The sequence below is a fragment of the Herbaspirillum sp. genome (genome assembly GCF_017744395.1).
In the GTDB taxonomy this organism is placed as follows: Bacteria; Pseudomonadota; Gammaproteobacteria; order Burkholderiales; family Burkholderiaceae_D; genus Herbaspirillum.
In genome coordinates this window covers 1-57,671 of sequence record NZ_JAGIBI010000003.1, presented here as the reverse complement: position 1 = coordinate 57,671, position 57,671 = coordinate 1, and the positions used below count along the sequence as shown (strand labels likewise).

49 protein-coding genes and 1 pseudogene (1 of these 50 running past the window's edge) are annotated in these 57,671 nt (G+C 64.1%); 14 read left to right on the top strand and 36 right to left on the bottom strand.

What is annotated here, in order from left to right:
- Positions 1-1,255 carry the 5' portion of an adenylate/guanylate cyclase domain-containing protein gene (locus J7548_RS09095; RefSeq protein WP_290973508.1) on the bottom strand. The gene continues 1,019 nt to the left of window position 1, outside the view, so only the first 1,255 of its 2,274 coding nucleotides appear in the window; its start codon is at positions 1,253-1,255; the stop codon falls past the left edge of the window.
- A 207-nt stretch (positions 1,256-1,462) separates the two neighbouring features.
- Here J7548_RS09095 and J7548_RS09090 point away from each other — a divergent pair, with 207 nt between their 5' ends.
- A complete protein-coding gene (locus J7548_RS09090) occupies positions 1,463-2,311 on the top strand; it encodes an aldo/keto reductase (RefSeq protein WP_290973505.1) in 849 nt (282 codons plus the stop codon).
- Between the two features lie 35 nt (positions 2,312-2,346).
- On the opposite strand, the gene J7548_RS09085 is transcribed toward J7548_RS09090, so the two are convergent.
- The 6 genes from J7548_RS09085 to J7548_RS09060 all read right to left on the bottom strand — a co-directional run bounded on the left by J7548_RS09085 (position 2,347) and on the right by J7548_RS09060 (position 9,366).
- The gene (locus J7548_RS09085) at positions 2,347-3,054 is read right to left on the bottom strand and encodes an aspartate/glutamate racemase family protein (protein ID WP_290973502.1); all 708 of its coding nucleotides are present in this window, start codon (positions 3,052-3,054) and stop codon (positions 2,347-2,349) included.
- A 23-nt stretch (positions 3,055-3,077) separates the two neighbouring features.
- Complete coding sequence (locus tag J7548_RS09080; protein ID WP_290973500.1) at positions 3,078-4,529, bottom strand: MFS transporter; 1,452 nt, start codon at positions 4,527-4,529, stop codon at positions 3,078-3,080.
- Between the two features lie 503 nt (positions 4,530-5,032).
- Positions 5,033-5,878, bottom strand: coding sequence for a MurR/RpiR family transcriptional regulator (locus J7548_RS09075; protein WP_290973496.1), 846 nt, complete (start codon positions 5,876-5,878; stop codon positions 5,033-5,035).
- An 829-nt stretch (positions 5,879-6,707) separates the two neighbouring features.
- Positions 6,708-7,964: an Hsp70 family protein gene (locus J7548_RS09070; RefSeq protein ID WP_290973493.1), complete on the bottom strand. Its 1,257-nt coding sequence runs from the start codon at positions 7,962-7,964 to the stop codon at positions 6,708-6,710.
- A gap of 191 nt (positions 7,965-8,155) precedes the next feature.
- Entirely contained in the window at positions 8,156-8,929 is a 774-nt protein-coding gene (locus J7548_RS09065; RefSeq protein ID WP_290973490.1) for a CDP-diacylglycerol diphosphatase, read from the bottom strand.
- 74 nt (positions 8,930-9,003) lie between these two features.
- Positions 9,004-9,366 (bottom strand): winged helix-turn-helix domain-containing protein, encoded by a 363-nt coding sequence (locus J7548_RS09060; protein WP_290974914.1) that lies wholly within the window; start codon positions 9,364-9,366, stop codon positions 9,004-9,006.
- 183 nt (positions 9,367-9,549) lie between these two features.
- Here J7548_RS09060 and J7548_RS09055 point away from each other — a divergent pair, with 183 nt between their 5' ends.
- The 9 genes from J7548_RS09055 to J7548_RS09015 all read left to right on the top strand — a co-directional run bounded on the left by J7548_RS09055 (position 9,550) and on the right by J7548_RS09015 (position 18,064).
- Positions 9,550-10,146 carry a hypothetical protein gene (locus J7548_RS09055; RefSeq protein ID WP_290973487.1) on the top strand — a complete coding sequence of 199 codons (597 nt, stop codon included), beginning with the start codon at positions 9,550-9,552 and terminating at the stop codon, positions 10,144-10,146.
- A gap of 147 nt (positions 10,147-10,293) precedes the next feature.
- Positions 10,294-10,698 (top strand): biopolymer transporter ExbD, encoded by a 405-nt coding sequence (locus J7548_RS09050; protein ID WP_290973484.1) that lies wholly within the window; start codon positions 10,294-10,296, stop codon positions 10,696-10,698.
- A gap of 2 nt (positions 10,699-10,700) precedes the next feature.
- Positions 10,701-11,414: a TonB family protein gene (locus tag J7548_RS09045; protein ID WP_290973482.1), complete on the top strand. Its 714-nt coding sequence runs from the start codon at positions 10,701-10,703 to the stop codon at positions 11,412-11,414.
- Between the two features lie 68 nt (positions 11,415-11,482).
- A complete protein-coding gene (locus tag J7548_RS09040) occupies positions 11,483-13,876 on the top strand; it encodes a TonB-dependent receptor (RefSeq protein ID WP_290973481.1) in 2,394 nt (797 codons plus the stop codon).
- Between the two features lie 67 nt (positions 13,877-13,943).
- Positions 13,944-14,588, top strand: a complete 645-nt coding sequence (locus J7548_RS09035) for a MotA/TolQ/ExbB proton channel family protein (protein WP_366005147.1) — start codon at positions 13,944-13,946, stop codon at positions 14,586-14,588.
- A gap of 10 nt (positions 14,589-14,598) precedes the next feature.
- On the top strand, positions 14,599-15,846 hold the full coding sequence (locus tag J7548_RS09030) for a phospholipase D-like domain-containing protein (protein ID WP_290973477.1): 1,248 nt from the start codon (positions 14,599-14,601) through the stop codon (positions 15,844-15,846).
- A 129-nt stretch (positions 15,847-15,975) separates the two neighbouring features.
- Positions 15,976-16,638, top strand: a complete 663-nt coding sequence (locus J7548_RS09025; protein WP_290973474.1) for a PAS domain-containing protein — start codon at positions 15,976-15,978, stop codon at positions 16,636-16,638.
- A gap of 50 nt (positions 16,639-16,688) precedes the next feature.
- The gene (locus J7548_RS09020; RefSeq protein ID WP_290973470.1) at positions 16,689-17,669 is read left to right on the top strand and encodes a threo-3-hydroxy-L-aspartate ammonia-lyase; all 981 of its coding nucleotides are present in this window, start codon (positions 16,689-16,691) and stop codon (positions 17,667-17,669) included.
- Between the two features lie 38 nt (positions 17,670-17,707).
- Entirely contained in the window at positions 17,708-18,064 is a 357-nt protein-coding gene (locus tag J7548_RS09015) for a 5-carboxymethyl-2-hydroxymuconate Delta-isomerase (protein WP_290973467.1), read from the top strand.
- Between the two features lie 13 nt (positions 18,065-18,077).
- Here the strand turns inward: J7548_RS09015 and J7548_RS09010 are convergent, their stop codons facing one another.
- Positions 18,078-18,473: a hypothetical protein gene (locus J7548_RS09010; protein WP_290973464.1), complete on the bottom strand. Its 396-nt coding sequence runs from the start codon at positions 18,471-18,473 to the stop codon at positions 18,078-18,080.
- A 537-nt stretch (positions 18,474-19,010) separates the two neighbouring features.
- On the opposite strand from J7548_RS09010, the gene J7548_RS09005 reads away from it, so the two are divergent.
- A complete protein-coding gene (locus J7548_RS09005) occupies positions 19,011-20,081 on the top strand; it encodes a sensor domain-containing diguanylate cyclase (protein ID WP_290973462.1) in 1,071 nt (356 codons plus the stop codon).
- A gap of 94 nt (positions 20,082-20,175) precedes the next feature.
- On the opposite strand, the gene J7548_RS09000 is transcribed toward J7548_RS09005, so the two are convergent.
- The 22 genes from J7548_RS09000 to J7548_RS08895 all read right to left on the bottom strand — a co-directional run bounded on the left by J7548_RS09000 (position 20,176) and on the right by J7548_RS08895 (position 46,657).
- Positions 20,176-22,107, bottom strand: coding sequence for an acyltransferase family protein (locus tag J7548_RS09000; protein WP_290973459.1), 1,932 nt, complete (start codon positions 22,105-22,107; stop codon positions 20,176-20,178).
- A gap of 422 nt (positions 22,108-22,529) precedes the next feature.
- Positions 22,530-23,294 carry an enoyl-CoA hydratase gene (locus J7548_RS08995; protein ID WP_290973457.1) on the bottom strand — a complete coding sequence of 255 codons (765 nt, stop codon included), beginning with the start codon at positions 23,292-23,294 and terminating at the stop codon, positions 22,530-22,532.
- A gap of 79 nt (positions 23,295-23,373) precedes the next feature.
- Positions 23,374-24,570: an acetyl-CoA C-acyltransferase gene (locus tag J7548_RS08990; protein ID WP_290973455.1), complete on the bottom strand. Its 1,197-nt coding sequence runs from the start codon at positions 24,568-24,570 to the stop codon at positions 23,374-23,376.
- Positions 24,571-24,619: 49 nt separating this feature from the next.
- Entirely contained in the window at positions 24,620-27,007 is a 2,388-nt protein-coding gene (locus J7548_RS08985; RefSeq protein WP_290973451.1) for a 3-hydroxyacyl-CoA dehydrogenase/enoyl-CoA hydratase family protein, read from the bottom strand.
- A gap of 96 nt (positions 27,008-27,103) precedes the next feature.
- Positions 27,104-28,894: an acyl-CoA dehydrogenase C-terminal domain-containing protein gene (locus J7548_RS08980; protein ID WP_290973448.1), complete on the bottom strand. Its 1,791-nt coding sequence runs from the start codon at positions 28,892-28,894 to the stop codon at positions 27,104-27,106.
- A gap of 24 nt (positions 28,895-28,918) precedes the next feature.
- Positions 28,919-29,632 carry a TetR/AcrR family transcriptional regulator gene (locus J7548_RS08975; protein ID WP_290973445.1) on the bottom strand — a complete coding sequence of 238 codons (714 nt, stop codon included), beginning with the start codon at positions 29,630-29,632 and terminating at the stop codon, positions 28,919-28,921.
- 208 nt (positions 29,633-29,840) lie between these two features.
- Positions 29,841-30,290, bottom strand: a complete 450-nt coding sequence (locus J7548_RS08970; RefSeq protein ID WP_290973442.1) for a hypothetical protein — start codon at positions 30,288-30,290, stop codon at positions 29,841-29,843.
- Positions 30,291-30,358: 68 nt separating this feature from the next.
- Positions 30,359-30,733, bottom strand: coding sequence for an RNA-binding S4 domain-containing protein (locus J7548_RS08965; RefSeq protein WP_290974913.1), 375 nt, complete (start codon positions 30,731-30,733; stop codon positions 30,359-30,361).
- Between the two features lie 154 nt (positions 30,734-30,887).
- Positions 30,888-32,063 (bottom strand): acetyl-CoA C-acetyltransferase, encoded by a 1,176-nt coding sequence (locus tag J7548_RS08960; RefSeq protein WP_290973439.1) that lies wholly within the window; start codon positions 32,061-32,063, stop codon positions 30,888-30,890.
- A gap of 199 nt (positions 32,064-32,262) precedes the next feature.
- Complete coding sequence (gene clsB / locus J7548_RS08955; protein ID WP_290973437.1) at positions 32,263-33,426, bottom strand: cardiolipin synthase ClsB; 1,164 nt, start codon at positions 33,424-33,426, stop codon at positions 32,263-32,265.
- 52 nt (positions 33,427-33,478) lie between these two features.
- On the bottom strand, positions 33,479-34,270 hold the full coding sequence (locus J7548_RS08950) for an endonuclease/exonuclease/phosphatase family protein (protein WP_290973434.1): 792 nt from the start codon (positions 34,268-34,270) through the stop codon (positions 33,479-33,481).
- A gap of 24 nt (positions 34,271-34,294) precedes the next feature.
- The gene (gene nudB, locus J7548_RS08945; RefSeq protein ID WP_290973430.1) at positions 34,295-34,780 is read right to left on the bottom strand and encodes a dihydroneopterin triphosphate diphosphatase; all 486 of its coding nucleotides are present in this window, start codon (positions 34,778-34,780) and stop codon (positions 34,295-34,297) included.
- A gap of 74 nt (positions 34,781-34,854) precedes the next feature.
- Positions 34,855-36,660 carry an aspartate--tRNA ligase gene (aspS, locus tag J7548_RS08940; protein WP_290973428.1) on the bottom strand — a complete coding sequence of 602 codons (1,806 nt, stop codon included), beginning with the start codon at positions 36,658-36,660 and terminating at the stop codon, positions 34,855-34,857.
- A 110-nt stretch (positions 36,661-36,770) separates the two neighbouring features.
- Positions 36,771-37,406, bottom strand: a complete 636-nt coding sequence (locus J7548_RS08935; protein WP_290973426.1) for a DUF502 domain-containing protein — start codon at positions 37,404-37,406, stop codon at positions 36,771-36,773.
- Between the two features lie 25 nt (positions 37,407-37,431).
- Positions 37,432-37,794 (bottom strand): FmdB family zinc ribbon protein, encoded by a 363-nt coding sequence (locus J7548_RS08930; protein ID WP_290973423.1) that lies wholly within the window; start codon positions 37,792-37,794, stop codon positions 37,432-37,434.
- Between the two features lie 186 nt (positions 37,795-37,980).
- Complete coding sequence (otsA, locus tag J7548_RS08925) at positions 37,981-39,375, bottom strand: alpha,alpha-trehalose-phosphate synthase (UDP-forming) (RefSeq protein ID WP_290973420.1); 1,395 nt, start codon at positions 39,373-39,375, stop codon at positions 37,981-37,983.
- Positions 39,375-41,258: a glycoside hydrolase family 15 protein gene (locus J7548_RS08920; protein WP_290973418.1), complete on the bottom strand. Its 1,884-nt coding sequence runs from the start codon at positions 41,256-41,258 to the stop codon at positions 39,375-39,377. The genes otsA and J7548_RS08920 overlap by 1 nt, the downstream gene beginning before the upstream one ends.
- A 108-nt stretch (positions 41,259-41,366) precedes the next feature.
- A complete protein-coding gene (otsB, locus tag J7548_RS08915; protein ID WP_290973416.1) occupies positions 41,367-42,137 on the bottom strand; it encodes a trehalose-phosphatase in 771 nt (256 codons plus the stop codon).
- Positions 42,138-42,261: 124 nt separating this feature from the next.
- Entirely contained in the window at positions 42,262-43,719 is a 1,458-nt protein-coding gene (locus J7548_RS08910; protein WP_290973413.1) for a sodium:solute symporter family protein, read from the bottom strand.
- A gap of 236 nt (positions 43,720-43,955) precedes the next feature.
- Positions 43,956-44,807, bottom strand: a complete 852-nt coding sequence (locus J7548_RS08905) for a phage tail protein (protein WP_290973411.1) — start codon at positions 44,805-44,807, stop codon at positions 43,956-43,958.
- A gap of 281 nt (positions 44,808-45,088) precedes the next feature.
- On the bottom strand, positions 45,089-46,372 hold the full coding sequence (gene lysA, locus J7548_RS08900) for a diaminopimelate decarboxylase (protein WP_290973408.1): 1,284 nt from the start codon (positions 46,370-46,372) through the stop codon (positions 45,089-45,091).
- 69 nt (positions 46,373-46,441) lie between these two features.
- The gene (locus J7548_RS08895; RefSeq protein ID WP_290973405.1) at positions 46,442-46,657 is read right to left on the bottom strand and encodes a lipoprotein; all 216 of its coding nucleotides are present in this window, start codon (positions 46,655-46,657) and stop codon (positions 46,442-46,444) included.
- Between the two features lie 49 nt (positions 46,658-46,706).
- Between J7548_RS08895 and cyaY the strand changes: the two genes are divergently transcribed.
- The 3 genes from cyaY to J7548_RS08880 all read left to right on the top strand — a co-directional run bounded on the left by cyaY (position 46,707) and on the right by J7548_RS08880 (position 50,014).
- Positions 46,707-47,039, top strand: coding sequence for an iron donor protein CyaY (gene cyaY / locus J7548_RS08890; protein ID WP_290973403.1), 333 nt, complete (start codon positions 46,707-46,709; stop codon positions 47,037-47,039).
- Between the two features lie 101 nt (positions 47,040-47,140).
- Positions 47,141-47,608, top strand: coding sequence for a type II secretion system major pseudopilin GspG (gene gspG, locus J7548_RS08885; protein WP_290973401.1), 468 nt, complete (start codon positions 47,141-47,143; stop codon positions 47,606-47,608).
- Positions 47,609-47,851: 243 nt separating this feature from the next.
- Positions 47,852-50,014 (top strand): TonB-dependent siderophore receptor, encoded by a 2,163-nt coding sequence (locus tag J7548_RS08880; RefSeq protein WP_290973398.1) that lies wholly within the window; start codon positions 47,852-47,854, stop codon positions 50,012-50,014.
- 83 nt (positions 50,015-50,097) lie between these two features.
- Here J7548_RS08880 and J7548_RS08875 read toward each other — a convergent pair whose 3' ends face one another.
- The 6 genes and pseudogenes from J7548_RS08875 to J7548_RS08850 all read right to left on the bottom strand — a co-directional run.
- On the bottom strand, positions 50,098-50,304 hold the full coding sequence (locus J7548_RS08875) for a hypothetical protein (protein ID WP_290973395.1): 207 nt from the start codon (positions 50,302-50,304) through the stop codon (positions 50,098-50,100).
- 20 nt (positions 50,305-50,324) lie between these two features.
- On the bottom strand, positions 50,325-51,671 hold the full coding sequence (gene hslU / locus J7548_RS08870; RefSeq protein WP_290973392.1) for an ATP-dependent protease ATPase subunit HslU: 1,347 nt from the start codon (positions 51,669-51,671) through the stop codon (positions 50,325-50,327).
- Positions 51,672-51,688: 17 nt separating this feature from the next.
- Complete coding sequence (gene hslV / locus J7548_RS08865) at positions 51,689-52,225, bottom strand: ATP-dependent protease subunit HslV (RefSeq protein WP_290973389.1); 537 nt, start codon at positions 52,223-52,225, stop codon at positions 51,689-51,691.
- 227 nt (positions 52,226-52,452) lie between these two features.
- Positions 52,453-56,154 (bottom strand): trifunctional transcriptional regulator/proline dehydrogenase/L-glutamate gamma-semialdehyde dehydrogenase, encoded by a 3,702-nt coding sequence (putA, locus tag J7548_RS08860; protein ID WP_290973386.1) that lies wholly within the window; start codon positions 56,152-56,154, stop codon positions 52,453-52,455.
- Positions 56,155-56,336: 182 nt separating this feature from the next.
- Positions 56,337-57,362 (bottom strand): acyltransferase family protein, encoded by a 1,026-nt coding sequence (locus J7548_RS08855; RefSeq protein WP_290973382.1) that lies wholly within the window; start codon positions 57,360-57,362, stop codon positions 56,337-56,339.
- 191 nt (positions 57,363-57,553) lie between these two features.
- Positions 57,554-57,671 (bottom strand): annotated as a pseudogene (locus J7548_RS08850) (ABC transporter ATP-binding protein); the annotation flags it as partial.

Here is a 57,671-nt window from a genome sequence, read left to right as displayed (position 1 = left end):
CCAGGGTCAGCGCGATCGACCACAGCGGCCCCAGCATCGGCAGCAGCAGTCCCAGCACCAGGCCGATCACCAGCACTTGCAGCATGTCATAGCCGAGCGAGAATTCCGGGCGCGCCTTGAAGTCGCCGTCGATGATGGAGGCGATCAGGTTGGCATGCACCTCCACGCCGGGATAGACCGGGCTGACCGGCGTGGCCCGCAAATCGTTCAGGCCCGGCACGGTAGTGCCGACCAGCATGATGCGGCCGTCCAGTTGGTCGTGCGGCACGCGGCCGCGGATCACGTCCACCGCCGACACATAGCGGAACGCGCCGCCGGCCGGTCCGCCGCGGCCGCGATAGGTGACCAGCGTGGTCAGGTGGCGCTCGACCGGGATGAACAGGGGACTGGGCTTGACCTCGACCGCAATGGAATCGAGCGCGCCGTAGTCGCGCAATTGCTCGTCCGACAGCACGGCGTCGTTTTGCAGGAATACCGGCTTGATGCGCTTGCCGTCGATGGCCACGCGCGCGGTGGCCAGCGCCAGCGATTCGTAGAAGTTGTCGCCCACTTGCGCCAGCAGCGGCACCGCGCGGATCAGGCCGTCCTCGTCAGGCAGCGGGTTGAAGAAGCCGCCCGCCCGCGCCGCCTGCTGCAACTGCGGCAGGTTGGCGCCGTAGGCGCGCCAGTGCGTCACGTCCAGCCGGCGCCCGCCCAGGTCGGCCACGGTGAAGGCCGGCGCCGGCAATTGCCCCTTGGCGATGGCGCCGGCTTCGTTGGACAGGTTGTAGCCCATCACCACCGGCTGCCCCTTGAGGGCGTCGGCCAGGCGCGCGTCGTAATCCATCTGCGGCTTGAGGCTTTGCAACTGGCGGCCGAACTGCGGCACATCCTTCAGTTCGCCCTGGGCCAGGGCTTCCAGCCGGGCATAGCCGGAGCTGGTATCGGGTTCGGCGAACACCACGTCGAAGCCGACCGACTGCGCCTGGTAGGTTTGCGTCATCTGCCTGACCAGCCCGGCCACCACATCGCGGCTCCAGGGCCAGCGGCCGACCTCGGCGATGCTCTTCTCATCGATGTCGACGATGACGATGCGCGGATCCAGTTCGGCCTTGGCCACGCGCATGCGCAAGTCGTAGAAGAACAGGTCCAGCCGCCCCACCCACTGTCCCGGCAGCAGGCCGATCACCTGTGAAGCCGCCGCGACGGTCAGCACCAGCGCAAGCAGCCAGCGCGCCCAATATTTTCCGCAGGCCTGACGCAAACGACGCAACATGATTTCCCCTGGATTTTTTCTTGGCTGCGATCATGCCAGCAGTTGCCCATCGCCACAATCTCGGCGTTGGCCCCAACGCGACATTTCCCGGCGGCATCATGCCGCCGCGATGTGGTTTATGTGCATTGCGTGATGAACCCGCGGGAGAAATGGGTTCTAATACTTTTCGCCGCGACGTTGGCGGCGCTTGCCACGAGGGGGACACGCATGAGCACAAAGCAGATTCCGCTGATCAAGCTGCGCAATGGCGACCTGGTGCCGGCACTGGGCCAGGGCACATGGAACATGGGCGAGTCGGCCGCGCACGCGGCGGCCGAGGTGAAGGCGCTGCAGGCCGGCATGGAGCTGGGCATGACGCTGATCGACACCGCCGAGATGTATGCCGACGGCGGCGCCGAAAAAATCGTCGGCAAAGCCATCGCCGGCCGCCGCGACGAGGTCTACCTGGTCAGCAAGGTGCTGCCGCACAACGCCACCAAACGCGGCACCGTCGCCGCTTGCGAAGCCAGCCTGAAACGCCTGGGCACCGACCGCATCGACTTGTACCTGCTGCACTGGCGCGGCTCGCACCCGCTGTCGGCCACGGTAGAGGGGATGCAGGCGCTGGTGGCGCAGGGCAAGATCGGCGGCTGGGGCGTGAGCAACCTCGACAGCGACGACATCGACGAGCTGCTGGAAGAAGACAACGGCAACCAGTACCTGGCCAACCAGGTGCTGTACAACCTGTCGCGGCGCGGCATCGAATACGACCTGCTGCCGGAATCGCTGGAACGCGGCGTGCCCATCATGGCCTACTCGCCGATCGAACAGGGCCGCATCCTGAAGAATGCCGCGCTGGCGGCGGTCGCCCAGCGGCATGGCGCGACGCCGGCACAGGTTGCCCTGGCCTGGGTGCTGCGCCGGCCCGGCGTGATCGCCATCCCCAAGGCCTCCAGCCAGGAGCATGTGCGGCAAAACCGCGCCTGCCTCGATCTCGCGCTGAGCGACGCCGACCTCAAGGAACTCGACGCCGCCTTTCCCCCGCCGCGCCGCAAACAGCCTTTGGCGATGCTTTAGAACTGGTGCTTAACCGGTCAGGAACCGCACAAGGTTCAGGCCAGGGCCGACAGTTTGGCGCGCATGGCGGCCGCCGCGGCGGCGGCCGCATCGTAGATATCCAGCTGGTTCAGCAGGTTGCGCACGGCGGCCGGGATCGGCGCGATCACCGGCACCGTGAAGCGCCGCGCCAACGCGATGGCGGCCTGACCCAAGGGGCCGCCGCCGATCACCACCGCCTGCGCGCCGTCGATCCCCACGCATTCCCGCACCGCCTGTGCCAGCGCCTCTTCCAGCGCCTGCGGATCGGCCGACAATACCCGCGGATCGCCCCCGGTCAGGCGGATGCCGGTGTACTGCCGCCCCAATCCCAGTTGCTGCGCCTTGGCGTCGATGGCGTCGGCCAGTTCCGGCGTCACCGTCGCCACCCCGAAACGCCTGCCGCCCTGCGCCGCTTCCAGCATCGACGCTTCGCAAATGCCCGCCACCGGCACCTTGCCGACCGCGCGCAAGCGCTCGGTGCCGGGGTCGCCGAAGGCACTGACGATCACGCCGACGCTGTCGCGCCCGAATTCCTGCCAGTTGCGCTCGACCTCCGGCACCGACGCCGCCAGCTCGGCGCCGTTGACGATCATGCCCGGCCCGCTGCGCGCGGTGACTCCGCTCACCGAAAAGCCCGGCGGCAACTCGGCGGCCGCGATGGCCACCATCATCCGGGTGGTGGCGGCGGAAGAGTTCGGATTGATCAGCAGGATATGGCGCATGCTTGGCTCTGGATAAAGTGGGTTCAACTATGGCTGGCCACCACGGCCGGCTCGGCCTGCGCGCCCAGCGGCATGCCTTCGTCCTCCAGCGGCGCGTCGGGCGACTTGCCGTAGGTTTCCGGCACGGTGCGCACCGCGATGGTGAAGACGCCGTACATCGCCGCGATCATGCCGAACACGCCGGCCAGGCCGAAGGTGTCGAACAGGCGGCCGGCCACCAGCGGCATGAAGGCGCCGGCGGCGGTGCCGGTGGCCAGGATGAAGGCGGTGCCGAACGCGCGCACGCGGGTCGGGTACAGCTCGGGGGCGAAGATCCAGATCGTGGTGTTGAGCAACAGCACGAAGAACTGGAACACCGCGCCGGCCAGCAGGATCATGGCGATATTCTTGGCCAGGAAGCCGATCGCCAGCGCCGCCGCACAGGCGCAGATGGCGCCCGCCGTCAGCACGCGCTTGCGCGGCATATGGAAGCCGAAGGCCGAGGCGGCGACCGCGCCCAGCAGGCTGCCGCTTTGCATCACCATCGTAAACAACAAGCTCTTGGACATGCTGTAGCCCAGGCTGACCAGGATGGTCGGCATCAGCGTGAGCACCGAAATCTGCGCGCCGTAGGTCATCCAGATGGCGATGCACAGCGGCACGGTGCGGCGCGCCAGCGGCCCCTGGAAGATTTCCATCGACCGCACCTTGATGCGCGCGGCCTGTTCGCGGCAGCCGTCGTCGGCGATCCAGGCCGCGGCCTGCGGCGCCGGGCCGGACAACTTGCCGCAAGCCAGGCGCGACAGCACCTGGTTGGCTTCGGCGATCTTGTGGCGCGACAGCAGGAAGCGCGGCGTTTCCGGGATATAGCGGCGGTAGAAAGCGCCCAGCAGCGCCGGCAGCATCAGGCACAGGAACAGCCAGCGCCAGCTGTTCTCGCCGGGAAACAGCGTAAATACCAGCAAGCCGAAAGCCGGCGCCAGGAAATTGCCGAGGCCGCCGGCGCCGACATTGACCAGTCCCACCGCCGTGCCGCGGAACTTGCTGGAACAGAACTCGGCCAGCATGGTGACGGCGATGGCGATCTCGCCGCCCAGGCCGAAGCCGACGATGGCGCGGCCGACGGCCATCACCGTCAGGTTCGGCGCCAGCGCGCAAATGCCGGCGCCCAGCGTGAACAGCAGCAAATCCAGGCTCAGCATCACGCGGCGGCCGTAGCGGTCGGCCACCAGGCCGGAGACGATGCGGCCGATGGCGGCGCTGGCGAAGGTGACGGTATTGAGCAGGCCGATGCCGGTGGCGTCCAGTCCCCACTGCTGCTTGAGCATGGGACCGACCAGGCCGATGGCGTTCTGTTCGAAGCTGTCGAACAGGCAACCGATCAGGATCAGGAAAATGATGGTGTGGTGCGAGCGGGTGACGCCGATCTTGTCCAGCGCGCCGTCCAGTTCGGCGATGCGCGGAGTATCCGGCGAAGAAAGTGCGGGTCCGGCCATGGTCAGCTCCTCATGCGTGGGATGGCAAACGAAAACATGTTTCTTCGATTTCCAGAACGCTCATCCATCAGCGTGGAGCGTTCCGCTACTGCGTCATGGCCGTGGGACCCGGCATCCGATACGGGATGCCGTTCCACCACTCTAGTCCACAACGCCGCCAAATGGAATATGAATTTCAGATTTAATTTTTTACTGAAATTTAAATTTCATTTTTGCAAGGCACTCATAGCAAGCGGCATGCCAGTGTCCGAAGCGGGATGCCGCTGCGGCAACGGAATCGATGAAAACTGGAAAAATCCCTTGATCGGCGAAGGATTGCGCCGTATTGGCACGGGACTTGGAGGCGCGGCCTATTGCCCGGATGCAAGTGCCGCCGGCGGAAGCCGCCTTGAATTGGTGAAACCGCCGCACTCCAAGCGTGCAGGGATCGCCAGAAAATGGGGAATCATCCTGGCTGGAATGCTGAAATTTCAATGCCAGGACAAAAACCGGAACGGCAACACTCAGCCGAAGTCGTCCAGCTCGTCATGCCCCTGCTCCACCGCGGCCAGGCGCTTGCGCCCCGCCGCGCCGCTGGCTTCGATGACCAGGGTCGCCAGCAAATCGCACAGGGCCATCACGGCCACATGGTTGTCCAGCAAGCCGGGGCCGCGGCATTGGCATTGCAGCGACCAGGTGGCGCCGGCGTAGTCGGATGACGCCTGGTCGCTGATATAGAGGATGCGGGCGCCGGCGCGGGTGGCGGCTTCCAGCACGCGGGCCATCTGGCGCGTCTGGCGGCGCGTGCCGAACACGATCACGCAGTCGCGCTCGCCCAGGCCGGCGGTATGTTCGGCCACCGTCTCGCCGGGGCCGGGAATGGCGGTCACGCGCGGCAATACCTGGATGATCTGCCAGCGCAGGTAGACCGCGAAGGCATGGCTGCTGCGGCTGCCGAACACCAGCACCTGCGGCGCGCCGGCAATCGCCCTGGCGATCTCGGCCATGACCGCATCCGACAGGCGTTCGAAGGTGCCGGCCAGGTTGGCCTGCGACTGCTGGAAATGCGCGGCCAGCGACCTGACATGGCGCGCCGCTCCCGCGGACGGCTGGAACAATGGCGAGCCCACTTCCTGCTCCTCGCGCACATGGCGGCGCGCTTCCTCGTAGCTGTCGTAGCCGATGCGGCGGATGAAGCGGCTCACCGTCGAGGGCGACACGCCGGCCAGTTGCGCCAGCTCGTTGCCGGCATAACTGGCCAGCTCGCCGGGAAACTCCAGCAGGAAATCCGCCAGCTGGCGCTCGGTGGCCGACAGTTCGTCGAGCTTGCTGCGCACGCGGCGTACGAAGGATTCGGATGAAGGTCTCATGGAATGCGGGCGGCGAATCCGGGAGTCGTGATCGGCGCATTGTATAGCAGTGCGGTGATTCCTTTGTTTCGCGATGCTGATTACGAGACCGGTGACTGTAGTAAGTAGTCTGGTCTTGCTGCGTGCAGATGTACTGGCTCTATGCTTTTCTTTCTCCGGTCGAAGCGGAGCGCCGAGGGCGGCCCGGCAGCCGCTCACTTTCTTTGGCCCGCCAAAGAAAGTAAGCAAAGAAAACGGCCCCTAAGTGCCAGCCCTCCTGCGGAGGGTTCCCGTTGGAGTGCGCTGAAAAATGGGAAAGGCCGCAAGTCGCTGCGCTCCGGCGTCCTTTCTGATCCATTTTTCAGCGTGCTCCAACGGCTGGCCCACAAGGGGAAATGCTTAAATGCCTCGCCTTCGGCATCGGGATTGGGATCTTGGTTTGCTGCCTTCCGGGGAATTTACTGACGTCTTAACGACGCTGGGTCCTGACATTCGTCAGGACGACGCGTAGATGCGATAGCGATACACCCCACCGATGCCGCAGGCGAGAAGCAAACACCGCAAGGCCGAAGGCGAGCCGTCTCCGCAGTCCGCTTCTGACCAGCCGCTGAAATGAGAAGAAAAATGGATCAGAAAGGACGCCGGAGCGAAGCGACTTGCGGCCTTTCCCATTTTTCTTCTCATTTCAGCGGGAACCCCGAAGGGGCTGGTTAGTAGCGGTCGCCTTCTTTTGCTTACTTTTCTTGGCGAGACAAGAAAAGTGAGCGGCTGCCGGGCCGCCCCCGGCGCTCCGTCTCGACCGAAGAAAGATAAGCATAGAGCCAGTACATCTGCACGCAGCAAAACCAGACTACCCAAACTTACGTGCAGCATCGATAGCCAACCCGCTACCGATACTTCCGAACAAATCACCTTCGACATGTTTCGCATCCGGCACCAATGCCCCGATACGCTGACGCAGCAGGTTCACCCCCGACGACCCGCCAGTAAAGAACACGCTATCGATATCAGACGAACGCAACCCAGCTTGCTTCAGCAATCCCGAAACAGTCTGCTCAACCGACTGCACCAGATGATCAACAGCCGCATCGAAATCGGCACGATTCAATTGCAAGGTTTCCGGCGGACGCAGGCGCTGCAGATCCAGCGTGGCAGACTCTTGCGAAGACAATGCAATCTTGCCCCCTTCCACCTGCAACGCCAGCCAGTGCCCACAGCGCTGCTCCACCACATCGAGCAGGCGCGCAAAACGGTCGCGGTCGACCGCTTCGCGCGCCACATCCTGCAGCTGCTGCCAGGTCTTGCGCGTATAAAGCTGGTTGATGGTGTGCCAGGTGGCGAGGTTAAAGTAGTAGCTGGAAGGCACTTCGGCATTGCCGGCCAGGCGCCCGCCCAGCCCCAGCAGCGGCATCACGCAGGACAGGCTGAAGTACTTGTCGAAGTCGGTGCCGCCGATATGCACGCCGCCGTTGGCCAGGATGTCGTCGCGCCGCTCCACGCGCTGCGCACGCTGCGGCGACAGGCGCACCAGAGAAAAGTCCGAAGTGCCGCCGCCGATATCGGCGATCAGCACCAGCTCTTCGCCGTCGATGCGCGACTCGTAGTCGAAGGCGGCGGCGATCGGTTCGAACTGGAATTCGATGTCGGTGAAGCCGACGCTGCGCGCGATCTCTTCCAGCGTATCCTGCGCCAGCCGGTCGGCGGCCTCGTCGTCATCGACGAAATGCACCGGTCGCCCCATCACCACGCGCGAAAACGATGCGCCGGCGGCGCGCTCGGCGCGCTTCTTCAATTCGCCGATGAATTGCGCCAGCAGGCCGCGGTAAGGCAAGGCCCGGCCGCCGACCTCGGTCTGGCCGTCGATGGCGCCGGAGCCGAGCAGGCTCTTCAGCGAACGCATCAGGCGCCCCTCATAGCCGGACAGGTATTCGTTCAGGCCGCTGCGGCCGTAGCTGAATTCGTTTTCATCGGCATTGAAGAACACCACCGATGGCAGCGTCGCCCGGCCGTCTTCCAGCGGCAGCAGCAGGGACTGGCCCGCATCGGGACGCAGCCAGCCGACGGTGGAATTGGAGGTGCCGAAATCCACCCCGCATGCGTTGGCCATCGATTACTCCTTCATTTTTTGGGCCGGCAATCATATAGAAAAGGGCCTTGCTTGTCTCGCCGTGTCCAAAGCAAGCAACATGCCGCCCAGCAGCATTGACTTGCAGGCAATACGCAAGGCCTTCCAAAAATGACAATGCCGGAGCGGCACGCCTGCCGCTCCGGCATCATCGGTCCAGCCCCGCGCCCGCCTTACCAGCGGCAATCGTGGTCCATCAGTACTTCGGCGCTGCCCCTTTCCTGGAGATCGAAATTGACCGGCATGTTGACCAGCAACAGGCCTGTGCCGCCGTCATCCAGGCTGACGCCTGTCAGCAGCAGCGATTGCGCGGCCATCGCGGAGGCGGCGAAAGCGTCGCGGCCGGCGGCCAGCTTGAACGGGTCATCCGATCGCAGGGCATCGCCCGGCAGGCGCATCACCCAATAGCGATGCCCCTCGAATTGCCAGGGCATCCATCGCCGCAACGGATCGCCGCGGTGGGCGGCGAGGCTCTCGGCGACATCGCGCCGCATGCAATCGATATGGATATGCAGATGCAATTGGGAACGCGCCGCCGCCGAATTGACTTCCAGCCCAAGCTGCCGGTCGGCCAGCCCGCGCCCCAGCGCCTGCCCCACGCGCCAGCGCTGCTGCCAGGCGTAGTCCCAATAGTTCGGCGCATCGTCCGCCAGCAACTCCCGGCTTTCGATGCCTGGCAGGCGGCGCGTGGGCATCAGCAGGTACTGCGCCGGGCCGACGATGTCCTTGAGCACCACGAAACCGCGCTCCAGGTCCACTGCCGCGCATGGCTGCGGATTGCCGCTGGCCTGCATGTTGGGCACGCACTGCTCGCTGACGATTTCCCACAGCTTGTGCGGATTGGCGGCGTGGGCCGCAGGCGCGGCGAGGCCGTTGGCCAGCAGGGAAAACAGGAAAGGCAGGAGGGTGGTCAGGCGCATGGTGGCGAACAGTCGGAATCCGCCCAAGACGGGCGACAGGCAGCTTAGCGGCCGGATGTTTCGCCGCTGTGACGGCGCGCAGGGAAATATCGCGGGAACGTTCAGCCGTCGGCGTTGCGCGTTGCCTGCAACAGGCACTTGGACAGCTTGTCGAAATGCAGCCAGGCCGCCTGGCTCAGCTCGACCTGCTTGCGGCGCGGGTCTTCGGTATCGGCCAGCACGATCCAGCCTTTTTCCCGCATCGACTTGAGGCGAGCATGCAGCATCGCCGGCGAACCGAATTCGCTTTGCGCCATGAGGTCGCGCACCGACAGGCGCTGCTGTTGCTGGCCGGCACGGGCGATGAACGCCAGGATCCGGTCTTCAAGCGGATCCAGCGATGCCAATGAAGGCAAGCCCCGCAGTGCATCGGCCAGTTGCAGAAAGCGCAGATAGATATCCGCAGGCCTCTTGTTTTTACCCATAGCCACGCTGTTCGTCTTTGCGCTGTTGGTTTCGTTATGTCGCTGTTCGCAGCGGCTTTTCATTGTTACAGATTCGATAGCGGATCATACGCCCGGCCCCGCCTTCGCGCAACACTCCGCCCTTTTTGCATATGCCGCGCGGATGATTTCGCCACAGTGCGGGATTCCCCGCTGCAGGGCACAATGGAAATCGGTAACATACGCGCCGTCATGGACACCCTGCCCAATCCCCAGTCGACCTTGCGTACGCACATCGCCGCCGCGGCAGGCACCGCCATTTGTTATTTCCTTTTCTACAGCCTCAACGAATGGCTGTTCCGCCAGACCGAGTTCACCGAAGGCATCGCCTGGGTTTACCTCCCGGCCGGGATCCGGCTGATCTGCACGCTGCTGTTTGCCGAAGCAGGCTGCGCCGGGCTGCTGCTGGGATCGCTGGCCACCGCCGCCACTTACCGCCTGTTCCCGAGCGACCCCGTCACGGCGGCCGGCTACTGCCTGATCTCGGCGGCGGCGCCTTACCTTGCCTACCGTTTCACCTTGTCGGGCATGGACCTGCGGCGCTCGCTGGCGAACCTGACCACCACGCGGCTGATGGCCTGCATCCTGCTCTATGCGCTGACCAATCCCCTGTTCCAACTGGTCTGGTTCGTCATGCGCGGCGTCTCCCCGCACTTCTGGAGCGGCCTGGTCGTGATGTCGGTCGGCGACCTGTCCGGCTCCGTCATTGTCGCCTACCTGTTCAAATTCCTGCTGTCCTTCCTCCGCCTGCCGCGCAAGTGATCCCATCGCCTGCCGTACGGCGGACGCATTCCTGACAAAAACCCCCATCGATGTAATACGCACGACATAAATTCCCGCTACGCTGCGCATCGCTATAAAACTTATAGCGTTATGAACCGTATAACAATGCTTCCAAGGAGTTGCGGCATGCGTAGCTGGGATGAACCCAAGAAACGAAAAGCCCGCGTCGAGATCATTCCCATGATCGACGTGATGATGTTCCTGCTGGTGTTTTTCGTGCTGATCAGCATGAATGTCATCCCCGCGCTCGGCCTGAAGACCCAGCTTCCCAGCTCCAGCACCGCGCAAGACCTCAAGCCGCAGGCCAAGGCCATCATCACCATCACCCGCGATGCGGTCCAGGTCGATGGCGAGAACACGCCTATCGACGGCCTGGTGCCCCGCCTCAGGCAGATTCCCAAGGAAGGCGAAAAGCTCAACCTGATCATCAACAGCGACCGCGGCGTGGAAGTGCAGAAGCTGGTCGACGTGATGGATCAGCTCAAGCACGGCGGTTTCGATTCGATCTCCATCGCCACCCGCAAGCAGTGACCATGCGCACGCCCTTCCTTTTCCGCTTCCGCGAATCGCTGGCCGGCCTGCCATCGCTGCTGGTGCTGCTGGCGCTGGTGCTGGCCGGCGTGCAGCAGAGCACGCGCCTCAAGCGCCACAAAGATCCGACGCCGGTGCAAATCGCCCTGCTCGAAGCGCTGCCGCCCGCGCCCAAGGTCGAAACGCCGCCACCGCCGGAACCACAGAAAAAGGCCGAACCGCCCAAGCCGCAGGCCAAACCTGTGCCGGCGCCCAAGCCGACGCCGACAGTGCAGGACCGCCCCGTCGCCGAAGCGCCGGCGCCCCTGCCGGCATTGCCCCAGGCGGCTCCGCGCAGCGCACCCGTATCTGCGCCGGCGCCGCAACCAGTGGCGCAACCTACGCCTGCGCCGCCCGCCCCCAATACCGCCAACGCCGAGTCGCAATACGTGGCCAAGCTGCGCGCCCACCTCAACAGCATCAAACGCTATCCGACCGGACGCGAAGCCAGCCAGCTCAAGCCGCAAGGCAAGGTGCGCGTCTGGTTCGTGCTCAAACGCGACGGTTCGGTGGTCGATATGGGCATCGACGAATCGTCCAATTCGATGCTGCTCGACGACGCCGCGCGCAAGACCATCAACCGCGCCGCTTTCAGCGCCTTCCCGGAAGGCAGCTGGAGCGGCGAGAACACGCATCGCTTCACCGCTGACCTGGAATTCATTCCGGTTTCCGGATAGTTCCAACGCCGCTGGGCCCGGCGGCGCCGCTCCTACAAATGCACCACAACCATTCTCAGGGGAAATATATGCATTGCAAACTCACCCGGCTATCGCTGCTGATTTCCGGGATCTTCATGGTGGCCGGAACGACCGCCTATGCGCAAACCACCGACATCGGCACCGTCACCGTGCAAGGCAACGGCGGCACCGCCCAGGCCACCGGCCTGATCCAGCAGGAGGAGTCGCCCAAGGCGCGCAGCTCGGTCAACCACGACTACATGGAAAAGCAAAGCCCGACCGGCAACCCGTACCAGATGATCAGCCTGCTGCCGGGCGTGAACACCTACGACCAGGACGGCACCGGCCTGTTCGGCGGCAACATCCGCGTGCGCGGCTTCAACAGCGACCAGTTGGGTTTCAGCATCAACGGCGCGCCGGTCAATGATTCCGGCAGTTTCGCGGTCTACCCGCAGGAATACACCGATGCCGAAAACCTGTGCGACATCTTCGTCACCCAGGGTTCGACCGACACCGAAGCGCCGCACGTGGGCGCCTCCGGCGGCAATATCGGCATGACCATGTGCGCGCCGGAAGACCAGCAGCGCGTGCGCGTGTCCACCTCGGTCGGCTCCAACAGCCTGTGGAAGCGCTATGTGCGTTTCGATTCGGGCAAGCTGCTCGACGGCCGCTTCAAGTTCTTCCTGTCGTATTCGAAGACAACGGCCGACAAGTTCAAGGGCGCCGGCGGCGCCGATAAGCAGCACATCGACTTCAACAGCAAGCTCGACCTCGGCCAGGGCAGCTTCATCGATGCCGGCTTCATGTACAACAACGCCATCAACAACAACTACCGTTCGCTGACCAAGGCGCAGATCGCCCAGTTCGGCCCCAACTACGACTTCAGCACCAAGGCGCCGGTACACCAGCCGGGCGTGAACGGCACCGCCCAGAACGACAGCACCTACGCGCCCAACGCCGGCATCAACACCGGCAACAAGGACCTGTACTACGGGTATAACCTGAACCCGTTCAAGAACTGGCTGGCGACCGTCAACGGCCACTTCCAGCTCAGCCCGACGGCCAGCGTCGATGTCAGCCCCTATTTCTGGTACGGCTTCGGCACCGGAGGCAACCAGCTGCAGACAATCACCGAAGGCAATGCCGGCAACCTGCTGGGCGGTGGCGTGCGCGACGTCAACGGCGATGGCGACACCAAGGACACGGTGTTCGCCTACGAAGGCAGCCGCACCCGCACCTACCGCCCCGGCGTGACGCTGAAGTACAACCAGCAGATCGACAACCACAAGCTGATGTTCGGCTACTGGTACGAACGCGCGCGCCACCAGCAAACCGGCCAGTACAGCAGGATCGACAACAACGGCAACCCGGCCGACCTGTGGCAGAACAATCCCGACCTGTGGCTGCGCAACCAGGACGGCAGCGTCGTGCAATACCGCGATACGCTCACCGTCAGCACCGGCAAGTCGGCGTTCTTCCAGGACAGCATCAGCCTGATGAACGACAAGCTCAACATCCAGGCCGGCGCGCGCTATTCCAGCATCGACCGCGACTTCACCAACTATCCGAGCCAGAGCGCCGGCGGCTACTACACGGTGAAGAAGTCCTACTCCGACCTGTTGCCCAGCCTGGGCGTGCGCTTCCAGCTCGACCAGGCGCAGTCGGTATTCTTCAACGCTGCCAAGAACTTCAAGGCGCCGGGCAACTTCTCCTACTTCGGCCTGATCTCGGGCGGCAGCTTCGTCAACGGCGTCTATACCGGCGGTACCGTGCGCAACGTCCCGGTGGACAAGGAAACCTCCTGGAACTACGACCTCGGCTACCGCTACAACACCGACAAGTGGACCTTCTCCAGCTCGGTGTTCTACATCGACTACCGCAACCGCATCGCCACCGCCTACAACCCGGATACCGCGACCAAGACCGACTACAACGTCGGCGACTCTACCTCCAAGGGCATGGAGCTGGAATCCGGTTACGCGCTGAGCAAGAACCTGTCGCTGTATGGTTCGCTGTCCTACATCAAGAGCAAGATGAAAGACAGCATGAAGGTGGACGCCGTCAACTCGCTGCCCACCAGCGGCAAGGAATATCCGGATACGCCGAACTGGCTGTCCGGCCTCTCGCTGCAGTACCAGCAGGACGGCTGGTATGTGTTCGGACAAGCCAAGTACACCGGTCGCCGCTACACCACGCTGGTCAACGACGACGCCATCGGCGGCTACACCGTGTTCAACGCCGGCGCGGGCGCGACCTTCCCGTCGACCTCCTGGCTCAAGAAGCCGACGGTGCGCCTGAATGTCTACAACCTGTTCGACAAGCAATACCTGAACCTGAATTCGGGCAGCGGCAGCCAGTTCACCACCAACGCCAACGCGGTGGGCAGCATCGCCGGCACCGCACCGTCATTCTACGTAGGCGCCCCGCGCACCTTCACCGTCACGCTGACCGCGGATTTCTGATCGCGGCCAACCCCGTGGGCGGCGGCGCGCAAGGGCCGCCGCCCTGAACATCGCAAGAGAGGCAACCATGAACATGCAATTACTCCACGAACTGGCTTTCTACCTGATGTATGCCTGCGCCGCGCTGGCGATCTTCGTCATCGTCGAACGCGGGCTGTTTTTCGGCTACACCATGCGCCAGGCCACCGGGCTGGAAAAGGCGATGACCCATGCCGTGCAGCATGTGCAGGAATTGCCGGCGGAACTGACCGCCCGCCCCAGCCTGCCGCTGGAACTGGTCAGCGACATCCTGTCGGAAAAGCACCAGTTGCATAGCGAGAAGGACCTGGAGGATTTCAGCGAGTCGGTCTACATCGCCAAGCGCGGCGAAGTGCAGCAGCGCCTGTGGATCCTCGACACCATCGTCACCGCGGCGCCGTTGCTGGGCCTGTTGGGTACCATCCTGGGCATCATCGACACGTTCAAGGCACTGGCGGTCTCGGGCGTGTCCGACCCCGGCCAGGTGTCGCAGGGCATCGGCACCGCGCTGTACGCCACGGCGCTGGGCATCGGCATCGCGGTGGTCGGCATGTTCTTCTTCAACCTGTTCCAGGAACGTATCGAGCGCATCAACGATCATCTGAAAGTGTTGATGCTGCGCGCTTGCGTGGGGCGCACCTCAGAACAGCAGGCCAACGTCCAGCAGACGCACGGCAAACTGCACGTCGCCTGATCATCCGGACATGCGCCCCATGAAAAAATCATTGCGCCTGCCGGCAAAACTGGCCGCGGCAATCGGCCTGGCCTTCTCGCTGCAAGGTGCGGCCCACGCCGAATTCGCCATTCCCGGCTTCGAGCTGGTGCATACCGTGCCGCGTGAAACCGCATTGGCCACGCCCGACCTGCGCGATGCCGCGCTGGTCTGGAAAGAGATGTTCGACGGCGCGCAGCGCCAGATCGACTTCGGCCAATTCTACGTGGCCGGCCAGGACGGCGAAGCGCTGGACGACATCATCGCCCACCTCGATGCGGCCGGACGGCGCGGCGTGAAGATCCGCTTCCTGATGGAAAAGAAGGGCGAGTTCGCCTCGGTGCCGGCGACCATCGAACGGCTCAAGCGGATTCCCAACCTGGAGTTCCGCCAGCTCGATTATGCGAAGATGACCGGCAACGGCATCATCCACGCCAAGTACTTCGTGGTCGACGGCAGCAGCGCCTTTGTCGGCAGCCAGAACTTCGACTGGCGCTCGTTCTCGCATATCCACGAAACCGGCCTGAAGATCACCGATGCCGCCGTCGCCGCGCAGGTCCAGCAGATCTTCGAGATCGACTGGCAGGCGCAAGCCGCGATCGCCGCCGGCCAGGCGCCGGCAATACAAAACAACGTTACGGTGCCGGCCGACGAAAGCCGCGGCAACTACCTGGTGGCCAGCCCCAATGCCTTCAACCCGCCCGGCGTGGGCGACTCGGAAAGCGAACTGGTGCGGCTGCTGGCCGGCGCCAGGCAGGAAGTGCGCGTGCAATTGCTGGATTACGCGCCGCTGTCCTACGGCCCCAACCGCACGCGCCCCTATTATCCGGTGATCGACGATGCCATCCGCACCGCCGCCGCGCGCGGCGTCAAGATCAAGCTGATGGTGTCGAACTGGAATACCGAACAGCCGGCGATCCGTTACCTGCAGAGCCTGGCCGTGCTGCCGAATGTGGAAATCCGCATCGTCACGCTGCCGCGCGCCTCGACCGGCTTCATCCCGTTCGCGCGGGTGATCCATACCAAGGCCATGAGCATCGACGGCCGCATCGCCTGGATCGGCACCAGCAACTGGGCCGGCGGCTACCTCGACAAGTCGCGCAACCTGGAAGTGGTCCTGCACAATGAAAAGATGGCGCGCCGCATCGCCGAGTTGCATGAGCAAACCTGGAATTCGCCTTACGCCGAACCGGTCGACGTGCTGCGCCAGTATCCGAAGCCGGTGAAAGGCAAGGAATAAGCCGCGACAACCGGAACGCAATCAGGAATATCGGCGGCAAGCCTGCGGGCTGCCGCTTTTTTATTTCCGGCACGGCAAGAAAGACATGATCTATACATAAAATCTAATTTTAGATAATATGTATCGATCATGAAAAACGCCCCTCGCAAGAAAAAAGCTTCGCCGCCGTCCCGCCCCGACCATGCGCTGCTAATGTCGCAGCTGGCGCAAGTCGCCCAAGGCCTGGGAGAAACCTTCGCCCCCTTTTGCGAAGTGGTGCTGCACGACCTGCGCGACGCCGACCATTCCATCGTCGCCATCCACAACAACCTGTCCGGCCGCGAAGTCGGCGACGCCACTACCGAGCTTGGACTGGCGCGCATCGCCGACGAATCCTATCCGCAGGTGCTGGCCAATTACGCCAACCGCCTGCCCGACGGCCGCCAGGCCAAGAGCACCTCGGTCGGCATCAAGGATGCCGACGGCAAATACGTGGCGGCGCTGTGCATGAACATCGACCTGACGCTGTTCGGCGCGCTGCAAGGCATGCTGCGCCAGTTCGGCGGCATCGACGGCAGCGCGCACGTGGCCGAGACGCTGGAGCCGGCCGGCGCCCAGGCGATCCGCGGCAAGATCGATGCATTCGCGGCGCGGCTGTCGACCACGCCGCGCAGCCTCAAGGCCGATGAGCGGCGCGCGCTGGTGCGCGAGCTGCGCGAGTCCGGCTGCATGGAGGTACGGCGCGCAGCGGAAATCGTCGCCGCCCATCTCGGCGTCTCGCGCGCCACCGTCTATAACGACGAGCGGGGTTGAGCCCCGCCCTGTTCAGAACCTGTTTGATTTCCGACCGAAAGGAACTTGCCGTGATTCCCGTATCGAGCACCACCGAATTGCCCACCTTCGCCGACGTCCTGCTGGCGGCCGAGCGCATCAAGCCCTGGGCGCACCGCACGCCGGTGCTGACCTCGCGCACCGCCGACGCCGAACTCGGCGCCAGCCTGTTCTTCAAGTGCGAGAACTTCCAGCGCATGGGCGCCTTCAAGTTCCGCGGCGCGATGAATGCGCTGGCGCAGTTCAACGACGCGCAACGCAAGGCCGGCGTGATCACATATTCTTCCGGCAACCACGCGCAAGGCACGGCACTGGCGGCGCAACTGCTGGGCATTCCCGCCACCATCGTGATGCCGCTGGATGCGCCCGCCGCCAAGGTGGCGGCCACCCGCGGCTACGGCGCCAACGTCGTGACCTACGACCGCTACACCGAAAACCGTGAAGAGATTTGCGCGCGCCTGGCAGAAGAGCACAAGCTGACCGTGATCCCGCCCTACGACCATCCGCATGTGATGGCCGGCCAGGGTACGGCCGCCAAGGAATTGCTGGAAGAGACCGGCCCGCTGGATGCGCTGTTCGTCTGCGTGGGCGGCGGCGGCCTGCTGTCGGGCTCGGCGCTGGCGGCGCGCGCCTTGTCGCCGGACTGCAAGATCTACGGCGTGGAGCCGGAAGCCGGCAACGATGGCCAGCAATCGCTGCGCAGCGGCAGCATCGTCAGCATCGCCACGCCCAAGACCATTGCCGACGGCGCCCAGACCCAGTTCCTGGGCAAATTCCCATTCGGCGTGATCAAGCGCGATGTCGACGACATCCTGACCGTCTCCGACGAGGAACTGGTGGCGTGCATGCGCTTCTTCGCCGAGCGCATGAAGATGGTGGTGGAACCGACCGGCTGCCTGGGCTTCGCGGCGGCGCGCAAGCATCGTGCGCAGCTGCAGGGCAAGCGCGTGGGCGTGATCATCAGCGGCGGCAATATCGATCTCGGCAAGCTGTCCGCCTATCTGGCGAACTGAACCATACCCGTATTATTTCTTTGACGACAGGAACAAGCATGCCCCATCTCTTCTTCGAATACAGCGGCAATCTGGAAATCGACACGCAAGCCACCCTGCTGCGGCTCAATGAAGCGCTAGTTGGCAGCGGCCACTTCGACGAGAACTCGATCAAGGCGCGCGCCATCCGGCTGGACGATTTTCTGGTCGGCACCCAGCCGCAGGCCAGGCGCGCTTTCATGCACCTGCGCCTGACCATCCTCTCGGGGCGAACGCCGGAGGTGAAGAAGCAGATCGCCGACCTGCTGGTGGCGACCGTGCAAAAGGAACAGGCATGGCCGGAAGGCGCGCAGGTGCAAATCACGGCCGAAGTGATCGATATGCAGCGCGAGATCTACGGCAAGCAGGTGCTGTAAGAAACAGCGCCGGTCAACGCACCAGCGCTTCGCGGAACTGCACCACGTTGCCTTCCGGATCGAAGCCGTCGCAGGCGCGGAAATCCGCCGCGCTCCACTCGGCCTCGGCCGGCTTCAATCCGCCGCCCTGGGCCTGCGCGCCAATGCGCGCCTGCGCCAGCGAGCGCACCGGCAGGAACAGCTTGACCGGCACCGCCTCGCGCAGCACCGGCGGCGTGGCGATCTGCACCTTGACCGCCACCGCCTCGGGCATGGCGTGGATCACCAGCAGGAACTCCTCTGCTTCGATCACTACCTTCCCGGCTTCGGCATGCTTGGGAAGCACCGCCAGCACCTGCGCATAAAACGCGGCGAGGCGGGCGACATCTTTGGCAAACAGGACTGCGCCTGCTTTGGGCTGAGTCGGCATCTCTGCTTTCAAAAATGAAGAACGAAACGGCAGAGTTTATTTTTGCCCGGGTCAATTGGCAAGCCGGTCCGCACGCCTCCCCTTCCGTGAGAAATTCCCGCCCATAAAATGCGAGCTTTCGCCTATTGGCGACATTGTTTTCCTGTCATGAAGGCGCTCGTGTCGGACATTTCCGACACACGTTAGCGCCGTCATCCTATCCCCCGGAAACGGCAGAAAAGCTTACTGTCATCTCCTCGGAAACACATTAGTATTTCGATGACAAAGCATCAATTGTCACCATATACACGCCAATAACGATGAATGTGATTGAAATTGCATCGTTTTGAATGTGACCGGGCTTAATTTGTAAGAGGATGTTCCAACCCGTTTACTTCGGGATGCCATCTGCTAATTTAATGCCATGAGGCAACAGGATGCGTTTGCAAAACGTCTCATGACAAAACGCGAACAAAAACCATCCGCCTGCCGCCGCCGTGCGACATCCATCACCGCCGGCAACCGTATTGAAGGCAGACTCACCATCTGACTAGCGCCATGACCAGAAACCTGCATACCATTTTCAAACCCGACCGCGCCTTCAAGCGCGCCGTCTCCGGCTCGCGCATCCCGCTGGCCAATGGCGGCGAAGAGGCCGACGCCTGGCTGGAACCGATGCTGGCCGATTTCATCTCGCTGGCCTGCAGCCTGTGCGACGCTCCCATCGGCATGATGACGCAATTGCATGCCGACATCGGCCTGCGGCATCCCTTCGTCTCGGTGGCCAATGGCCGCGGCGACATCCGCAACCAGTGGTGGCGCTTCCCCGGCCAGAACGGCGTGTCTCGCACGGCGGTGGATTTCTCGGTATGCGAAGCCGCCGCCCGCCGCCCACGCCAACTGACCGAAATTGTCGACCTGCAGGCCGACGGCCGTTTCTGCGAGTCGGCGCTGGCGAACAATCCGCCGCACGTGTGCTTTTACGCCGCGGTGCCGCTGGTAGCTTCCAACGGCGATGTGCTGGGCACGCTGTGCGTGATGGACCGCCATGCGCGCACGCTGTCGGCCACCCAGCGCGATGGTCTGCTGAAGCTGGGCCGCCAGCTGGAAAGCCAGCTCGACAGCCGGCGCGCCATGCAAAAGCTGGAGCAGCAGACGCTCACCGATGCCCTCACCGGCATCGGCAACCGCCGCAACTTCGACCTGCGCCTGCGCGAAGAATGGACGCGCCACCTGCGCAACGCGCGCCCGCTGTCGATGCTGATGGTGGATGTGGACTACTTCAAGCAATACAACGACACCTACGGCCACCCGGCCGGCGACGCGCTGCTGGCGCAACTGGCGCGCGTACTGCGCTCGCCGCTACGCGCCAGCGACTTCCTGGCGCGTTACGGCGGCGACGAGTTCGCCCTGATCCTGCCCGATACGGAAGAAATCGGCGCCCATCAGGTGGCCGAGCGCATCAAGCACGCGGTGTCGATGGTGAAATGGCCGCATACCGAGATCGAGATCAGCCTGGGCGCCGCCACCGTCACGCCGTCCGAGATGTGCGATTTCCACGCGCTGCTGGCCGCCGCAGACAAGGCGATGTATCTGCGCAAGCATGGGCGGCATAAGGGTAATGCCTGATTGGAATTATCCTTGGCTGACCACTGGTGCTGCTCTGCGAAACTAATTCCGAAACAAGCTCAGGAACATCGAGTAACTATTGCAGTACCCTGTACTAGCGCAAGGCTCGGGCTATATCCGGCATCAAAAGCAAGGCGGCGTCCTTGGTCAGATGATGTGTATCCGAGTAATTCGAGACATGCCCTTCAATGGCCACACATTGATCCTGCGGACAGATCTTTTCATAGGGATAGACAAAGCGCACACCCTCGCCCACTTGCAATGCCTGGGTCACACGGATGAACAAGCGGTTGACCGCCCGCGTATCATCGGCCGGCTTGCATTGCCGCTGATGCGAAAACGGCAGTGCATAATAATTCGACACTTCGCAATCGAATCCCACATCCGCGGTCGATCCCACGATGATAGTCCGCTGTGGATGCAAGCCGCCTGCCAACAAGGCATCGCTGACCAGTTCGCGGATGCTGGCCTCGCCCCCCCCTCCATAAGCATGCCAACGCTGCGAACGAATGACTGCATAGATGTTTTTACCGCGCAACGAATGCAATTTCTCCTGCGCTGCCCGGCAATCGCGCTGATTGCCGATATCTGGACGCAAGACATTCTCCCCCATGAAGCAGCTGCCGTTGGTTACCATATAAAACAGGTATTCCTTGCCCAACGCTTCATCAAGGGCCCGGGTGAGATGTTCCGCGTGGCTGTCGCCATACACCACGACAATCTTTCCGGATGGGTTCCCGAATATACAGCCGCTGTTCTTCTTGCGGTCTTCGCATTCGAACCGCCCCGGCTCGCGTTGCAGTTCAACCGTGCCATAGCGCCAAGGCAGCCCTTGCTGGTACTGTGTGAAGATGCCAATACCAGCAACGAGCGCCATGCAAGCGACAAGCATGGACACCCTGCCATGCCGCGCTTGCAGACGAATCGGGTTCTCGATAAAACGCTTAGTCATCCATGCCAGCGGGACAGCCAGCAACACTACCACCAGCCGCACCGACGCTGGCGGTGCGCCTGCAGCAAGATGATGCGCGAAGGACAACAGTGGCCAATGCCACAAGTACAAAGGATAACTTACCAAGCCTAGCCATACGCCGGCAGGATGCGCAAGCACATTGCGATTGAACCAGGTCTGCGGACCGGCGCCGATCAGCATTGCCGCGCCGATCGTGGGCAGAAGCGCCCACCATCCCGGAAAAGCATTGGTACTGGAAATGCAAAACAGGCCGATGACGATTGCCCCCGCCCCTGCGGCCGAACATAAACTGGCCAGAGATGAAACGGCCGTCGGCACTGCTTTTCGCCCCTTTCCTGCGTGCCAGTAGGCCAATATCCCTCCAACCAGCAACTCCCAGAAACGGGTCATCGGAGAATAATAAAGCCCGGCAGTGTCGGCCTTCACATAGATGGCATGGAGGTTCAGGCAAAACGAGATAGCAGCAACCGACAACGCCGCCAACAGCAAACCGCGTTTGCGGCACAGTTTATTGGCGGCAAACAACACGAATGGCCACACGATATAGAACTGTTCCTCAATCGCCAGCGACCATAGATGCAGCAGCGGCTTTGTTTCGGCTGCCGGGTCAAAGTAGCCGGCTTCCTTCCAATAAGTAAAGTTGGAAAAAAATCCGGCGCCGGACACAATATGTGTCGCCAAACGCGCATATTCATCTGCCGGCATCAGTATCCAGCCTGCGGCATAGGCTACTGCCAACACAGTAATCAGTGCCGGAAAAATGCGCAAAATACGGCGCATATAAAACTGCCGGATACTGAAATCGCCTTCAGCCAACGCCTGGCCGATGATGGATGAAATCAGGAACCCTGAAATGACAAAAAATATATCCACGCCAATGAAGCCGCCACGCAGTACGCTGGGAAACGCGTGAAAAACCAATACGGACAACACGGCAACGGCGCGCAAGCCATCGATGTCAGGACGATAAGAAATGGAGTGAACGGCCGGTGCAGCAGAGGCGACAGCCTGCAGCGGCGACTGCCGACCGTAAGTGGTGGTGTGTTGTGTCATTATCAGTCAACGCGCACCACCGCGTGTTGTTGTGCGGCAAGGCCAGCCAAGCGGTGTGCCGCGACGGCTCCCCCGTAGACGGCTGGGGCAATCCCTCAAGCCCCTGATGTGAATATTTTGTCAGTGCGGCATTGTAGAGGATACGGGCGTCATATGACAAACGATGCAGTTGAGCGGCTTCGCTGATCCGAAAGAGATGGATTGAAACCTGCGCCGACAAACCAAAGGACCGCATCACCCGCAGACGTTGATGCCAAAGGCTTATCTCCCATCGAAAGACCAACAAGAACGCCCGCTAAACGGGCGTTCTTGTTCGTTACCGGTTTGTCATGACCAAACATCATGTACTACAGCAAAATCCGGACGGGATGAGTTTTCAATCTCCGAACGCATTCCTCACCATACAGTGCATCCTTTGGAGTTCAGGCGAATTGACGGAAATCCGGCTTCCTCTTCTCGAAAAACGCGGTAAACGCCTCCTTGGCCTCCGGCCCAGTCAGCATCCTGGCGAAATGCTCGATCTCGGCCGCCATCTGCTGCTCGGTGGCCGCAACACGGTTCTTCTTCATCAGCTGCTTGGTGACGCGGATGGAATTGGCCGGCAGCGCGGCCAGCTTGGCGGCCTGCTTTTGCGCGAATGGCAGCAACTCTTCCAGCGGCAGCACGCGGTTGACGATACCCATCTCCAGCGCCTCGGCGGCGGCGAAGGCTTCTCCCAGCAGCAGCTTTTCGGCGGCGCGCTGGTAGCCAGCGACGTGCGGCAGCAGCAGCGACGAGGCGGCTTCCGGGCACAAGCCCAATTGCGCGAACGGCAGCGAGAACTTGGCGTTGTCGGCCGCGTACACCAGGTCGCAATGCAGCAGCAGCGTGGTGCCGATGCCGACCGCTACGCCGGAGACGGCGGCGACGATGGGCTTGCTGGCATGGCTGATCTGCCACAGGAACTGGAACACCGGCGCTTCCTTGGCGCTGGGCGGATTCTTGAGAAAGTCTTCCAGGTCGTTGCCGGCCGAGAAGGCTTGCGGCTTGCCGGTGAACAGGATGGCGCGCACCGCGCTGTCGGTTTCCGCTTCCTTCAGCGCATCGGCCAGTTGCTGGTACATGGCGGCGGTGATGGCGTTCTTCTTTTCCTCACGGTTGAAATGGATCGTGAGGATGCCGTTGTCCTTGCTCAGTTGGATGTCCATAGGTCTCCTGCTGTGTTTTTGTTATTGCGATAAAAAAGCCGCACGGCGCGAGCGGTGCGGCTTTCCTGCGAACATCGGATTACATGCGCTCGAAGATGCCCGCTGCGCCCATACCGGTGCCCACGCACATGGTCACCATGCCGTACTTCAGGTTCTTGCGGCGCAGCGCATGGATGGTGGTGGCCGCGCGGATGGCGCCGGTGGCGCCCAGCGGGTGGCCCAGCGCGATCGCGCCGCCCATCGGGTTGACCTTGGACGGATCCAGACCGAGGTCGCCGATCACGGCCAGCGCCTGGGCGGCGAAGGCTTCGTTCAGTTCGATCCAGTCGAGCTGGTCCTGGGTCAGGCCGCCGGCCTTCAGGGCCGCGGGGATCGCTTCCTTGGGGCCGATGCCCATGATTTCCGGCGGCACGCCGCGCACCGCGAAGGAGACGAAGCGCGCCAGCGGAGTCAGGTTGAATTGCTTGAGGATCTTTTCCGAGACGATGATCAGCGCGCCGGCGCCGTCCGAGGTCTGCGAGCTGTTGCCGGCGGTGACGCTGCCCTTGGCCGCGAACACCGGCTTCAACTTGGCCAGCGCGGCGATGTTGGAGTCGGCGCGCGGGCCTTCGTCCAGGTTCACGGTGCGGGTCTTGATGTCGATCTCGCCGGTGGCCAGGTTGGGGAAGCGCTCGACGATCTCGACCGGCGTGATCTCATCGGCGAACTCGCCGGCCTGCTGGGCGGCGATCGCCTTCTGGTGCGAGGCCAGCGAGAACTCGTCCTGCGCTTCGCGCGAGACCTTCCACTGCTGCGCCACCTTCTCGGCGGTCAGGCCCATGCCGTAGGCCATGCCGACGTTCTCGTCCTTGAAGGCGTTGATGTTGATGGACGGGTGGAAACCCATCATCGGCACCATCGACATCGACTCGGCGCCGGCGGCGATCATGACGTCGGCTTCACCGACGCGGATGCGGTCGGCGGCCATCGCGATCGCGGTAATGCCGGAAGCGCAGTAGCGGTTGATGGTGACGCCGCCGATGCTATTGGGCAGGCCGGCCAGCAGCACGGCGTTGCGCGCCATGTTCAGGCCTTGCGCGCCTTCGGGGAAGGAGCAGCCGACGATGGCGTCCTCGATCAGTTTCGGATCCAGGCCGGGCACTTGCGCCACGGCGGACTGAATGGCGCGCACCAGCAGGTCGTCCGGGCGGGTGTTCTTGAACATGCCGCGCGGCGCCTTGCCGATGGGGGTGCGGGTGGCGGCGACGATGTAGGCGTCTTGCAATTGTTTGCTCATTCTGTTGCTCCTGAATTAGGGCTTGTCTCTTTGTATCGTCTCTTGTCTGTCAGTTGCGAACCGGCTTACCCGTTTGCATCATTCCCATGATGCGTTCCTGGGTCTTCGGGTTGTTAAGCAACTCCATGAAGAACTTGCGCTCGATGTCGAGCAGCCATTGTTCGTTGACGATGCTGCCTTCTTCCACTTCGCCGCCGGCGACCGTCTCGGCGATCATCTTGCCCAGCTTGTAGTCGTGCGCCGAGATGAAGCCGCCGTCGCGCATGTTGACCAGTTGCGCCATGATGGTGGCCAGGCCGTTGCGGCCCACCACCGGCACTTGCGGCGGCAGCGGCGCGCGGTAGCCGGAATCGAACATGGCGCGCGCTTCGACCTTGGCCACGTGCAGCAGCTCGTAGGGGTTGAAGACGACCACGTCGCTGTCCTTCAGGTAGCCCAGCTTCTTCGCTTCCAGCGCCGACTTGGAGACGTTGGCGGTGGCCGCGGCCAGCATGTAGTCCTTCAGGAATTGCAGGATGTCGTTGCCCTTGGCTTCCTTGGCCGCGCGCACCGCCGCTTCCTTCAGGCCGCCGCCGGCCGGGATCAGGCCCACGCCCACTTCCACCAGGCCGATGTAGGACTCGATCGAGACCACGCGCTTGGCGGCGTGCAGCAGCAGTTCGCAGCCGCCGCCCAGGGCCAGGCCGGCCACCGCGGCGATCACCGGGACGTTGGCGTACTTCAGGCGCTGGTGCGCCTGCTGCAGGTGGTGCACCACCGGTTCGATGGCCTTGACGCCGCCCGACATGAACAGCGGCAGCATCGATTGCAGGTCGGCGCCGGCCGAGAACGCGCCGCCTTCGGCCGCGTCCGCATGCCAGATCACCAGGCCCTTGAAGTTCTTCTCGGCTTCAGCCACGGCCTTGTTCATGCCGTCGATCACGCCCTGGCCGATCACGTGCATCTTGGTCTTGAACGACAGGATCAGGACATCGTCGTTCTGGTGCCAGATGCGTACCGAATCGTCTTCGAAGAAGGTGGTGCCGGCGGTCTTGCCATCGGCCGCGCCTTCGCCCAGCAGCGGGGCGCGGAAGGCCTGGCGCTGGTAGACCGGCAGGTCGGAACGGGGAACGTCGGCCTTCTTCGAGGGCGAGTACGAACCCTTGGCCGAATGCACGCCGTCGCGGCCGTCGAACACCCAGGCGGGCAGCGGCGCGTTGGACAGCGCCTTGCCGGCGTCGATGTCTTCCTTGACCCATTCTGCGATCTGCTTCCAGCCGGCGGCCTGCCAGGTTTCGAACGGGCCGACGCTCCAGCCGAAGCCCCAGCGCATCGCGAAGTCGAGGTCGCGCGCGTTGTCGGCCACCGACTCCAGATGCACCGCGATGTAGTGGAAGGCGTCGCGGAAGATCGCCCACAGGAACTGGCCTTGCGGGTTGGTCGAGTCGTGCAGCGCCTTCATGCGCTTGACCGGGTCCTTTTCCTTCAGGATGCGCGCGATGATGTCGTCGGCCTTGCCGCCGCCCGGCACGTAGTCGCCCTTGGCCGGGTCGATGCGCAGGATGTCCTTGCCCACCTTCTTGTAGAAGCCGGCGCCGCTCTTCTGGCCCAGCGCGCCCTGCTCGACCAGCTTGGCCAGCAGCGGCGGCGTGGCGTAGGCAGCGTAGAACGGGTCGTCCTTCAGGTTGTCCTGCATGGTCTTGATGACGTGGCCCATGGTGTCCAGGCCCACGACGTCGGCGGTACGGAAGGTGCCGGACTTGGCGCGGCCCAGCTTGGCGCCGGTCAGGTCGTCGACCACGTCCACGCTCAAGCCGTATTTCTCGGCTTCGATGACGGTGGCCAGGATACCGAACACGCCGATGCGGTTGGCCACGAAGTTCGGGGTATCGAACGCGCGCACCACGCCCTTGCCGAGGGTGGTGGCGAGGAAGGCTTCCAGCTTGTCCAGGATTTCCGGCTGGGTGGACTTGGTCGGGATCAGTTCGACCAGGTGCATGTAGCGCGGCGGGTTGAAGAAGTGCACGCCGCAGAAGCGCGCCTTCAGGCCGGCGTCGAAGCCTTCCGACAGCGCCGTGATCGACAGGCCGGAGGTATTGGAGGCGAAGATGGTGTCGGCGCCGATGTGCGGCGCGACCTTCTTGTACAGGTCGTGCTTCCAGTCCATGCGCTCGGCGATGGCTTCGATGATCAGGTCGCATTCGGCCAGCTTGGCCAGATCGTCCTCGTAGTTGGCGACTTCGATCAGGGCCGCGTCATCCTTGTTGCCCAGCGGCGCCGGGCTGAGCTTCTTCAGGTTCTCGATGGCGCGCAACACGATGCCGTTCTTCGGACCTTCCTTGGCCGGCAGGTCGAACAGCACGACCGGCACGCGGGCATTGATGCAGTGGGCGGCAATCTGGGCGCCCATGACGCCGGCGCCGAGCACGGCCACTTTTTTAACGATGAAATTGGACACGCAAATCTCCTTTTGCTGGTGCTTCAAACGTGAATTCGGGGCAAATCAGCGTCGCCGGGTTCCAAATGCGTCGTCCCGGCGACTTTATCGAACGGCTCAGAACAGATCCGCGTCCAGCGCCATCAGGTTGGCCGCGCCGGAACGCGCCTGGCGGATCAGCATCGCGGTTTCCGGCAACAGGCGCGCGAAATAGAAGCGCGCGGTGGCCAGCTTGGCGGTGTAGAAGGTATCGCCGGAGCCTTGCTTTTCCAGCGCGATCTTGGCCATGCGGGCGAACAGGTACGAGAACACCAGGTGGCCCACCACGCGCAGGTAAGGCACGGCGGCGGCGCCGGCTTCATCCTGGTTGGCGAAGGACTTCATGCCGATTTCCATGGTCAGCTTGGTGACCTTGTCGCCGATGTCGGCCAGCGGCGTGATGAATTCGGACATCGCTTCGTCGGTGCCGTTCTCTTCCACGAAGGCCTGGATCTGCGCGCCGAACTTCTTCAGCTTGGCGCCGTTGTCCATCAGGATCTTGCGGCCCAGCAGGTCCAGCGACTGAACCGTGTTGGTGCCTTCGTAGATCATATTGATGCGGGCGTCGCGCACGTATTGCTCCATGCCCCATTCGGAGATGTAGCCGTGGCCGCCGTAGACCTGCAGACACTCGGAGGTGGCGATCCAGGCGTTGTCGGTCAGGAAGGCCTTCACCACCGGAGTCAGCAGCGCGACGATGTCGGCCGAATCCTTGCGCACTTCTTCGTCGGGGTGGGACAGTTCCTTGTCCAGTTCCAGCGCGACGTAGGAGGTGAAGGCGCGGCCGCCTTCGGCGAAGGCCTTGGCGGTCAGCAGCATACGGCGCACGTCGGGGTGGACGATGATCGGGTCGGCGGCCTTGTCCGGCGCCTTCACGCCGGTCAGGCTGCGCATCTGCAGGCGGTCCTTGGCGTACACCAGAGCGTTCTGGTAGGCGACTTCGGTCAGGCCCAGGCCTTGCATGCCCACGCCCAGGCGGGCCGCGTTCATGAACACGAACATCGCCTGCAGGCCCTTGTGCGGCTGACCGATCAGCCAGCCGGTGGCGCCGTCCAGGTTCATCTGGCAGGTGGCGTTACCGTGGATGCCCATCTTTTCTTCGATGGCGCCGCAGAAGATCGGGTTGCGCGCGCCCAGCGAACCGTCGGCGTTGGGCAGGAACTTGGGCACGATGAACAGCGAGATGCCCTTGGAGCCTTGCGGCGCATCCGGCAGGCGCGCCAGCACCAGGTGGATGATGTTCTCTGAGACGTCGTTTTCGCCGGCCGAGATGAAGATCTTGTTGCCGGTGATCTTGTAGGAACCGTCAGCCTGCGGCTCCGCCTTGCTGCGCAGCAGGCCCAGGTCGGTGCCGCAGTGCGCTTCGGTCAGGCACATGGTGCCGGTCCACTCGCCCGAGACCAGCTTGGGCAGGTACAGCGCCTTCTGCTCGTCGGAACCGTGCGCGTGCAGGCACTCGTAGGCGCCGTGCGACAGGCCTGGGTACATGGTCCAGGCCTGGTTGCTTGAGTTCAGCATTTCGTAGAACGAATTGTTCAGCGTCAGCGGCAATCCCTGGCCGCCGAATTCGGTGTCGCAGGACAGCGCCGCCCAGCCGGCTTCAACGTACTGCTTGTAGGCTTCCTTGAAGCCCTTCGGGGTGGTGACGGCCTTGGTCTCGCGGTCATAGTGGCAGCCTTCGCGGTCGCCCGAGTGGTTCAGCGGGAACAGCACCTGCGAGGTGAACTTGCCGCCCTCTTCCAGCACCTGGTCGATCAGCTCGCGGTTGGTTTCCGCATGCGGCGGCAGGTCCTTGAACACGTCTTCGACCTTGAGCAGTTCGTGCAGCACGAATTGCATGTCGCGCAGGGGGGCGTTGTATTGGGGCATGAAAGTCTCCGGATTGGGAACAGGTTAGGCGGCCTTCCTGGCTGCCGATTTGGAATTCTTGGTGGTGGTTGCCGCGGGCGCCGCCTTGGCGCTGTCGCTTCCCTGCGGGCGATAGCTGTCGACCAGGCGGCGGAAGCTCGCCTCGGCGCGCTCGACGCTGCCGGGGATGTGCAGGAAGCGGGCGTCGTGGTGCAGCGCCAGGATCAGGCCGTACATTTCATAGACCATCTGGCTGACGTCGACGTCGGCGCGCAGGTGGCCGGCTTCGATGCCTTGCTGGATACAGCGCTCCAGCGCGTCGCGCCAGGCCTGGACCATCGCCACCAGGTGGTCGCGGATGGCGCCGGGACGGTCGTCGTACTCGACCGCGCCGCTGATGTAGATGCAGCCCAGCGCGATTTCGATGGTGACCTGCTTGACCCAGCGCGCGAACATCGCTTCCAGTCGCGGCAAGCCGCGCGGCTCCTTGATGGAGGGGTAGAACACCTCTTGCTCAAAATGGGTGTGGTACAGGCGCACGACTTCGATCTGCAAGTCCTCGCGCGAGCCGAAATGGGCGAACACGCCGGATTTGCTCATCTTCATCTTTTCGGCCAGCAGGCCGATGGTGAGCCCTTCCAGGCCGTCGCGGCTGGCCAGTTCGAGCGCCACCTCGAGGATGGCGGCGCGGGTCTGCTCGCCCTTGCGCAGGAATTTGGGCCGGGTGGTTGCGGTAGTCACCTTGCTTGTCTCTGTCATTGTTGTCTCTTTGGTATCCGCCGCGTGGAGGACGGCGGGGTCGGTCCGGATAAGGCGATCCCTCTTGCGTGCGGATCGTATTTCTGCGAAGTTTTAATTGTTCGCAGAATTTATTCGAACGATCGTACTATTATTCATCGCGCCGCAAATGTCAAACAAAAAATCGGCGCGGACGAGACAAGCGCTCAGGCTTTCCGCCAGGCAAATTTCAGGATGTGGCTGGCTCTTCCGGCCGGGCCGGCGCGGCGGCGCCCAGCAGGTCATGGGCGTCCAGGATGGCGTAGACGATGGCGGGGTTGTGTTCCAGGCACTTGCGGATGGCGGCCGGGATGATTTCGCGGGTCTTGCGGCACAGGCCCGGCTGGTCTGCCAGCCGGATCTGCAAGCCGCGCACGGTGCGCACCTCGACGGCGGCGGGGCTGATCTGCAGCACGATGCCAAGGTTCTTGTGCATCAGCCGGCTGACGTGCAGCAAGTCCTCGTAAGAGCCGATGCGGGAAATGCGCTCGATCAGGCGCTTCTCTTCTTCACGCGTGAGCAGCAGGATGCGGGCCGCTTCCGAACCGAGCTTGTCGAGCAGCAGTTCGCGCTCGCACGCGCACGCGCCGGGCGGGCATTCCTTGCGGATCGCTGGCTGGAACAGGACTGCCTGGGACATCTGCACCTTCGAAGGAAAAGACTGGCCGGGGAATCTCCCGCCATCTTACAACGAGCGGCGGCAACGGATCAGGAGGATGAGCGATCGAGCAGGCGGCGGTCGCGCTTGGTGGGGCGTCCCTTGATCTCGGCCGAAGGCTCGCGAAACAAACGATGCCGCTCGGCCTCCGCTTCGCGGCGGCGCACGCTGTCTTCGGTCTCGCTGTAGAGCGTGGCGGCGATCGCGGCCGAACCGCGCTTGTCGGCGATGCCTGTCACCAGCACCTCCCATTCTGTGGCGCCGTTGTCGATCTCCAGCCGGTCGCCGGCCTTGACGCTGTGGGAAGGCTTGGTGCGCTCGCCGTTGAGCTTGACGCGGCCGCGGTCGATGGCGTCGGTGGCCAGCGACCGCGTCTTGAAGAAGCGCGCGGCCCAGCACCATTTGTCGATGCGGGTGGTGTCCATCATGGATGTTTGAATTGCGAATCGAACGGTAATTTTAAGCCAACGAACGCCGCTGGATCCCGGCCTGCGTCGGGATGACGAAGCGGGTGCTTGCGAAAAAGAAAAACGCCGGCAAACGCCGGCGTTTTTCAGCAAGGCAAAGCTGGACAGCGGATCAGCGCTCAACCGCCAGCGCCACGCCCATGCCGCCGCCGATACACAGGCTGGCCAGGCCGCGCTTGGCGTCGCGGCGCGCCATCTCGTGCAGCAAGGTCACCAGCACGCGGCAGCCGGAGGCGCCGATCGGATGGCCCAGCGCGATCGCGCCGCCGTTGACGTTGATCTTGCTGGTGTCCCAGCCCATCTGCTTGTTGACGGCGATCGCCTGGGCCGCGAAGGCTTCGTTGATTTCCATCAGGTCCAGGTCCTGCGGCGTCCAGCCGGCCTTCTTCAGGGTCAGCTGCGAAGCCGGCACCGGGCCCATGCCCATGATGCTGGGGTCGAGGCCGGCCGAGGAATACGACTTGATCTTGGCCAGCACCGGCAGGCCCAGCTCGGCCGCCAGCCGGGCGGAAGTCACCACCACCGCGGCGGCGCCGTCGTTGATGCCCGAGGCGTTGCCGGCGGTCACCGTGCCGGCCTTGTCGAAGGCCGGACGCAGCGTACCCAGCGACTCGGCGGTGACACCGTGCTTGACGAACTCGTCGGTGTCGAACACCACGGTTTCCTTCTTGCCCTTGATTTCGATGGGGACGATCTCATCCTTGAAGCGGCCGGCCTTTTGCGCGGCTTCGGCCTTGTTCTGCGAGGCGGCGGCGAAGGCGTCCTGCTCTTCGCGCGAGATCTCGAACTTCTTGGCCACGTTCTCGGCGGTGATGCCCATGTGGTATTGGTTGTAGACGTCCCACAGGCCGTCGACGATCATGGTGTCGGTCAGCTTGGCGTCGCCCATGCGGAAGCCGTCGCGCGAATTGTTCAGCACGTGCGGCGAGGCGCTCATGTTTTCCTGGCCGCCGGCGATGACGATCTGGGCGTCGCCGCACTTGATGGCCTGGGCCGCCAGGTGCACCGCCTTCAGGCCGCTGCCGCAAACCTTGCCGACCACGAAGGCCGGCACCATGTCAGGCAGGCCGGCTTTGATCACCGCCTGGCGCGCCGGGTTCTGGCCCAGGCCCGCGGTCAGCACATGGCCGAGGATGACTTCGCTGATGGCTTCGGGCTTGATGCCTGTCTTGGCCAGCAAGGCCTTGATGACTTGCGCACCGAGATCGGCGGCGGAGATCTTCGACAGCGATCCGCCAAATTTGCCAATTGCTGTTCTCTGTGCTGCGACAATGACGACATCATCCATAATTGGCTCCTTTTATTGAAATGGCGGGATATCCCCGCGACCTTCAGCGGGCAACCCGGACGGCCATCTTAGTCCATTTCATCATGGAATGCGATACGGTGGATTTTCGGTATCCGCGAACATTGCGCGGCGGCATCGGGAATGCCGCAAACCCGCGCCAAACATGGCTTATCTTCCGGCAACCGCACGCTAATTCGGGTCAGGCGTCCTGCCCCAGGGTGATGATGTGGATCACCGTGCGGTACAGCAGGAAGGCCGCCCCGTACCAGGCGCGCCGGTACCACGGCACATGCGCGAAATCGGCCAGGTGGACCACTCGCCCGCCGGCCGCGCCGGCCTCGATCTCTTCCCTCAGGTAGTGCGAGAACGACGCATCCTGGATGACCACATTGGCCTCCTGGTTCACGAACAGGGAGAGTCCGTCATAGTTGCTGGAGCCGACCGTGGACCACTTGTCGTCCACCACCGCCACCTTGGCGTGCAGCTCCGTCCTGGTGTATTCGACGATGCGCACGCCGGCGCGCAGCAGCTTGGGGTAGAAGGAATGCGCCACCGCATCCTGCATGGCGAACTGGCCCACACCCAGCAGCAGGGTCACCTTGACGCCGCGCTGCGCCGCTTCTTCCAGCGCGCGCCGCATCTTGCGCCCCGGCGCGAAATACGGATTGGCGAGGAAAGCGCTTTCGCGCGCGCGGCCCAGCGCCTGCAGGTAGGCGCGCTGGATGGTGCGGCGGTTGCGGAAGTTGTCGCGCACCACCAGCGCGGCCTGGGCCTCGCCATGGACCGGCACGTAGGGATGGTGGCGCAACCGCTTGAAATTCTCCCAGCGCGCCTTGAGCTTCATGCGGCCCACGCGCCGCCACTGGGCATCCATCTCGCGGTAGATCTCATGCACCAGCGGACCGGTGACGCGCACCGCGAAATCCCAGCGCGGCGCCGGCAGCGCGATCGCGTGGTCGCGGTCGGAGCGCAGGTCGTCGTTGATATTGAGGCCGCCGACGAACGCCACCTGGCGGTCCACCACGCACAGCTTGCGGTGGCTGCGCGCCACGCCGCGCCGGAACCACGGGTTGAAAGCGCGATGCTGGACGCCGGCGGCCTCCAGCGCTTGCTTGAGCAGCCCGGTCTGCACGCGGCCGGTGCCCAGCCAGTCGTTGATCACATACACCACCACCCCGCGCCGGGCGGCGCGCTGCAAGGCGTCGCGTACCAGGATGCCGGTGTCGTCGCCGGCGAAGATGTAGGTTTCGAGATAGATCTCCACCCGCGCCGCCTCGATCGCCGCAATCAGCGCCGGATAGTAGGCCGCGCCGTTGTGCAGCAGTGCGATCTCGTTGCCGTCGGTGAAGTTCACATGGCGCATGCGGGACTTTTTTCTGGTTCCATCTTATCGGTCGGGATACGTGCGTCCGGGCCTACGCCAGGCGCAACTCGCTGACGATGGGCGCATGGTCGGACAGGCGCGCCCACGGCCCTTCGCTCAACACCTGCGCGGCCTCGACCCGGAAGCCGCGCAGGTAGATCCGGTCCAGCCGCAGCCACGGCAGCATCGCCGGGAAGGTGCGCGCCGGACGGATCGGCGCCGACAACCCGCCCAGCCTGCGCAGCCCGTTCATCAGCCCCTTGGTGGCCGGCTGGTCGAACACTTCCACCACGCCCAGGCGCTGGTACAGCATCTTGCTCAGCTGGTTGCTCCAGTCGTTGAAGTCGCCGGCGATGATCAGCGGCGCATCGGGCGGCGCCGACGTCCGCACCGCTTCGATCAGGGCCTCGGTCTGGCGCCGACGTCCGCCGGCGAACAAACCCAGGTGGACCACGTAGCAGTGCACGTCGACGCCATCCACCGGCACCACGCAATGCAGGATGCCGCGCGATTCGTAAGCGTGGTCGGAGACATCCTGGTTGCGGCTGGAGGCGATGGCGAAGCGCGAAATCAGCGCATTGCCGTGGTGGCCGTGATCGTACACGGCATTCATGCCGTACGCTGCATGATGGGTGTCGCCGGCCAGGTATTCGTGCTGGCCCTGCTGCGGCCAGTTCGACTCGTGGCGCAAGGCGTTAAGGTCATGGCGGCCCTGCACTTCCTGCAGGAACAGGATATCGGCATCGAGCTGGGCCAGCGCCTGCTTCAGCGCCAGGATGCGCGGCCGGCCGCCGAACGAGGTGACGCCTTTGTGGATGTTGTATGTCGCCACGCGCAGCTTCATGGAAACAACCTTTCTTGAACCGGATCAGCCTTGCATATAGCGCGGCAACTGCAGGATCGCTTCCGCATTGGAAGGCGAAAAGCAGCGGTCGGCCGCTTCGCGGTACGGCAGCCACTGGTAGCGCGTATGTTCGCGCGGAGCCAGCGTCACGACAATATCCCGCGGCACCAGCAGGCCGAACACGTGCTCGGTGTTCTTCGTCACGCCGGGCGCGTAGCGGTGCCGCCAGACCGGATAGATTTCATAAATATTGGACAACTGCCAGTCGCGCAGATTGGCGGCCGGCACGGCGTTCGATTCTATCCCCGCTTCGGTTACCGCGATGCCGGTTTCTTCCCGCACTTCGCGTCGGGCGGTGACCGACAGGGCTTCTTCCGGCGTGTCCTTCGAACCGGTCACCGATTGCCAGAAACCGGCCTTGTCGGCGCGCTCGATCAGCAGCACTTCGCGCTCGGCGGTGTGGATCACCACCAGCACCGATTCGGGGATCTTGTAAGGACGTTGGTTCATTGCACTCGAAAATAAAAAAGGCGCCGGAGTTACCGGCGCCTTCATTATGCACAAAACAGCGAGCTAACAGGTTCTTACGCTTTGACGGCCGGCTCGGTATTGCGCAGGCGGATGTGCAATTCGCGCAATTGCTTCTCGTCGACCGCCGACGGCGCCTGGGTCAGCAGGCACTGCGCGCGCTGGGTCTTGGGGAAGGCGATCACGTCGCGGATCGACTCGGCGCCGGCCATCATGGTGACCAGGCGGTCCAGGCCGAAGGCGATGCCGCCGTGCGGGGGCGCGCCGTATTGCAGCGCGTCCAGCAGGAAGCCGAACTTCAGCTTGGCTTCCTCGTCGTCGATCTTCAGCGCGCGGAACACCTTGCTCTGCACGTCGGCGCGGTGGATACGCACCGAACCGCCGCCCAGTTCCCAGCCGTTCAGGACCATGTCGTAGGCCTTGGCGATGGCCGCGCCCGGGTTGGTCGAGATGAAGTCTTCGTGGCCGTCCTTGGGCGAGGTGAACGGGTGGTGCAGCGCGACCCAGCGGGCGTTGTCCTCGTCGTACTCGAACATCGGGAAATCGACCACCCACAGCGGACGCCATGCGTCGTCAAACAGGCCGTTCTTCTTGCCGAACTCGCTGTGGCCGACCTTCACGCGCAGCGCGCCGATGGCGTCGTTGACGACCTTGGCCTTGTCGGCGCCGAAGAAGATCAGGTCGCCGTCTTGCGCGCCGGTGCGCTCGATGATGGCGGCCAGGGCCGCGTCATGGATGTTCTTGACGATCGGCGATTGCAGGCCGTCGCGGCCCTTGGCCTTTTCGTTGACCTTGATGTAGGCCAGGCCCTTGGCGCCGTAGATGGCGACGAACTGGGTGTAGGCGTCGATTTCCGAACGTGGCATGTCGGCGCCGCCCGGCACGCGCAAGCCGACCACGCGGCCGCCTTCGCTGTTGGCCGCGCCCGAGAACACCTTAAACTCGACGTCCTTCATCACGTCGGTCAGTTCGGTGAATTCCAGCTTGACGCGCATGTCCGGCTTGTCGGAGCCGTACTTGCCCATGGCGGTGGCGAAGTCCATCACCGGGAACGGGTTCGGCAGGTCGATGTCGAGCGCGTTCTTGAACACCAGGCGGATCATGCCTTCGAACAGGTCGCGGATTTCCTGTTCGGTCAGGAACGAGGTTTCGCAGTCGATCTGGGTGAATTCAGGCTGGCGGTCGGCGCGCAGGTCTTCGTCGCGGAAGCACTTGGTGATCTGGTAGTAGCGGTCGAAGTTGGCCACCATCAGCAGCTGCTTGAACAGCTGCGGCGACTGCGGCAGGGCGAAGAATTCGCCGGCGTTCACGCGCGAAGGCACCAGGTAGTCGCGCGCGCCTTCCGGGGTCGACTTGGTCAGCATCGGGGTTTCGATGTCGATGAAGCCTTGGGCATCCAGGAACTTGCGCACTTCCATCGCCACCTTGTAGCGCAGGCGCAGGTTGTTCTGCATCTGCGGGCGGCGCAGGTCCAGCACGCGGTGCGTCAGGCGGGTGGTTTCCGACAGGCTGTCGTCGTCCAGCTGGAACGGCGGCGTGACCGACGGGTTGAGCACTTCCAGCTCGTGGCACAGCACTTCGATCTTGCCCGACTTCAGGTTGGCGTTGGTGGTGCCTTCAGGACGGTTGCGCACCACACCGGTGATGCGCAGGCAGAATTCGTTGCGCACCGCTTCGGCGTTCTTGAAAACGTCGGCGCGGTCCGGATCGCACACCACCTGCACCAGGCCTTCGCGGTCGCGCAGGTCGATGAAGATCACGCCGCCGTGGTCGCGGCGACGGTGCACCCAGCCGCACAGGCTGACGGTTTGGCCGAGCAGTGCCTCGGTAGTGAGGCCACAGTATTGGGTTCGCATGGACATGGTTCTGATTCCGTTGACAGTGTTCTTGTTTGATTCGAGAGACTTAAATTGGGACGAATGCGTTGGGGCGAAGGCGGGGCTGGCCGGCGCGCTGGCTGCCGGCCGCCCCGTCAATTGCGGGGCGCCGCCGGCTCGGTGATGATTTTCTTGTCGGCCAGCATTTCCGGGGCCACGACGCCCATGGAGACGATGTACTTCAGCGCTTCGTCGACCGACATTTCCAGCTCGATCGATTCCGCGCGCGGCAGCATCAGGAAGAAACCCGAGGTCGGGTTGGGCGTGGTCGGCACGTACACGCTGATGTAGTCGCCTTCCAGGTGGTTCTTCACCTCGCCGCCCGGGGTGCCGGTCAGGAAGGCGATGGTCCAGGAGCCATGGCGCGGGTACTGGATCAGCACCGCCTTGCGGAAGGCGTTGCCCGAGGACGAGAACAGCGTGTCCGACACCTGCTTGACGCTGGAGTAGATCGACTTCACCACCGGGATGCGGGTCAGGATGCCTTCCCACACCGAGACGATCTGGCGGCCGATGAAGTTGCGCGCGGCCACGCCCGTCAGGAAGATGATCAGCAGCGTGAGGATGGTGCCCAGGCCGGGGATGTAGAAACCCAGCAGGGATTCCGGACGCCAGCTCGGCGGCAGCAGCAGCAGCGACTGGTCCATCGTGCCGATGATCAGGTTGAGCACCCAGAGCGTGATGGCCAGGGGCACCAGGATCAGCAGGCCGGTAATGAAGTATTTGCGCATGGGTCGGAATCGGTGGCGCCGCGGCTCAGCTTGCGCTGGGAGCGGATGCGGTCGGGGTCGAAGGAGCGGCGGCCGGCGTGGCCGCAACAGGTGCAGGTGCGGCGGCGGCAGGTGCAGCAGCAGGCGCGGCATCCGCAGCCTTGGCGGACTCGCTCGCAGCCAGCCCGGTGCCGGTGGCGCCCACGCTGTTGGCGGTGCCGCTGCCATTGCCGCGGAAATCGGTCACATACCAGCCGGAACCCTTCAACTGGAAACCGGCGGCGGTCAGTTGCTTTCTGAAGCTGTCCTTGCTGCAGGACGGGCAAACGGTCAACGCATCGTCGGAGATCTTCTGCAAGACATCCTTGGCAAAACCACACGCTTCGCAGCGATACGCGTAAATCGGCATGACTAACTCCGCAAAAAACTTCCAAAACCCTGAATTATAAAGGGTTTTGGCGCGCTTTTCGCAGGCTGTGCGGCGACTTGTCCACAAGCGGCGCTTTGCGCGCCGCCAAACCCGGCATGATCGTTTTGACAACATCGTGGAAAATGCCGTCCGCGCGCCCCCGGCGCATTCCTTTTATGCAATCTTTCAGGCCGCCACCGCCTGCGGGCGGGAGTTCTTCAGCGCATCCAGGAACTCCCGGCACCACCAATGCACATCGAATTCGCGGATGTTCCGCATCAGCGCCGCATGCCGCTCGCGCCGTTCGGCCTGCGGCATCTGCAGCGCATGCTGGATCACGTGGGCGGTGCCGTGGGTGTCGTAAGGATTGATGATGAGCGCTTCCTTCATCTGCTCGGCGGCCCCGGCGAAACGCGAAAGCACCAGCACGCCGGGGTCTTCCTCGTTCTGGGCGGCGACGAACTCCTTGGCGACCAGGTTCATGCCGTCGCGCAGCGGCGTCACCAGCGCCACCGAGCAGGCCCGGTACAAGCCCGGCAGGCGCCTGCGGGCGACGGTGCGGTGGATGTAGCGGATCGGCATCCAGTCGAAGTCGCCGAAGTCGCCGTTGATGGCGCCGCACAGGCTTTCCAGCTCGCGCTGGATGTCGCCGTAGGCCTCCACGTCCTCGCGGCTGGGCGAGGCGATCTGCAGCAGCGTGGCGCTGTGGCGGTTCTCCGGATACAGGCGCAGCAGTTCGCGGAAGGCGCGGATGCGCTGCGGCAATCCCTTCGAATAATCCAGGCGGTCGACCCCGACCAGGAGGCGCCGGCGCGAATATTCCTGCCGGGTGCTTTCGTAGGTGTCGCGCGCCTCCCTGGCGCGCCCCAGGCGCTGGAAGTCGGCCACGTCGATGCCAATCGGGAAGGCGCCGGCGCGCACGGTTCTGTTGAACGCGCGGTACTGGTTGGCGCCGACCGCTTCGGCGGTGGCCTCCGCCTGCACGTACTGGGCGAAGTGCTGCAAGTCGGCGTGGTTCTGGAAACCCACCAGGTCGTAGGCGAACAGCGCGCGCATCAGCCATTCATGCGAGGGAATCGCCACCAGGATCGGCGGCGGCGGCAGCGGAATGTGCAGGAAGAAACCGATGCGCGCCTCGCAGCCCATGGCGCGCAATTCGGCGGCCAGCGGAATCAGGTGGTAGTCGTGGATCCAGACGATGTCGTCGCGCTTCAAGAGCGGGAACAGCTTGCGCGCGAACAGCTGGTTCACGCGCCGGTAGCCGCCCAGGTGGCCGGACTCGAAATGCGCCAGGTCGAGCCGGTAATGGAACACCGGCCACAGCACGCCATTGGCGTAGCCGCGGTAGTAGGCGTCATGGTCTTCCCGGCACAGGTCGAGCTCGGCCAGCGTCACCGCGCCGGCCTGGTGCACACGCAACTCGCCCTCGCCGGGCGCGCCCTGCTCCACCACCTTGCCGCTCCAGCCGAACCACATGCCGCCGGTCTTTTTCAGCGTCTCGCCCAGCGCCACCGCGAGTCCGCCGGCCGCGGGCTTGCGCGGGTCGGCCAGGCGGTTCGAGACGACGACCAGCCTGCCCATCAGATCACCGCTTCCCACGATGCCGACAGGCGCATCGCGCAGTTGATGATGCCCACCATCGAGTAGGTCTGCGGGAAATTGCCCCACATCCGGCGCGTGACCGGATGCGTGTCTTCCGACAGCAGGCCTAGGTGGTTGCGCACGTCCAGCATGGCATTGAAGATCTCGCGCGCCTGCTCCTTGCGGCCGATGCGCGCCAGCGCGTCGATGCGCCAGAAGGCGCAGATGTTGAACGCGGTCTCGGGCCGGCCGAAGTCGTCCGGCGCTTCGTAGCGGCGCATGTAGGGACCGTCGCACAGGTACTTTTCCAGCGCGTCGACGGTGGCGATGAAGCGCTTGTCGGTCGGCGCGAGCAGGCCGACTTCGACCATCAGCAGCACGCTGGCGTCGAGGTCGCGCCCGCCGAAGCTTTCGGCATAGGCCTGGCGCTGCTCGTTCCAGGCTTCGTTCAGGATGCGGGCGCCGATTTCCTCGGCGCGCGCGCGCCAGTATTGCGCGCGCTGCGCCATGTCCAGCCGCGCCGCGATCTTGGCCAGGCGGTCGCAGGCGGCCCAGCTCATCAGCGCCGACGAGGTATGGATGCGCGAGCGCGTGCGCAGCTCCCACATGCCGGCATCGGGCTGGTGGTAGACCTCGTAGGCGCGCTCTCCGACCGCCTCCAGGTGCTGGAAATGCTCGGCGCCGGCACGGTGGTGCAGGCGCATGTCATGGAAGGCCTGCGCCGCGCCCAGCACGATGTTGCCGTAGACGTCGTGCTGGAAGTGTTCGTAGGCCTGGTTGCCCACGCGCACCGGCCGGTGGTTCTGGTAGCCCGGCAGGTGGTCAAGCACCTGTTCCGGCAGTTCTTCCTCCAGCCCGATGCCGTACAGCGGCTGCACATGGCCGCCGCCGGAGCGCACCACCACGTTGGTCAGCCAGCGCAGGTAGTCTTCCATGGTGCCGAGTTCGGACAGGCTGTTCAGCGCCCTCACCACAAAGAAAGCGTCGCGCAGCCAGCAATAGCGGTAATCCCAGTTGCGCTGGCTGCCGGGCGCTTCCGGCACGCTGGTGGTCATGGCGGCGATGATGGCGCCGGTATCCTCGTACACCGACAGCTTCAGGGTGATGGCGGCGCGGATCACCGCATCCTGCCATTCCAGCGGCGTGGCCAGCGCGCGGCTCCAGTTGCGCCAATAGGCCAGCGTCTCCTGCTCGAAATCGCGCGCGGTGTCGTTGATGCCGCCATGCAGGGTTTCGTCGGGGCCGAGGATGAAGCTGTAGGGGCGATTGACCACGAAGGCGGTCTCGCCGACGATGTAGCTGATGGGCGCATCGGCGTTCAGGCGCAGCGCCTGGCCGTTGCCGACATAGCGGATGTGGTTGCTGCCGCGCGTTTCCAGCGGCACTTCGCGGCCCCAGTCGAACTTCAGGCGCAGGACCACGCGCACGCGCGGCGCGCCCGACAGCGGATGGATGCGGCGCACCAGTTGCAGGGGCCGGAAGAAACGGCCGCGGCTGTGGAAGCGCGGCGCCAGGTCGGTGATCTCGATGCCCTGCCCCAGCGTGTCATACAGGCGCGTACGCAGCACCGCGGTATTGGGCTCATACCATTGCTCGCTGTGCGAGAAATTCTCCAGTTGGAAAGCCCACAGGCTGCCGTTGTCGCTGGGGTCGAGCAGTGCGTTGAACACCGGGTCGCCGTCGAAGCGCGGCAGGCAGCACCAGACGATGCGCCCCATCTTGTCGACCAGCGCCGAGAAGGCGCAATTGCCGATGACGCCCAGGTCCAGGGTCGAAGTGGAAGGATTGTCCTGCGCCGCCAGGTGCGGCTGCTCGGATTGCTGCGATCGGGAATGCGGAAGTGGCTGGGGTTCTTGTTGCGGATTGCTGCTGGGCTGGCTCATGGTTCCCTCGTCCTCTGTTTTTCAGATCAGAAGATCCTGGTAGATGGCTGATGCGCCGCACGGCTGCCGGCGAGCCTTGCGGCGTATATGGTGCGTTAGAACCTGTTCTCAGGCTTCTTCCCGCTCCCCGCCGGAACTGCACGCAAGGGACGCATCCAGCGCCTGGCGCAGCAAGCCGGCCACCGCGGCGGGATCGGCCACGCGCGCCAGCGCCTGGCTGGCGCCATCGCCCACCTTGATGCCCAGGCCGCGCATGGTTTCCGATTGCACCAGGGCGAAGCCGGCCTCGTCGGTCGCGTCGTCGCCGATGAACACCGGGCGCCGCCCACGGAACGGCGCTTCACGCAGGAAGGCCGCGACCGCGTCGCCCTTGTTCACGTGCGGCTTGGCTTCCACCACCATCTTGCCGTTGAGCATGGTGAAACCAGGATCGCACTTCAGGGCATCGAGCATGGCGTCGATACAACGCTGCCGGAGATGCGGGGCATGGCGGTAGTGCAAGGCCAGCGCGCCGCGCTTGATCTCCAGCTGCAGGCCGTCATGCGCGTCGACCAGCGGCAGCAGCCGCTCGCGCAGGTGGTGCACATCGGCCACCGGCTGGACGATGATGCGCCCGTCGGCCGCGCGCCGCTCGGCGCCGTGCACGCCCGCCAGCGGCAGGCGCAGCGGCGCGAGGAAGAAGTCGAGCTGGTCCAGGGGCCGGCCGCTGACGATGGCCAGCGCGCCGTCGGATTGTTGCTGTATCTGCTGCAGGAGCGTGATCAGTTCCGGCGGCACCACGATCTCTTCGGGATGTGGCGCCAGATCGACCAGGGTGCCGTCGAAATCCAGAAATAACGCATCGGCAGCAAAATCGTAGGGGCGAGTTTGCTCAGTCATGCTCTTTCTGGTTAATCAAAGGCAAATAAGTTCCAATTTCTTCTCGAACAACTTCGATGACATTAGTCGAAAAAAAACGGCCGCGCGGCATTGCCGGGCGACCGTTTCATCGACAAAGGCTGGATCAGGACTGGCTGCCGCCCTCCGGCACGTTGGCCAGGATCGGCGGCATCGGCGCCAGCAGTTGCGGCATCAGCGAACCCACCACCATGCCGCCGATGCTGCACAGCAAGCCCATCAGTTGCGGCGGCCACAGGCCTTCGGGCGCGGCGTATTCCAGCGTGATCCAGGACACCAGGCCGAGCACCATCGCCATCAGCGCACCCTGGCGGGTGGCGCGCTTCCAGTAGACGCCAAAGGCCAGCGGCACGAAGGCGGCCACCAGCGTGATCTTGTAGGCGTTTTCCACCATCTGGTAGATGCTGGACTGGCTGTTCAACGCCAGCGAGGTCACGCCCACGGTGAATACCAGCACCACGACGCGCATCGAGAGCAGGAATTCGCGGTCGTTCTTCCACGGGCGGATTTCCTTGAGCACGTTTTCGGTGAAGGTCACCGACGGCGCCAGCAGGGTCGCGCTGGCGCAGCTCTTGATGGCCGACAGCAGCGCGCCGAAGAACATCACCTGGGCGAACACCGGCATCTTTTCCATGATCAGCGTGGGCAGCACCAGTTGCGAATCGGTCGCCAGCAGTTTCGACACCATCTCCGGATCGATCAGCGTCGCCGAGTAGGCCAGGAAGATGGGGATGAACACGAAGCAGAAGTAAATCACGCCGCCCAGGATGGAGGCGTTGCGCGCCACGTTCTCATTCTTGGACGACATCACACGCTGGAACACGTCCTGCTGCGGGATGGAGCCGAGCATCATGGTGATCCAGGCGGCGAAGAACCACAGCACCTCCTTGGTGGTGGGCGCCGGCCAGAAATTGAACTTGCCGGCCTCGGCCGCATGCTGGATCACCGCGCCGGGGCCGCCGACCATGCCCGACACTTCCCAGCCGATATACAGCATGCCGACCACCACGATGATCATCTGCAGGAAGTCGGTGATCGCCACCGCCCACATGCCGCCCATCAGGGTATAGATCAGCACGCTGCCGGCGCCGATGACCATGCCCCAGTGCATCGGGATGTAGCCGCCCGAAACCACGTTGAACACCAGGCCCAGCGCCTTGATCTGCGCCGCCACCCAGCCCAGGTAGGAAATCACGATGCAGATGGTGACCAGCATTTCGGCGGCGCGGCCGTAGCGCTTCTTGTAATAGTCGCCGATGGTCAGCAGGTTCATCCGGTACAGCGGCCTGGCGAAGAACACGCCGACCAGGATCAGGCACAGCGAGGAGCCGAAGGGGTCGGCCACGATGCCGCCCAGGCCTTCCTGCAGGAAGGTCGACGACACCCCGAGCACCGCCTCGGAACCGAACCAGGTGGCGAACACGGTCGCCGTCACCACCGACATCGGCAGCGAACGGCCGGCCACGGCGTAGTCCTTCGAACTCTTGACGAACTTGGTGGCATACAGGCCGATGCCCACCGAGATGACCCAATAGAGGACGACGAACCAGAGGAGTGCATTCATTGCCTTGATCCTTGCGAATGGAGCCGGGGAAGTGAAAGAAAAACGCGCATTATAGCGGCAAGTCCAGCGCCCAAAGCGGCTGCAGGCATACATTTACGCGCAGTTTGGCAACGGGTTCAAGCACCTGCCGGACGGCTTGTCCGCAAGCAAGAAACGCCCCATGCGAACGCCGGGGCAAGCATGATGTGTCGAAGGGGGAAAGCCGCGCCTGGCGCAGGCTTGCGGCAGGAGGAAGGTCAGGCGCCTTCGTTGTCGCGCCGGTAGGAAGGGCAGCCGTCTTGGCCCCATTTGCCGTTGCATAACTTCCACAGGCAGCTCTCGCGCGCAAACAGGGCCAGAGTACGGCATTGCTGGACCTGTTCGGCCAACCCGGGCGCCACCGGAGCCGCCTCCGCCGCCGGTTGTCCGGGTGCGGCCAGCAAGGCGCTCTCAGCCCTGGTGCGGGCGGCGGCCAATTGGGCTTCGGCTTCGCGGCGCAGCTGTTCGCGCCGCGCCAGGGCGGCATCTTCGCGCCGGTGGCGCGCCTCGGCGGCAGCCTTTTTCTGCGCCAGCATTTGGGCTTTCTCTTCCGCCGCCTGCTGCAACAGGGCAATCTCGTCCCGCGCCGGGACGATTGCCGTTGCGGCTTCCGGCGCCACGGCGGCCCGTTCGGCCCGTTTGGCGGCGGCGGGCGATACGGGCTTATGTTTCGTCAGCGCAGGCAAATGCGGCGCCATCGGCCGCAAGGCGCGCTCCGGCCACGGCCACTGGGCGCTCCACCACAACGCCAGGCCGATCGCGGCCAATGTCAGCAGCGACACCAGCCAGGCGCCTTGCGGCCTCGGCGCTTGCGCAACGGGAGGCGCTACGACAATCCCTGGCGCCGCTTGAAGCTGGGCTTGCGCTTCGGCCGCGGTCACCACCACCGACGACGTGACGGCGGCGGCGGCCACAGCGGCGGCGGTGATCTGGGAGGCGCGAATTTCAAGTTCATCGGTGGAGATTCCTGCTGAGGATGCGCCCAAGCCGTCCGGCGCACGCGCGCCGACGCCGGCATCATCTGCCGGTCCTTGGCCGCGATTTTCCCCTTTGCGATGCAGGCTCTGCATGTCTTTTCCCTGTGTTGCGGAACCCCTCCGCACTTCCCTCCGCCCCCCGGCGGAACCGGACATTCCCTGTTTGTCCGGTCGTACTGCTGCCTTCCCGCCGGCGTATTTCTCCGGCGGGGGGATTTATTCTGCGCTTAAATTTCCGAAAGGCAAATCAAAGAATGCGGTTGAGGCAGGATTTCTGCATTCCACCCTCCCCCTCGTGTTGCCGCCCCGCCAACAAAAACAAACGGCAGCCGCGTCGCCGGGGCTGCCGTTTGCAAAAACGTCAACGAATCACATCAGCCGACGATGCTTTCCAGGGCAAACAGGTCGGCCGGATTCTCGCGCTTGCGGATCAGGTGCGCGCGCTCGCCGTCGACCAGCACTTCCGCCGCGCGGCCGCGGGTGTTGTAGTTGGACGCCATCGTCATGCCATAGGCGCCGGCCGACATCAGCGCCAGCAAATCGCCCTCGCCGATGGCCAGCTCGCGCGCGCGCGCCAGCCAGTCGCCCGATTCGCACACCGGGCCGACCACGTCGTAGACCTGCGCCTGGCCGGCGTTTTCCTTGACCGCCTTGACGCCATGCCAGGCCTCGTACATGGCCGGGCGCATCAGGTCGTTCATGGCGGCGTCGACCACGGCGAAGTTCTTGCCTTCGCCGTGCTTGAGGTATTGCACCTCGGTCAGCAGCAAACCGGCGTTGCCGACGATCGAGCGGCCCGGCTCGAACATCACCTGGATGCGGCGGCCGCCGTACTTCTGCGCGCGCCAGGCGTCGATGCGGGCGAACACGCGCGCCAGGTAGTCGCCGACCGCGACCGGCTTCTCATCGTCGTAGACGATGCCGATGCCGCCGCCGATGTCGAGGTGGTGGATGGAGATGCCCTCGGCTTCCAGCGCGTCGACCATCTCGATGATCTTGTCCAGCGCTTCCAGCAGCGGCGAGTCGTCCAGCAGTTGCGAACCGATGTGGCAGTCGATGCCGACCACTTCGATATTGGGCAGGGCGGCGGCGGCGCGGTAGCAGTTGAGCGCATCCTCGTAGGCCACGCCGAACTTGTTTTCCTTCAGGCCGGTGGAAATGTAGGGATGGGTGCGGGCGTCGACGTTGGGATTCACGCGCAGCGAAATGCGCGCGCGCTTGCCCAGTTCTCCCGCCACTTCGTTCAGGCGTGCCACCTCGGGGATGGACTCGACGTTGAAGCACAGGATGTCATGCTCCAGCGCCAGCTTCATCTCGTCGCGGCCCTTGCCCACGCCGGAGAAAATCACCTTGCGCGCATCGCCGCCGGCCGCCACCACGCGCAGCAGTTCGCCGCCGGAGACGATGTCGAAGCCCGACCCCAGCTTGCCGAGCAGGTTCAGCACCGCCAGGTTGGAGTTGGACTTGACCGAATAGCACACCAGGGCGCCGTCGTCGAAACGGCCGGCCTTGCGGCAGGCGTCGGCATAAGCCGAGAAGTTCTCCACCAGCGCCGCCTTGGAATAGACGTAGAGGGGCGAACCGAATTGGGCGGCCAAGGCCTGCAGCGACACTTGTTCGGCGTGCAGCACGCCGTTGCGATAGGAAAAATGGGACATGGAAGTCGTGTTAACGGAATCGTTGGTTCGGTCCGGCGCCCGGGTCGGGCCGGCGCCGGGGTGAAGTGCTTACTCGTTGCCGGCCGCCGGTTTGGATGCGGCGCCGCCATCCTGCGCCGCACCAGGTTTGGCGGCATCCGGTTTGGGCGAAGTCCGGGCCAGCGGATCGGGCGGGACCTTGGGCATGTACAGCGGCCCCTTCTGGCCGCAGCCGGCCAACGCCAGGAGCAAGGAAGACGCTGCCAGCACCGCCGCACGGCGGGCGAGAGAATTGGATGACTTCACGATAAAATGGAGGATTACGGTAAATCTTCAGAATGCTTTGGAGTTTAGCATGACAGAAACGGAATTCCTGGACTTGGCCGACGCCACCCTCAATGCCATCGAAAGCGCGCTGGAAAAGGCTTGCGACGATGGCGACCTGGACGTCGAGTGCAGCCGCAGCGGCAACGTCCTGGAAATCGAATGCATAGCCAACGGCTCCAAGATCATCGTCAACAGCCAGGCGCCGATGCAAGAACTGTGGATCGCCGCCCGCTCCGGCGGCTTCCACTACAAGTACGACGGCCAGCGCTGGCTCAACACCCGCGACGGTTCCGAAATGTACGCGGCCTTGTCGGAAATCGTCAGCGGCCAGAGCGGCGTGCAGGTCGCCCTGCAGGCCTGAGCGCGGCCCAGGCCGTACCGGGCGCGATGGACTATTTCATCGCACGCTCTATACTTGCACCTTTCCCAACCTCGCCACCTGACTTGAAGCCAGCAGCATCCATGCGCCGTTCCTCCTTTCCATCCCAACGGCATCCCGCCTTCCTGTTCCTGCAACGCGGCCTCGCGCGCCTGCGCTGGATCATCGTGCTGGCGGCATTGGCGGTGATCGCCGCCCTGGGCCTGCCGCAACTGGTCAGCCGCATCAGCCACGACCACGGCCCGCAAGCGCAGACGGCCGAGTCGGACCTGCGCGCCATCAGCGCCGGCCTGGAACAATACCGCAAGGACAACGGCCGCTATCCCAGCACCCGGCAAGGCCTGCTGGCGCTGGTGATCAAGCCGGTGCACGCGCCGGTGCCGGCCAACTGGCAGATCGGCGGCTACGTCGAACGCCTGCCGCGCGACCCCTGGGGCAATTCCTACCAGTACGGCGCGGATGAAGACGGCGCCAGCTACCAGCTGTTCTCTTTCGGCGAAGCCGGCCCGGAAGGCGGCGAAGACGATTCCCACGTGATCCGCCTGCACTGAAGGCGGGCGAGACCAACATCCTGCGGCGGCCACTGGCCGCTTTTTTTTCGCCTCGCACGCCTGCCGGGCGATAAACCACTCGCATCCAACATGGCGGCCATACCGCCATCAAGCCCCTATCGCAACCGCTTTCCCGCTGTTGCGCGCATACATCTGCTTGCAAAAAGCCTACATTTATTTGCAATTAATCGGTAATATAAATAAAAATAATTCCCATTAATTAAAACAAAGAAAGCCATCCCCATGAAGTACCGCCTCAAGCCCGGCCGCCTCGCCGTGCTGACCGCCCTCTCCGCCTGCTCCGTCGCCCCGCTCGGTTTCGCCCAAGGCACCGACAGCCTGCCCGAAGTGCAGGTCAGCGGCTCGCGCACCAGCGACAGCTACGTCGTCCCGATCGCGGTCAGCGGCACCAAGAGCGAAGCGCCGCTGCGCGATATCCCGCAAACCATCAACGTGGTGCCGGCGCAGGTGCTCAAGGACCAGAACGCCACATCCATGCAGGATGTGCTCAGGAACGTGCCCGGCGTGGGCCTGTCGACCGGCGACGGCCAGCGCGACCAGGTCTTCATCCGCGGCTTCACCGCCATCGGCGACCAGTTCGTCGACGGCTTCCGCGACGATGCGCTGTATTTCCGCGACCTCTCCAACGTCGAATCCGTGGAAGTGATCAAGGGCCCGGCGGCCGTACTGTACGGCCGCGGCTCCTCGGGCGGCCTGATCAACCGCGTGACCAAGAAGCCGGGCATCGACGTCTCCGACGTCAGCTTCACCGCCAACAGCACCGCCGGCCGCCGCGCCGAGTTGGACCTGGGCCGCGGTGCAGGTGACGGCGCAGTGTCGTGGCGCCTGACCGGCGCGGTCGAACGCGGTGACGGCTTCCGTGCCCAGCAATTCATCGACCGCACCGCAATCGCGCCGTCGATGGAACTGCGCTTCTCGTCGGATACCAAGCTGCTGCTGCAGGCCGATTATCTGGAAGACCGCCGCGTGATGGACTTCGGCATTCCGTCGTACAAGGGCCGGCCAGTCAGCGTCGATCCCGGCACTTATTACGGCGCCCGCAACGCCCGCGATGCCGACTTCGTGCAAACGCGCGTGGTCTCCACTGCGGCCACGTTCACGCATCGCTTCAATGAAGAGTTCTCGTTCCGTAATGCCTTGCGTTATTACGACTATCACCTGAACCGGAACTCCACGAACATTGCCAGCAACACTCGTGTGAATGAAATCACGGGTACGATGCAATTGGGCCATAGCCATCTGGATCGTGATGAAAATGGCTGGTTCAACCAATCCGAATTGACTCAAAAACTGAAACTGGGCCAGACCTCGCACGAGATCCTGTACGGCGTAGAGTTCGGCCAGCAAAGCAAAGACTCCCTCAGCGCGGCAGCAGCCAACCTGCCCGGCACCTATAGCATCTTCAATCCGGTGGTGCCTGTTGTGAACCCGGCTAACGTGACGGTGAACAACCGTACATTCGGCACCTACGACACCTTCGGCACTTACCTGCAAGACACGATTGCCTTCAACGATCAGTGGAAGGCGCTGGTCGGCATGCGCTACGACAGCTTCAAGCAAAAGTCCGATGTTTACGGCATCGCCGGCGGCGTGACAACCCTGACACAACTCTCTCGTACCGATGCAGCCTACAGCCCGAGAGCGGGTCTGGTGTGGCAACCGACCGAGACACAGTCTTACTATCTGTCGTGGAGCAAATCCTTCCAGCCATCAGGCGAAAACTTCGCTCTGGCCGCCAACAATGCCGACCTGGCGCCGGAGAACACGCGCAATACAGAAGTCGGCGCCAAGTACGACTTCTGGGATAACCGCGCCAGCGCTACGGTATCGGTGTTCCGCCTGGAGCGCGACAACATAAAAACCACCGACCCGACAACCAACCGCGTCGTCCCGGTCGGCAAGCAACGCACCGATGGCATCGAGCTGACCTTCAACGCCGACCTCAAGCAAGGCTGGAAGGTAATGGCCGGTTATGCTTACCTGAATGCAAAAATCACTGATTCCATCGCCACCGACGGCAGCGTCAACTTCCCAGGCACCAACTCGCAGCAAGTCGTGACCGTGCAAGGCAAGCGCGCCACCCTGACGCCAATGCACAGCCTTAACTTCTGGCTTACCAAGGATCTGGGCAGCGGCTTCACCGTCGGCAGCGGCGCCAACGCAGTCGGCGCGCGTGCGGCCAACCCGGGCAATACCGTCATCCTGCCGGGCTACGTCACGGCCGATGCAATGGCTGCCTACCGTACCGCCAAGTACGAAGTGCAATTCAACGTCAACAACATCTTCAATACCGGCTACATCATCTCCGGCCACGGCTCCAGCCCGAACCTGAGCCTGCCAGGCGCACCGCGCAACTTTGCGCTGACCCTGCGCTACCACATGTAAATCCGGCAATGGCAGGCAATAAAAAACCTCCGCAGGAGCAATCCTGCGGAGGTTTTTCTTTGATACTGCAATGAAATTGTTGGTTACTTCTCTTCGCTGCCCACCAGCTTCTTCAACAACTCCGACTTCAAGCGCTGCCGCTCGCCCGCCTCGCTCTTGCGGTGCGGCCCGGCGCCGCCTGCGCGCTGCTGCGCGGCGATGGCTACCGGATTGCGCGGCTTGGAAGCCCGCTGCGACGGCTCAACGCGGAAACTCAGCTTCTGCCGCGTCGCCAGTCCTTTATTGGCCATCGCCCCGTTCTCCCCGCGCCTTACAGCACGTAGCGCGACAGGTCTTCGTTAACCGCCAGCTCGCCCAGGCGTGCATCGACGTAAGCTGCGTCGATGGTGAAGCCGACGACGCCGGCTTCGCCCGCGGTGAAGGAGATTTCTTCCAGCAGCTTTTCCATCACCGTGTACAGGCGGCGGGCGCCGATGTTCTCGGTCTTTTCGTTGACCGAGTAGGAGATCTCCGCCAGGCGCTTGATGCCGCTGTCGGCGAACTCGATCTGCACGCCTTCGGTCGCCAGCAAGGCCTGGTACTGCTTGGTCAGGCAGGCGTCGGTGCCGGTCAGGATGCGTTCGAAATCGGCGATCGACAGCGAATCCAGTTCGACGCGGATCGGGAAACGGCCCTGCAGCTCGGGGATCAAATCCGACGGCTTGGACAGGTGGAACGCGCCCGAGGCGATGAACAGGATGTGGTCGGTCTTGATCATGCCGTACTTGGTGTTGACGGTGGTGCCTTCCACCAGCGGCAGCAGGTCGCGCTGCACGCCGGCGCGCGAGACGTCGGCGCTGCCGTTCTGCGAGCGAGTGGCGATCTTGTCGATCTCGTCCAGGAACACGATGCCGTTCTGCTCGACGTTGGCGATGGCATGCTTCTTCAGCTCATCCTCGTTGACCAGCTTGGCGGCCTCCTCGTCGATCAGGAACTTCATCGCTTCCTTGATCTTGACCTTGCGCGCCTTCTTGCGCTGGTTGCCCAGGCCGGAAAACATCGACTTGATCTGCTCGGTCATTTCTTCCATGCCCGGCGGCGCCATGATTTCCATCTGCGGCGAACCTTCGGCCAGCTCGATCTCGATCTCGCGGTCATCCAGCGCGCCTTCGCGCAAGCGCTTGCGGAAAGTCTGGCGGGTAGTGCTCTTCTCGTCCTTTTCGGCGCCGCCGCTATTGTGTTCGGAGGTGAAGCCGAAGTCGCGCGCCGGCGGCAGCAGGATATCGAGGATGCGGTCTTCGGCGGCGTCCTCGGCGCGGGCGCGCACCTTGCGCACTTCCACTTCGCGAGTCTGCTTGATGCCGATGTCGACCAGGTCGCGGATGATGGTGTCGACATCGCGGCCGACGTAGCCGACTTCGGTGAACTTGGTGGCTTCGATCTTGATGAAGGGCGCATCGGCCAGCTTGGCCAGGCGGCGCGCGATCTCGGTCTTGCCCACGCCGGTGGGGCCGATCATCAGGATGTTCTTGGGCGTGATCTCGTGGCGCAACGGCTCGTTGACCTGCTGGCGGCGCCAGCGGTTGCGCAACGCGATGGCCACCGCGCGCTTGGCGCGGCCCTGGCCGACCACATGCTTGTCGAGTTCGGAAACGATTTCGTTGGGGGTCATGTTCATGTCGGTCTGCTTCGCGCTTATTCCAGCGTTTCGATGATGTGGTTCAGGTTGGTGTAGATGCACAGCTCGCCGGCGATGGTCAGCGACTTCTTGACGATCTCGGCCGGCGACAAATCGGTGTTTTCCTGCAGCGCCCTGGCGGCCGACTGCGCGTAGCTGCCGCCCGAGCCGATGGCGCCGATGCCGTCATTGGGTTCCAGCACGTCGCCGTTGCCGGTGATGACCAGGGTGCTTTCCTTGTCGGCGCACAGCAGCATCGCTTCCAGGCGGCGCAGCATGCGGTCGGTGCGCCAGTCCTTGGCCAGTTCGACCGAGGCGCGCATCAGGTTGCCCTGGTGCTTTTCCAGCTTGGCCTCGAACAGGTCGAGCAGCGTGAAGGCGTCGGCCGTGCCGCCGGCGAAGCCGACCAGGACCTTGCCGTGGTACAGCTTGCGCACCTTGCGCGCGGTGCCCTTCATGACGATGTTGCCGAGCGTCACCTGGCCGTCGCCGCCCAGCGCGACCTGGTTGCCGCGACGGACCGAAAGGATGGTGGTGCCGTGAAATTGTTCCATGCTTGCCTCTGTTCAATATGTGCGTTGTGTACTGCCTGCGGACGTCGCCATCCGCGTTGTTCCGAGATGGGGCTGGCCGGGCCGATTGCAAGGCATTGTCGGAATGCCATGCCGGCGCGCGCCGATGCCGCGCGGGAGGCCGTTATTTTACGCCTGCAAGAAAAACGGGCGCCGCGGCATCGCTGCCGGGGCGCCCAAAGGAGGGGCAATAAAGTCAGTGCCGGGGGTTACACCGAAATCGTCATCAGGCTGGCGTTGCCGCCGGCCGCGGTGGTATTGACGCACAGCGCGCGCTCGGCCAGCAGGCGCCACAGCGGGATCGCGGTGTCTTCGCTGCACACGATGATCGGCACCAGCGCGCCGTCGCGCGCGGCCAGCTTGCCGCGCCAGGCTTGCGCCGCGTGGCTGTCCACCAGCGCGGCTTGCAGCGGTTCGCCGTCCAGCTTGTCCGACTGGCGGATGGCGGCGCGCACCTGCTGCGGCAGGCCGGCCGGGATGAAGGCCGCAGTGGCCGCATCGACCACCACCGTGTTGCCGGTGGCGAACGCCGCCGCCAGTTGGTTGAGCAGCGTGCCGACACTGCCGGCCACGCACAGCACCAGGCCGCGCGGCGCGAAGGCCAGCGTGTTGCGCTCGCCGGTCGGGCCGGGCAGCAGCAGGCTGCGCTGCAGCAGGCTGTCGCCGTGGTAGCGCTGGCCTGCCGCGGCCAGGCGTTCGTGGCCGTGGGTCTTGGCCCAGTGCAGCAGGCTGTCCAGCAAGGCGTTGGAAACCGCCGCCGGCTGCGCCTTGGTCAACTCCTCCTGCAGCTTCGGATTGCGCTGCAGGCGCTTCAGGTAGAGCGGGCCGCCGGCCTTGGGACCGGTGCCGGACTTGCCTTCGCCGCCGAAGGGCTGCACGCCCACCACGGCGCCGACGATGTTGCGGTTGACGTAGATGTTGCCCACGTGCGCGCTTTCGGCCACGAAATCGATGGTCTCGTCGATGCGCGAATGCACGCCCAGGGTCAGGCCGTAGCCGGTAGCGTTGATGGCGGCGATCAGTTGCGGCAACTGGTCGCGGCGGTAGCGCAGCACGTGCAGCACCGGGCCGAACACCTCGCGCTGCAACTGGCCCAGGCTGTCGATTTCGATCACGGTCGGCGGCACGAAGGTGCCGTGCTCGCAGGCAGCGTCCAGCTTCAGTTGGTGCACCGAGCGGGCGCTGCCGCGCATGCGTTCGATATGGGCCAGCAGGTTCTGCTGCGCCTCGGCGTCGATCACCGGGCCGATGTCGGTGGCCAAGCGGTCGGGGCGGCCCACGCGCAGTTCGGCCATGGCGCCCTTGAGCATTTCGATGGTGCGGTCGGCGATGTCTTCCTGCAGGCACAGCACGCGCAGCGCCGAGCAGCGCTGGCCGGCGCTGTCGAAGGCGGACGACAGCACGTCCACCACCACCTGCTCGGCCAGTGCGCTGGAGTCGACGATCAGCGCGTTCTGGCCGCCGGTCTCGGCGATCAGCGGCACGTCGCCATGCTCGCCGTTTTCACCGTGGTTGCGCTTGGCCAGGGTACGGTTGATCAGTTGCGCCACTTCGGTGGAGCCGGTGAAGATCACGCCCTTCACGCGCTCGTCCGAGGTCAATGCGGCGCCGACGGTTTCGCCGCGGCCAGGCAGCAGTTGCAGCGCGGCGCGCGGTACGCCGGCTTCATGCAGCAATTGCACGGCGCGGTGCGCGATCAGCGCGGTCTGTTCGGCCGGCTTGGCCAGCACCACGTTGCCGGCGGCCAGCGCGGCGCTGACTTCGCCGATGAAGATCGCCAGCGGGAAGTTCCACGGGCTGATGCACACCACCGGGCCGTAGGCCAATGCGTTGCCGTCATGGCGCGACTGGATCGCGTAGTAGCGCAGGAAATCCACCGCCTCGCGCACTTCGGCGATCGCATTGGGCAGCGACTTGCCGGCTTCGCGCACGGCCAGCGCCATCAGTTCGGCGATGTTGGTTTCCAGCAGGTCGGCCGCGCGCTCCAGCATCGCGGCGCGCTCGGCGGCCGGCGTGGATTGCCATTGCGGCGCGAAAGCGGTGGCGGCGACCAGCGCGGTTTCGACATCCGGCAGTGTCGCTTCGGTGACTTCGCCCACGGTTTCGCGGCGGTCGGCCGGATTGCGCACCACTTGCTTTTCGGTGGCGGCAACGGTACCGGCGATCAGCGGCGCGGCTTGCCACTGGCGTTCGGCCATGCTGCCGAACAAGGCATCCAGCTGGCGCAGGCGGTCTTCATTGGACAGGTCGATGCCGGCCGAATTCTTGCGCTCCTGGCCGTACAGCTTGCGCGGCAACGCGATGGCCGGGTGCGGCTGGCCGCCCTGGGCGCGCACGGTCTCGATGGGATCGGCCACCAGCTTGTCCAGCGCCACGGATTCGTCGACGATCTGGTTGACGAAGGAAGAGTTGGCGCCGTTTTCCAGCAGGCGGCGCACCAGGTAGGCCAACAGCGTCTGGTGCGAACCGACCGGCGCGTAGATGCGGCAGGCCTTGCCGAGATTGTCGGCGCCGACCACCTGGTCGTACAGGGTTTCGCCCATGCCGTGCAGGCACTGGAATTCATAGTCGTCGATGTTGTGCAGCTTGGCCCAGTTCCAGATCGCCGCCAGCGTGTGCGCGTTGTGGGTGGCGAACTGCGGGTAGATCACGTCGGTCGAGGCCAGCAGCTTCTGCGCGCAAGTCAGGTAGGACAGGTCGGTGTGCACCTTGCGGGTGTAGACCGGATAGCCTTCCAGGCCGTCGACCTGGGCGCGCTTGATCTCGCTGTCCCAGTAGGCGCCCTTGACCAGGCGGATCATCAGGCGGCGCTTGTTGCGGCGGGCCAGGTCGACCAGGTAGTCGATCACGAACGGGCAGCGCTTCTGATAGCCCTGCACCACGAAACCGAGGCCGTCGAAACCGGCCAGGTCGGGGTCGGCCACCAGCGCTTCCATCATGTCCAGCGACAGCTCCAGGCGGTCGGCTTCCTCGGCGTCGATGTTCAGGCCGATGTTGTATTGCTTGGCCAGCAGCAGCAACTGCTTCAGGCGCGGCAGCAGCTCGCCCATCACGCGCGCATGCTGGGCGCGCGAATAGCGCGGGTGCAGCGCCGACAGCTTGACCGAGATGCCCGGGCCGTCCTTGATGCCGCGGCCGTTGGAGGCGCGGCCGATGGCGTGGATCGCATCCTCGTAGGATTTGTAATAGGCGTCGGCGTCGTGCATGGTCAGCGCCGCCTCGCCCAGCATGTCGTAGGAATAGCGGTAGCCGCGCTTCTCGTTGTCGCGGCTGTTGTCCAGCGCCTCCTCGATGGTCTGGCCGGTCACGAACTGGTTGCCCAGCATGCGCATGGCCAGGTCCACGCCCTTGCGGATCAGCGGCTCGCCGCCCTTGCCGATCAGGCGGGTGATGGCCGAGGCCAGGCTGTTTTCGCTGTTGGTGGCGACCAGCTTGCCGGTGATCAGCAGGCCCCAGGTGGCGGCATTGACGAACAGCGAGGGCGACTCGCCCAGATGCTTGCGCCAGTCGCCCTTGCTGATCTTGTCAGCGATCAGGCGGTCGGCGGTCTGGCGGTCGGGAATGCGCAACAGCGCTTCGGCCAGGCACATCAGCGCCACGCCTTCTTCGGAAGACAGCGAGAACTCATGCATCAGCGCATCCACGCCCGAAGAGCGCGTGCGCTTCTCGCGCACCTGCTGCACCAGCTTCCTGGCCAGTTGCTGGGTCTGCTCACGCCATGCCGGCTGGCTGCCGACCTGGTCCAGCAGCCATTGCACCGCTTCGGGCTCGTCACGGCGATAGGCGGCGGTGATGGCGGCGCGCAAGGCGTCGGGGGCGTGCTGCACCTCGGCGTGGAAGGCGCTGAAAGGCAGGCTGGAGGAAGATGCGGGAGCCTCAGCCGGGGTTGCGGTCGGGATAGCGGTGGTCATGGGTGGACTGGAAATGTCAGTAAATGCCGGTGGATTGGAAGAGCTTTTCGCATCCGGATTCTATGCGGGAACAACCAATATTAATTCTGTATTTGATGCCAATAACCAATATTTAATTTAGAAAAATAAAATATTGCAAAATTAAATTTCCACCGAACAGGCAAGACGAGCTTGCATCCACCTCAGCCGCGCGCTTCCCGCCAGCGCCTGCGCAGCTGCTCGAAATCGCCGGCCGAACCGAGCAGCAAGGCGCGGCTCCAGACATGCTTGCGGCTTTCACGGTACACCAGGTAACTGCCCGCGAGGCCGAGCGCGAAACGCGCGAATTGATAACGTTCGCCGGCCAGCGCCGCCACGCCCATGGTGAACACCATGTGCATGAACATGATCGCCAGCGCGGCCTGCCCCAACCCGGCCAGGCACCGCGCGACGGCGGCATGGCGGGACGAGATATGGCGGGCGATGCGCACCAGCGTCACGCAACAGGCCAGGGCGGCGGCGAAGGTCAGGACGGGCACGCCGTAGTGGGCTACCTTCATGTCGTAGCCAAGTCCGAGGTGCCAGCCGAAATAGCGGTTGGCGACCACCGCCATGCAGGCCAGTCCGGCCGCCAGCGCCGCGCCGCGGTAGAGCCGCCGCTGCTGCGGCATGGCGCGCAACAGGTAGCCGGCATAGAAGAACGGCGCCGCCGCCAGCGCCACATTCAGCGCCCACGGCACCTGCAGATCAGGAAAGAACCAGCTGTTGGCGTAGCTCAACAGCAGCATGCCCGCATGCAGCCACAGCAGCGTGCGGCGGCGATAGCGCCCCAGCAGCCGGGCTTCGACCAGCAGCACCGCATAAAAGCTGGTCGCGAACCAGAACGCCGCCACCCACGACGACAAGCGGCTGCCGCCCAGCAGCAGGTCGCCGGCAAAGCGCAGCACGGCGGCCTGGTCGTGCGGCTTGTTGGCAAACAGGTCGATGGCCAGCGGGATGTTGATCGCCAGCAAGAACACGGCATAAGGCAGCAGCAACTGCACCGCCTTGCGGCGGGCGAATGCCGCGATGTCGCCGACCGGCTGGAACAGGTAGCCGCTGATGAAGAAGAACAACGGCATGTGGAACAGGAAAATCAGGTCGAAGCTGTAGCCGCCGTAGACGTGACCCCATACCACCAGCACGATGCCGATGCCGCGGAAGACGTCTATCCATTGCTCTCTTTGCATGCGCTGCCCTTTGCGCCGGATGCCGGCATTGCCTGGTTCCAGGAAGGACAGCGCGAAACGGATGAGAGTTCTGGCGGATGCAGGATCCTGCCCTTCGTCAGGACGACGGTGCTTTTCGAATCAAACAGCCATAAAAAACGCCGCATGGCGGAACCATGCGGCGTGGTAGCGGTGATACAGGTGCGGACGAATCAGCCTTCGCCCAGATACGCCGCCTTCACCCGCGGATCGTCCAGCATCTCCCTGGCCTGGCCGTTCATCGTGATCAGCCCCGACTCCATCACATACCCCCGGTGCGCCGCCTCCAGC

Bases quoted from the DNA above. Each gene is read 5' to 3' on its own strand.
- J7548_RS09090 (WP_290973505.1), top strand. From the start codon at position 1,463: ATGAGCACAAAGCAGATTCCGCTGATCAAGCTGCGCAATGGCGACCTG.
- J7548_RS09085 (WP_290973502.1), bottom strand. From the start codon at position 3,054: ATGCGCCATATCCTGCTGATCAATCCGAACTCTTCCGCCGCCACCACC.
- J7548_RS09080 (WP_290973500.1), bottom strand. From the start codon at position 4,529: ATGGCCGGACCCGCACTTTCTTCGCCGGATACTCCGCGCATCGCCGAA.
- J7548_RS09075 (WP_290973496.1), bottom strand. From the start codon at position 5,878: ATGAGACCTTCATCCGAATCCTTCGTACGCCGCGTGCGCAGCAAGCTC.
- J7548_RS09070 (WP_290973493.1), bottom strand. From the start codon at position 7,964: ATGGCCAACGCATGCGGGGTGGATTTCGGCACCTCCAATTCCACCGTC.
- J7548_RS09060 (WP_290974914.1), bottom strand. From the start codon at position 9,366: ATGGGTAAAAACAAGAGGCCTGCGGATATCTATCTGCGCTTTCTGCAA.
- J7548_RS09055 (WP_290973487.1), top strand. From the start codon at position 9,550: ATGGAAATCGGTAACATACGCGCCGTCATGGACACCCTGCCCAATCCC.
- J7548_RS09050 (WP_290973484.1), top strand. From the start codon at position 10,294: ATGCGTAGCTGGGATGAACCCAAGAAACGAAAAGCCCGCGTCGAGATC.
- J7548_RS09045 (WP_290973482.1), top strand. From the start codon at position 10,701: ATGCGCACGCCCTTCCTTTTCCGCTTCCGCGAATCGCTGGCCGGCCTG.
- J7548_RS09040 (WP_290973481.1), top strand. From the start codon at position 11,483: ATGCATTGCAAACTCACCCGGCTATCGCTGCTGATTTCCGGGATCTTC.
- J7548_RS09035 (WP_366005147.1), top strand. From the start codon at position 13,944: ATGAACATGCAATTACTCCACGAACTGGCTTTCTACCTGATGTATGCC.
- J7548_RS09030 (WP_290973477.1), top strand. From the start codon at position 14,599: ATGCGCCCCATGAAAAAATCATTGCGCCTGCCGGCAAAACTGGCCGCG.
- J7548_RS09025 (WP_290973474.1), top strand. From the start codon at position 15,976: ATGAAAAACGCCCCTCGCAAGAAAAAAGCTTCGCCGCCGTCCCGCCCC.
- J7548_RS09015 (WP_290973467.1), top strand. From the start codon at position 17,708: ATGCCCCATCTCTTCTTCGAATACAGCGGCAATCTGGAAATCGACACG.
- J7548_RS09010 (WP_290973464.1), bottom strand. From the start codon at position 18,473: ATGCCGACTCAGCCCAAAGCAGGCGCAGTCCTGTTTGCCAAAGATGTC.
- J7548_RS09005 (WP_290973462.1), top strand. From the start codon at position 19,011: ATGACCAGAAACCTGCATACCATTTTCAAACCCGACCGCGCCTTCAAG.
- J7548_RS09000 (WP_290973459.1), bottom strand. From the start codon at position 22,107: ATGACACAACACACCACCACTTACGGTCGGCAGTCGCCGCTGCAGGCT.
- J7548_RS08995 (WP_290973457.1), bottom strand. From the start codon at position 23,294: ATGGACATCCAACTGAGCAAGGACAACGGCATCCTCACGATCCATTTC.
- J7548_RS08990 (WP_290973455.1), bottom strand. From the start codon at position 24,570: ATGAGCAAACAATTGCAAGACGCCTACATCGTCGCCGCCACCCGCACC.
- J7548_RS08980 (WP_290973448.1), bottom strand. From the start codon at position 28,894: ATGCCCCAATACAACGCCCCCCTGCGCGACATGCAATTCGTGCTGCAC.
- J7548_RS08975 (WP_290973445.1), bottom strand. From the start codon at position 29,632: ATGACAGAGACAAGCAAGGTGACTACCGCAACCACCCGGCCCAAATTC.
- J7548_RS08970 (WP_290973442.1), bottom strand. From the start codon at position 30,290: ATGTCCCAGGCAGTCCTGTTCCAGCCAGCGATCCGCAAGGAATGCCCG.
- J7548_RS08965 (WP_290974913.1), bottom strand. From the start codon at position 30,733: ATGGACACCACCCGCATCGACAAATGGTGCTGGGCCGCGCGCTTCTTC.
- J7548_RS08960 (WP_290973439.1), bottom strand. From the start codon at position 32,063: ATGGATGATGTCGTCATTGTCGCAGCACAGAGAACAGCAATTGGCAAA.
- clsB (WP_290973437.1), bottom strand. From the start codon at position 33,426: ATGCGCCATGTGAACTTCACCGACGGCAACGAGATCGCACTGCTGCAC.
- J7548_RS08950 (WP_290973434.1), bottom strand. From the start codon at position 34,270: ATGAAGCTGCGCGTGGCGACATACAACATCCACAAAGGCGTCACCTCG.
- nudB (WP_290973430.1), bottom strand. From the start codon at position 34,780: ATGAACCAACGTCCTTACAAGATCCCCGAATCGGTGCTGGTGGTGATC.
- aspS (WP_290973428.1), bottom strand. From the start codon at position 36,660: ATGTCCATGCGAACCCAATACTGTGGCCTCACTACCGAGGCACTGCTC.
- J7548_RS08935 (WP_290973426.1), bottom strand. From the start codon at position 37,406: ATGCGCAAATACTTCATTACCGGCCTGCTGATCCTGGTGCCCCTGGCC.
- J7548_RS08930 (WP_290973423.1), bottom strand. From the start codon at position 37,794: ATGCCGATTTACGCGTATCGCTGCGAAGCGTGTGGTTTTGCCAAGGAT.
- otsA (WP_290973420.1), bottom strand. From the start codon at position 39,375: ATGGGCAGGCTGGTCGTCGTCTCGAACCGCCTGGCCGACCCGCGCAAG.
- J7548_RS08920 (WP_290973418.1), bottom strand. From the start codon at position 41,258: ATGAGCCAGCCCAGCAGCAATCCGCAACAAGAACCCCAGCCACTTCCG.
- otsB (WP_290973416.1), bottom strand. From the start codon at position 42,137: ATGACTGAGCAAACTCGCCCCTACGATTTTGCTGCCGATGCGTTATTT.
- J7548_RS08910 (WP_290973413.1), bottom strand. From the start codon at position 43,719: ATGAATGCACTCCTCTGGTTCGTCGTCCTCTATTGGGTCATCTCGGTG.
- J7548_RS08905 (WP_290973411.1), bottom strand. From the start codon at position 44,807: ATGCAGAGCCTGCATCGCAAAGGGGAAAATCGCGGCCAAGGACCGGCA.
- lysA (WP_290973408.1), bottom strand. From the start codon at position 46,372: ATGTCCCATTTTTCCTATCGCAACGGCGTGCTGCACGCCGAACAAGTG.
- cyaY (WP_290973403.1), top strand. From the start codon at position 46,707: ATGACAGAAACGGAATTCCTGGACTTGGCCGACGCCACCCTCAATGCC.
- gspG (WP_290973401.1), top strand. From the start codon at position 47,141: ATGCGCCGTTCCTCCTTTCCATCCCAACGGCATCCCGCCTTCCTGTTC.
- J7548_RS08880 (WP_290973398.1), top strand. From the start codon at position 47,852: ATGAAGTACCGCCTCAAGCCCGGCCGCCTCGCCGTGCTGACCGCCCTC.
- J7548_RS08875 (WP_290973395.1), bottom strand. From the start codon at position 50,304: ATGGCCAATAAAGGACTGGCGACGCGGCAGAAGCTGAGTTTCCGCGTT.
- hslU (WP_290973392.1), bottom strand. From the start codon at position 51,671: ATGAACATGACCCCCAACGAAATCGTTTCCGAACTCGACAAGCATGTG.
- hslV (WP_290973389.1), bottom strand. From the start codon at position 52,225: ATGGAACAATTTCACGGCACCACCATCCTTTCGGTCCGTCGCGGCAAC.
- putA (WP_290973386.1), bottom strand. From the start codon at position 56,154: ATGACCACCGCTATCCCGACCGCAACCCCGGCTGAGGCTCCCGCATCT.
- J7548_RS08855 (WP_290973382.1), bottom strand. From the start codon at position 57,362: ATGCAAAGAGAGCAATGGATAGACGTCTTCCGCGGCATCGGCATCGTG.